This window comes from Enterobacter sp. 03-F-07-AD-ECC (assembly GCF_047530935.1).
Classification (GTDB): Bacteria; Pseudomonadota; Gammaproteobacteria; order Enterobacterales; family Enterobacteriaceae; genus Enterobacter; species Enterobacter cloacae.
Map to the genome: position 1 here is coordinate 1 of NZ_JBLKBZ010000011.1, position 54300 is coordinate 54300.

The 54300-nt window shown below is 58.1% G+C and carries 57 protein-coding genes and 1 pseudogene (1 of these 58 only partly in view); 27 read left to right on the plus strand and 31 right to left on the minus strand.

The genetic code is table 11. The features are described from left to right. Positions 1-365 precede the first annotated feature (365 nt). The 3 genes from ACMWKA_RS16425 to ACMWKA_RS16435 all read right to left on the minus strand — a co-directional run bounded on the left by ACMWKA_RS16425 (position 366) and on the right by ACMWKA_RS16435 (position 2843). Positions 366-1028: an HAD family hydrolase gene (locus ACMWKA_RS16425; RefSeq protein WP_013099181.1), complete on the minus strand. Its 663-nt coding sequence runs from the start codon at positions 1026-1028 to the stop codon at positions 366-368. Positions 1029-1134: 106 nt separating this feature from the next. Then, complete coding sequence (locus ACMWKA_RS16430; RefSeq protein ID WP_020687718.1) at positions 1135-1929, minus strand: SDR family NAD(P)-dependent oxidoreductase; 795 nt, start codon at positions 1927-1929, stop codon at positions 1135-1137. A 32-nt stretch (positions 1930-1961) separates the two neighbouring features. Continuing rightward, entirely contained in the window at positions 1962-2843 is an 882-nt protein-coding gene (locus tag ACMWKA_RS16435; protein ID WP_045294878.1) for a LysR family transcriptional regulator, read from the minus strand. A gap of 99 nt (positions 2844-2942) precedes the next feature. On the opposite strand from ACMWKA_RS16435, the gene ACMWKA_RS16440 reads away from it, so the two are divergent. The 8 genes from ACMWKA_RS16440 (at position 2943) to arnF (ending at position 11164) form a co-directional block, all read left to right on the plus strand. Continuing rightward, complete coding sequence (locus tag ACMWKA_RS16440) at positions 2943-3449, plus strand: phenolic acid decarboxylase (protein ID WP_029883623.1); 507 nt, start codon at positions 2943-2945, stop codon at positions 3447-3449. Between the two features lie 324 nt (positions 3450-3773). Beyond that, positions 3774-4913 carry a UDP-4-amino-4-deoxy-L-arabinose aminotransferase gene (gene arnB / locus ACMWKA_RS16445; RefSeq protein WP_062729035.1) on the plus strand — a complete coding sequence of 380 codons (1140 nt, stop codon included), beginning with the start codon at positions 3774-3776 and terminating at the stop codon, positions 4911-4913. Between the two features lies 1 nt (position 4914). Then, positions 4915-5898: an undecaprenyl-phosphate 4-deoxy-4-formamido-L-arabinose transferase gene (arnC, locus tag ACMWKA_RS16450; protein WP_013099176.1), complete on the plus strand. Its 984-nt coding sequence runs from the start codon at positions 4915-4917 to the stop codon at positions 5896-5898. Beyond that, positions 5895-7877, plus strand: coding sequence for a bifunctional UDP-4-amino-4-deoxy-L-arabinose formyltransferase/UDP-glucuronic acid oxidase ArnA (gene arnA, locus ACMWKA_RS16455; protein WP_013099175.1), 1983 nt, complete (start codon positions 5895-5897; stop codon positions 7875-7877). Before arnC ends, arnA begins: the two co-directional genes overlap by 4 nt. After that, a complete protein-coding gene (gene arnD, locus ACMWKA_RS16460; protein WP_062729039.1) occupies positions 7874-8776 on the plus strand; it encodes a 4-deoxy-4-formamido-L-arabinose-phosphoundecaprenol deformylase in 903 nt (300 codons plus the stop codon). Before arnA ends, arnD begins: the two co-directional genes overlap by 4 nt. Further along, positions 8773-10428, plus strand: a complete 1656-nt coding sequence (gene arnT, locus ACMWKA_RS16465) for a lipid IV(A) 4-amino-4-deoxy-L-arabinosyltransferase (RefSeq protein ID WP_062729041.1) — start codon at positions 8773-8775, stop codon at positions 10426-10428. The genes arnD and arnT overlap by 4 nt, the downstream gene beginning before the upstream one ends. Beyond that, entirely contained in the window at positions 10425-10763 is a 339-nt protein-coding gene (arnE, locus tag ACMWKA_RS16470) for a 4-amino-4-deoxy-L-arabinose-phosphoundecaprenol flippase subunit ArnE (RefSeq protein WP_013099172.1), read from the plus strand. The genes arnT and arnE overlap by 4 nt, the downstream gene beginning before the upstream one ends. Beyond that, a complete protein-coding gene (gene arnF / locus ACMWKA_RS16475) occupies positions 10760-11164 on the plus strand; it encodes a 4-amino-4-deoxy-L-arabinose-phosphoundecaprenol flippase subunit ArnF (RefSeq protein ID WP_013099171.1) in 405 nt (134 codons plus the stop codon). Before arnE ends, arnF begins: the two co-directional genes overlap by 4 nt. On the opposite strand, the gene acpT is transcribed toward arnF, so the two are convergent. The 18 genes from acpT to ACMWKA_RS16565 form a co-directional block, all read right to left on the minus strand. Beyond that, on the minus strand, positions 11097-11714 hold the full coding sequence (acpT, locus tag ACMWKA_RS16480) for a 4'-phosphopantetheinyl transferase AcpT (protein ID WP_047351929.1): 618 nt from the start codon (positions 11712-11714) through the stop codon (positions 11097-11099). The two genes, arnF and acpT, sit on opposite strands and share 68 nt — an antisense overlap. Positions 11715-11716: 2 nt before the next feature. Next, positions 11717-12946, minus strand: a complete 1230-nt coding sequence (locus ACMWKA_RS16485; protein ID WP_047351930.1) for a beta-ketoacyl-ACP synthase — start codon at positions 12944-12946, stop codon at positions 11717-11719. Then, a complete protein-coding gene (locus tag ACMWKA_RS16490) occupies positions 12943-13674 on the minus strand; it encodes a 3-ketoacyl-ACP reductase FabG2 (protein ID WP_248766669.1) in 732 nt (243 codons plus the stop codon). The genes ACMWKA_RS16485 and ACMWKA_RS16490 overlap by 4 nt, the downstream gene beginning before the upstream one ends. Then, positions 13671-14144: a 3-hydroxy-fatty acyl-ACP dehydratase gene (locus ACMWKA_RS16495; protein ID WP_023620062.1), complete on the minus strand. Its 474-nt coding sequence runs from the start codon at positions 14142-14144 to the stop codon at positions 13671-13673. The genes ACMWKA_RS16490 and ACMWKA_RS16495 overlap by 4 nt, the downstream gene beginning before the upstream one ends. Further along, on the minus strand, positions 14141-15310 hold the full coding sequence (locus ACMWKA_RS16500; RefSeq protein WP_058661206.1) for a beta-ketoacyl-[acyl-carrier-protein] synthase family protein: 1170 nt from the start codon (positions 15308-15310) through the stop codon (positions 14141-14143). The genes ACMWKA_RS16495 and ACMWKA_RS16500 overlap by 4 nt, the downstream gene beginning before the upstream one ends. Before the next feature lies 1 nt (position 15311). Next, positions 15312-15890 carry a DUF3261 domain-containing protein gene (locus tag ACMWKA_RS16505; protein ID WP_057071767.1) on the minus strand — a complete coding sequence of 193 codons (579 nt, stop codon included), beginning with the start codon at positions 15888-15890 and terminating at the stop codon, positions 15312-15314. Then, a complete protein-coding gene (locus ACMWKA_RS16510) occupies positions 15890-18211 on the minus strand; it encodes an MMPL family transporter (RefSeq protein WP_373340662.1) in 2322 nt (773 codons plus the stop codon). Before ACMWKA_RS16510 ends, ACMWKA_RS16505 begins: the two co-directional genes overlap by 1 nt. Then, a complete protein-coding gene (locus tag ACMWKA_RS16515) occupies positions 18180-18785 on the minus strand; it encodes a LolA family protein (protein WP_013099163.1) in 606 nt (201 codons plus the stop codon). The genes ACMWKA_RS16510 and ACMWKA_RS16515 overlap by 32 nt, the downstream gene beginning before the upstream one ends. Continuing rightward, complete coding sequence (locus tag ACMWKA_RS16520) at positions 18782-19204, minus strand: acyl-CoA thioesterase (protein ID WP_020687732.1); 423 nt, start codon at positions 19202-19204, stop codon at positions 18782-18784. Before ACMWKA_RS16520 ends, ACMWKA_RS16515 begins: the two co-directional genes overlap by 4 nt. 3 nt (positions 19205-19207) lie before the next feature. After that, positions 19208-20899 carry a glycosyltransferase family 2 protein gene (locus ACMWKA_RS16525; protein ID WP_045900970.1) on the minus strand — a complete coding sequence of 564 codons (1692 nt, stop codon included), beginning with the start codon at positions 20897-20899 and terminating at the stop codon, positions 19208-19210. Further along, positions 20890-21243: a hydroxymyristoyl-ACP dehydratase gene (locus ACMWKA_RS16530; protein ID WP_013099160.1), complete on the minus strand. Its 354-nt coding sequence runs from the start codon at positions 21241-21243 to the stop codon at positions 20890-20892. The genes ACMWKA_RS16525 and ACMWKA_RS16530 overlap by 10 nt, the downstream gene beginning before the upstream one ends. Further along, on the minus strand, positions 21230-22579 hold the full coding sequence (locus ACMWKA_RS16535) for an AMP-binding protein (protein ID WP_373340663.1): 1350 nt from the start codon (positions 22577-22579) through the stop codon (positions 21230-21232). Before ACMWKA_RS16535 ends, ACMWKA_RS16530 begins: the two co-directional genes overlap by 14 nt. After that, complete coding sequence (locus tag ACMWKA_RS16540) at positions 22572-23168, minus strand: hypothetical protein (protein WP_048972517.1); 597 nt, start codon at positions 23166-23168, stop codon at positions 22572-22574. Before ACMWKA_RS16540 ends, ACMWKA_RS16535 begins: the two co-directional genes overlap by 8 nt. Next, complete coding sequence (locus ACMWKA_RS16545; RefSeq protein ID WP_020687737.1) at positions 23140-23391, minus strand: acyl carrier protein; 252 nt, start codon at positions 23389-23391, stop codon at positions 23140-23142. Before ACMWKA_RS16545 ends, ACMWKA_RS16540 begins: the two co-directional genes overlap by 29 nt. A 12-nt stretch (positions 23392-23403) precedes the next feature. Next, positions 23404-23661 carry a phosphopantetheine-binding protein gene (locus tag ACMWKA_RS16550; protein ID WP_010436544.1) on the minus strand — a complete coding sequence of 86 codons (258 nt, stop codon included), beginning with the start codon at positions 23659-23661 and terminating at the stop codon, positions 23404-23406. Continuing rightward, a complete protein-coding gene (locus ACMWKA_RS16555; RefSeq protein ID WP_013099156.1) occupies positions 23642-24457 on the minus strand; it encodes a lysophospholipid acyltransferase family protein in 816 nt (271 codons plus the stop codon). The genes ACMWKA_RS16550 and ACMWKA_RS16555 overlap by 20 nt, the downstream gene beginning before the upstream one ends. Beyond that, a complete protein-coding gene (locus ACMWKA_RS16560) occupies positions 24454-25176 on the minus strand; it encodes a beta-ketoacyl synthase chain length factor (protein ID WP_029883610.1) in 723 nt (240 codons plus the stop codon). The genes ACMWKA_RS16555 and ACMWKA_RS16560 overlap by 4 nt, the downstream gene beginning before the upstream one ends. Before the next feature lie 150 nt (positions 25177-25326). Continuing rightward, positions 25327-26376: an AI-2E family transporter gene (locus tag ACMWKA_RS16565; protein WP_414760430.1), complete on the minus strand. Its 1050-nt coding sequence runs from the start codon at positions 26374-26376 to the stop codon at positions 25327-25329. Between the two features lie 109 nt (positions 26377-26485). Between ACMWKA_RS16565 and ACMWKA_RS16570 the strand changes: the two are divergent. Then, a pseudogene (locus tag ACMWKA_RS16570) lies at positions 26486-27738 on the plus strand (MFS transporter). A gap of 4 nt (positions 27739-27742) precedes the next feature. On the opposite strand, the gene ACMWKA_RS16575 reads toward ACMWKA_RS16570, so the two are convergent. Both ACMWKA_RS16575 and ACMWKA_RS16580 read right to left on the minus strand, forming a co-directional pair. Next, positions 27743-28300: a DcrB family lipoprotein gene (locus tag ACMWKA_RS16575; protein ID WP_013099152.1), complete on the minus strand. Its 558-nt coding sequence runs from the start codon at positions 28298-28300 to the stop codon at positions 27743-27745. 72 nt (positions 28301-28372) lie between these two features. After that, positions 28373-29038, minus strand: a complete 666-nt coding sequence (locus ACMWKA_RS16580; RefSeq protein WP_013099151.1) for a 7-cyano-7-deazaguanine/7-aminomethyl-7-deazaguanine transporter — start codon at positions 29036-29038, stop codon at positions 28373-28375. Between the two features lie 167 nt (positions 29039-29205). On the opposite strand from ACMWKA_RS16580, the gene tusA reads away from it, so the two are divergent. Then, a complete protein-coding gene (tusA, locus tag ACMWKA_RS16585) occupies positions 29206-29448 on the plus strand; it encodes a sulfurtransferase TusA (RefSeq protein WP_014833603.1) in 243 nt (80 codons plus the stop codon). 4 nt (positions 29449-29452) lie between these two features. On the opposite strand, the gene ACMWKA_RS16590 is transcribed toward tusA, so the two are convergent. From ACMWKA_RS16590 to ACMWKA_RS16610, 5 genes are all read right to left on the minus strand, one after another. Continuing rightward, a complete protein-coding gene (locus ACMWKA_RS16590) occupies positions 29453-30739 on the minus strand; it encodes a TRAP transporter large permease (RefSeq protein WP_414760431.1) in 1287 nt (428 codons plus the stop codon). Positions 30740-30749: 10 nt separating this feature from the next. Continuing rightward, on the minus strand, positions 30750-31259 hold the full coding sequence (locus ACMWKA_RS16595; protein ID WP_013099148.1) for a TRAP transporter small permease: 510 nt from the start codon (positions 31257-31259) through the stop codon (positions 30750-30752). Between the two features lie 11 nt (positions 31260-31270). Further along, positions 31271-32242, minus strand: coding sequence for a TRAP transporter substrate-binding protein (locus ACMWKA_RS16600; protein WP_013099147.1), 972 nt, complete (start codon positions 32240-32242; stop codon positions 31271-31273). 196 nt (positions 32243-32438) lie between these two features. After that, the gene (zntA, locus tag ACMWKA_RS16605) at positions 32439-34613 is read right to left on the minus strand and encodes a Zn(II)/Cd(II)/Pb(II) translocating P-type ATPase ZntA (protein WP_414760432.1); all 2175 of its coding nucleotides are present in this window, start codon (positions 34611-34613) and stop codon (positions 32439-32441) included. A gap of 76 nt (positions 34614-34689) precedes the next feature. Next, positions 34690-35316 (minus strand): lysoplasmalogenase, encoded by a 627-nt coding sequence (locus ACMWKA_RS16610; RefSeq protein WP_013099145.1) that lies wholly within the window; start codon positions 35314-35316, stop codon positions 34690-34692. A 129-nt stretch (positions 35317-35445) separates the two neighbouring features. Between ACMWKA_RS16610 and ACMWKA_RS16615 the strand changes: the two genes are divergently transcribed. Then, positions 35446-35802: a DUF2500 domain-containing protein gene (locus ACMWKA_RS16615; RefSeq protein ID WP_029883607.1), complete on the plus strand. Its 357-nt coding sequence runs from the start codon at positions 35446-35448 to the stop codon at positions 35800-35802. A gap of 48 nt (positions 35803-35850) precedes the next feature. On the opposite strand, the gene ACMWKA_RS16620 is transcribed toward ACMWKA_RS16615, so the two are convergent. Further along, positions 35851-36132 (minus strand): DUF1145 family protein, encoded by a 282-nt coding sequence (locus ACMWKA_RS16620; RefSeq protein ID WP_013099143.1) that lies wholly within the window; start codon positions 36130-36132, stop codon positions 35851-35853. Beyond that, entirely contained in the window at positions 36116-36718 is a 603-nt protein-coding gene (gene rsmD, locus ACMWKA_RS16625; RefSeq protein ID WP_029883606.1) for a 16S rRNA (guanine(966)-N(2))-methyltransferase, read from the minus strand. The genes ACMWKA_RS16620 and rsmD overlap by 17 nt, the downstream gene beginning before the upstream one ends. Before the next feature lie 127 nt (positions 36719-36845). Here rsmD and ftsY point away from each other — a divergent pair, with 127 nt between their 5' ends. The 6 genes from ftsY (at position 36846) to livJ (ending at position 43797) form a co-directional block, all read left to right on the plus strand. Continuing rightward, on the plus strand, positions 36846-38273 hold the full coding sequence (gene ftsY, locus ACMWKA_RS16630) for a signal recognition particle-docking protein FtsY (RefSeq protein ID WP_414760433.1): 1428 nt from the start codon (positions 36846-36848) through the stop codon (positions 38271-38273). A 2-nt stretch (positions 38274-38275) separates the two neighbouring features. Next, positions 38276-38947, plus strand: a complete 672-nt coding sequence (gene ftsE, locus ACMWKA_RS16635; protein ID WP_013099140.1) for a cell division ATP-binding protein FtsE — start codon at positions 38276-38278, stop codon at positions 38945-38947. Continuing rightward, positions 38934-39989, plus strand: a complete 1056-nt coding sequence (ftsX, locus tag ACMWKA_RS16640) for a permease-like cell division protein FtsX (RefSeq protein WP_129327446.1) — start codon at positions 38934-38936, stop codon at positions 39987-39989. The genes ftsE and ftsX overlap by 14 nt, the downstream gene beginning before the upstream one ends. A gap of 251 nt (positions 39990-40240) precedes the next feature. Next, complete coding sequence (gene rpoH, locus ACMWKA_RS16645) at positions 40241-41098, plus strand: RNA polymerase sigma factor RpoH (protein ID WP_008500093.1); 858 nt, start codon at positions 40241-40243, stop codon at positions 41096-41098. A 136-nt stretch (positions 41099-41234) separates the two neighbouring features. Further along, the gene (locus tag ACMWKA_RS16650) at positions 41235-42500 is read left to right on the plus strand and encodes a 4-aminobutyrate--2-oxoglutarate transaminase (protein WP_038420762.1); all 1266 of its coding nucleotides are present in this window, start codon (positions 41235-41237) and stop codon (positions 42498-42500) included. Positions 42501-42696: 196 nt separating this feature from the next. Beyond that, positions 42697-43797: a branched chain amino acid ABC transporter substrate-binding protein LivJ gene (livJ, locus tag ACMWKA_RS16655; RefSeq protein WP_014833593.1), complete on the plus strand. Its 1101-nt coding sequence runs from the start codon at positions 42697-42699 to the stop codon at positions 43795-43797. 119 nt (positions 43798-43916) lie between these two features. On the opposite strand, the gene panM is transcribed toward livJ, so the two are convergent. After that, entirely contained in the window at positions 43917-44306 is a 390-nt protein-coding gene (panM, locus tag ACMWKA_RS16660) for an aspartate 1-decarboxylase autocleavage activator PanM (protein ID WP_013099135.1), read from the minus strand. A 424-nt stretch (positions 44307-44730) separates the two neighbouring features. On the opposite strand from panM, the gene livK reads away from it, so the two are divergent. The 10 genes from livK to ugpQ all read left to right on the plus strand — a co-directional run. Beyond that, complete coding sequence (gene livK, locus ACMWKA_RS16665) at positions 44731-45840, plus strand: high-affinity branched-chain amino acid ABC transporter substrate-binding protein LivK (RefSeq protein WP_028028112.1); 1110 nt, start codon at positions 44731-44733, stop codon at positions 45838-45840. A 46-nt stretch (positions 45841-45886) separates the two neighbouring features. Then, on the plus strand, positions 45887-46813 hold the full coding sequence (gene livH, locus ACMWKA_RS16670; RefSeq protein WP_013099131.1) for a high-affinity branched-chain amino acid ABC transporter permease LivH: 927 nt from the start codon (positions 45887-45889) through the stop codon (positions 46811-46813). Continuing rightward, positions 46810-48087: a high-affinity branched-chain amino acid ABC transporter permease LivM gene (locus tag ACMWKA_RS16675; protein WP_414760434.1), complete on the plus strand. Its 1278-nt coding sequence runs from the start codon at positions 46810-46812 to the stop codon at positions 48085-48087. Before livH ends, ACMWKA_RS16675 begins: the two co-directional genes overlap by 4 nt. Next, positions 48084-48851, plus strand: a complete 768-nt coding sequence (gene livG / locus ACMWKA_RS16680) for a high-affinity branched-chain amino acid ABC transporter ATP-binding protein LivG (RefSeq protein ID WP_013099129.1) — start codon at positions 48084-48086, stop codon at positions 48849-48851. Before ACMWKA_RS16675 ends, livG begins: the two co-directional genes overlap by 4 nt. A gap of 1 nt (position 48852) precedes the next feature. After that, entirely contained in the window at positions 48853-49566 is a 714-nt protein-coding gene (livF, locus tag ACMWKA_RS16685; protein WP_013099128.1) for a high-affinity branched-chain amino acid ABC transporter ATP-binding protein LivF, read from the plus strand. A 255-nt stretch (positions 49567-49821) separates the two neighbouring features. After that, on the plus strand, positions 49822-51138 hold the full coding sequence (gene ugpB, locus ACMWKA_RS16690; protein ID WP_047351941.1) for a sn-glycerol-3-phosphate ABC transporter substrate-binding protein UgpB: 1317 nt from the start codon (positions 49822-49824) through the stop codon (positions 51136-51138). Between the two features lie 102 nt (positions 51139-51240). Continuing rightward, positions 51241-52128 (plus strand): sn-glycerol-3-phosphate ABC transporter permease UgpA, encoded by an 888-nt coding sequence (gene ugpA / locus ACMWKA_RS16695; protein ID WP_013099126.1) that lies wholly within the window; start codon positions 51241-51243, stop codon positions 52126-52128. Further along, entirely contained in the window at positions 52125-52970 is an 846-nt protein-coding gene (gene ugpE / locus ACMWKA_RS16700; RefSeq protein ID WP_013099125.1) for a sn-glycerol-3-phosphate ABC transporter permease UgpE, read from the plus strand. The genes ugpA and ugpE overlap by 4 nt, the downstream gene beginning before the upstream one ends. A gap of 1 nt (position 52971) precedes the next feature. Then, the gene (locus ACMWKA_RS16705) at positions 52972-54042 is read left to right on the plus strand and encodes a sn-glycerol-3-phosphate import ATP-binding protein UgpC (protein WP_020687753.1); all 1071 of its coding nucleotides are present in this window, start codon (positions 52972-52974) and stop codon (positions 54040-54042) included. After that, on the plus strand, positions 54039-54300 hold the 5' portion of the coding sequence (gene ugpQ / locus ACMWKA_RS16710; RefSeq protein WP_013099123.1) for a glycerophosphodiester phosphodiesterase. The gene runs 485 nt beyond the window's last position; only the first 262 of its 747 coding nucleotides appear in the window; the start codon lies at positions 54039-54041; its stop codon lies off the right edge, out of view. The genes ACMWKA_RS16705 and ugpQ overlap by 4 nt, the downstream gene beginning before the upstream one ends.

Consider the following 54300-nt stretch of genomic DNA (forward strand, 5'->3'; position numbering starts at 1 on the left):
GCGTTTCCTGCAGGCCGGGGCGAGGCGCATGGATGCGCCGAGAGGGCGGCTTTACAGGGACGTTACATCCGCCCGTCCCCGATAAGCCGGAAGGAATAAACCGAAGGCACCGCGAAGCGGCGATTTACCGCCGGGAGCCCGGGTTGCCAGGGTGGTGGCGACTGAGCCACCCTGGCACGTTCACGGGTCATGTTGTTACAGAGCTGCAAGGAACGTAAAGTGAACGGAATTACCTCTACAGCCATATGTTCCCCCTCACCCCAGCCCTCTCCCTCAAGGGAGAGGGAGTCCTCCGTGCAGGTATTATTTTGTGGGGAACCCTCAGCCCTGTGGGAGAGGGCCGGGGTGAGGGCACCAGACCGCACCTAACCCTTAATCGGTGAGTTGCGGCGCTTGCGCGGTGGGTGGAAGTGCCGCCAGTGTGGATCCTGCGCTGCGGCCAGCAGTTCGTGGTCGCCACGGGTATCCCCCCAGGCGCGCAGGTGGTACTCGTTCAGATTGCCATACACCTTTTCCAGTCTGGCGACTTTCTGGGCGCAGCGGCAGTTGTTGCCGGTAATGCGCCCGGTCAGCTTACCGTCTTTCACTTCCAGTTGTGTGCCAATCAGCTTGATGCCAAGCTTGTCAGCCCACGGCTGGAGCACCAGTGCCGGAGAGGCGGAACAGATGGTCACTTCCGCGCCAGAGTTCACCTCCGCCGCCACCGCCAGCACCCCCTCGGGGCGCATCAGCTTGTTCCAGTATTTTTCGCAAAACGCTTCCGCCTGCTGACGTAACCAGTGTTCATCCACCCCCGTCAGGAACGTTTTGATCAGCACCTCTTTTAGCTCATCACGCGTTAGCTTGCGGCGCACGCAGTGGAGCGTCGGCAATGCCATACGCACCAGTCGTCCCGCGAAGTAACGTTTCCCGAAGGCAAAACGCAGGAAAGGGATGAAGCTATCGTGGTGTGTTAACGTTCCATCAAAGTCGAAGACAGAGAGCACGTTAGATTTGGCCACGGTCTCGTCGGCAATCATATTGGTCATAAATACGTCTTAGCTGAAATACACATTCTGCTCGTTAGTTTACCTGCTTTGGTGCCACAGTCCTTAAACCTCACGCTTTTTTTCTCATTCTTGTGGCCTGAGCCACTCAGATAATGTCATCCACCACGCCACCGTCGACGCGCAACGCCGCGCCAGACGTGGCGGAGGCCTGCGCTGAGCAGACATAGACCACCATATTGGCGACCTCTTCAACCGTGGCCGCTCGCTGGATCACCGAGCTGGGGCGGTTGGCCATCACAAACTCTTTTGCCAGCTGTTCCAGCGATTTACCGGTCTTCTCGATCTCGTCTTTCATCATCTCTGCGAATCCGTCAGACATCGTCGGCCCCGGCAATACGCTGTTGACCGTCACGCCGCTACCCGCCACGAACTTCGCCAGCCCGCGTGCCAGCGAGAGCTGTGCCGTTTTGGTCACGCCGTAGTGGATCATGTCCGCCGGGATATTGCAGGCCGACTCGGAGGAGATAAATACCACGCGGCCCCAGCCTTTCTTCACCATGCCGGGAAGCAGTGCGCGGGAGAGACGCACGCCGGACATCACGTTGGTCTGCCAGTAACGTTCCCAGGTGTCATCGTCGGTGGCATAGAAATCCTGCGGCCCGTAAATCCCGGCATTGTTGACCAGAATGTCCACGTTATTCGCCACCTTCAGCAGCGACTCGACCCCTTCCGGCGTGCTGAGATCGGCTATCGCGGCACGCACCTGCACGCCCGGCACCACCTGCTGCAGCTGCTGAATACCTTTATTCACCGACTCGGTACTGCGGCCATTGACGATCACTTCCGCACCGCTTTCTGCCAACCCTCTGGCAATGGCGAAGCCAATTCCACCCGTTGAGGCGGTGACCAGCGCCACTTTCCCCGTAAAGTCGATTTTCATCATCTGCTCCTTATCGTTTTAACGTTCGGACCTTAAAGCGTAGCAGGTGACGATGACGGCTCCTGGCTAAAAAGGCGCAATAGCGTCTCAACCTGTTCGTCCAGCGGGCTAAGCGAGCGCTTCACAATCAGGTGCAGCGGCGTGGCTCGCCGCACGCCATGGCTGAGCGGCAGCATCTTCAGTACCCCTTGTTCCAGCTGAGTCTGAATGCGCTCCTCCGGCAGCCAGCCGTAACCCACCTGCGACATCACCGCCTCAATGGCCGCGTCAATGGTGGAAAAGGTCCACGAGCCACTGGCGGAGTGCGCCGCGGTCTGGTTGTCCGCAATTTTAATCAGCGGCCACGGGCGGAGCATGTCGTCGTTCAGCGGCGCGTCGAGCTGAAAGAGCGGATGCTGATGATGGGCCACGGCAACAAAGTCGATATTCATCAGCCATTCGCCAAGCCCGGTCATATCCTGGCGGCGGGTTAAGACCATCACATCGGCTTCATCATTGATGGCATCGGCGCGGGTATTTTCCAGCACTTCGGTGAGACGGACCTGAGTCTGCGGATACTGCTGCTGGAACTGACGCAGGATGGCAAACAGACGACGGCGGGGGAAGATATTGTCCACCACCAGATCCAGCCGCGTGCGCATTCCGTTACGCAGGGTAAGCGCGCGTGTCTCAACGTACGCGAAGGCTTTCAGCAGCGGTTTGACCTGGTTGAGCAGCAGTTCCCCGGCAGGGGTCAACACCGCCCGACGGCCTTCCTGCACCAGAAGCGCCACCCCCAGCCGTTCCTGCAGTAGCGCCAGGTTATAGCTGACGGAAGACTGGCTGCGGTGCGTTTCTTCCGCGGCTCTGGCAAAACTGCCCGCATCCACCACCTTCTCCAGCAAGGACCATTGTTCGAGCGTCGTCTTGTGCATAATTAATCTAAAATTTGGATGAATTTGATTCAAACATAGCGTTATTCATTCATTTTTTGAAGGGGTAGGATCGTCTCATCAAAACAAAGGAGACATTATATGAGCACCTTCGACAAACACGACTTAAGCGGCTTCATCGGCAAACATCTGGTTTATACCTACGATAATGGCTGGAACTACGAGATTTATATCAAAAATGAAAATACCATCGACTACCGTATTCACAGCGGCCTGGTGGGGAATCGTTGGGTAAAAGATCAGCAGGTGTATGTTGTTCGCGTAGGTGAGAGTATTTATAAAATTTCCTGGACTGAACCCACCGGCACCGACGTTAGCCTGATTGTGAACCTTGGGGACAAACTGTTCCATGGCACTATCTTCTTCCCGCGTTGGGTCATGAACAACCCGGAAAAAACCGTCTGCTTCCAGAACGATCACATTCCACTGATGAACAGCTATCGCGATGCAGGTCCGGCCTATCCAACAGAAGTGATTGATGAATTTGCCACCATTACCTTCGTGCGCGACTGTGGGGCCAACGATGACAGCGTAATTGCGTGTGCGGCCAGTGAATTGCCCGCTGACTTCCCAAATAATTTAAAATAAGCGCGACAATTAACTAAAAAGAAAAGTTCCCGGTTATTTCTGTTTTTAAAGAAATAACCGGGATTTTTTTTGTTTGTTGAGCTTTGGTTTAAACGTTACATTTTGAAAAAATTGAGTGCTGTCACAAAATAAATAATTCATAATTTTATAACTTTATGTTTTTAAAGATATTTATATTCATATGAAAACATTTTAATTTCCTCTCTTAATTTTTCCCTAAGAAATGAGCGCTACCTTGATATGAGTTTATGAACCGTTGAAATAAACGGTCCGCTAATTGGTTAATATCAAAAGCATGCCATTCTTATTGCAAGGAAATTAATGATGAGTGATTTTTTGCCTTTTTCCCGCCCCTCAATGGGTAATGAGGAAATCGCGGCGTTGCAGGAGGTATTAACCTCTGGCTGGATCACGACCGGGCCGAAAAATCAGGCGCTGGAAGAGGCATTTTGTCAGCTGACCGGGAATCACCACGCCATTGCCGTCAGTTCGGCAACGGCCGGGATGCACGTCACCCTGATGGCGCTGGGTATTGGCCCTGGCGATGACGTCATCACCCCCTCCCTGACCTGGGTCTCCACGCTGAATATGATCGTTCTGCTGGGGGCAAACCCGGTGATGATCGATGTGGACAAAGATACCCTGATGGTCACCCCGGACGCGGTAGACGCCGCGATTACGCCGCGTACCAAAGCGATTATCCCGGTGCATTACGCCGGTGCGCCGTGTGATATCGATGCTATCCGCGCGGTGGGGGAACGTCACGGTATTCCGGTGATCGAAGATGCGGCACACGCCGCGGGCACGTACTACAAAGACCGTCACGTGGGCTGGCAGGGCACGGCAATTTTCTCCTTCCACGCCATTAAAAATATGACCTGCGCCGAGGGCGGTCTGGTGGTGACGGATGACGAACAGCTGGCACAAAAAATCCGCAGCCTGAAATTCCACGGTCTGGGCGTCGATGCCTATGACCGCCAGACCCACGGCCGCGCGCCGCAGGCCGAAGTGATCGCGCCCGGCTTTAAATACAACCTCGCGGATATCAACGCCGCGCTGGCGCTGGTGCAGTTGGGCAAACTGAAACAGGCCAATAAACGCCGTCAGGACATCGCCGAACGCTACCTGTGCGAGCTGGCCGACACGCCGTTCCAGCCGCTCACTATTCCATCATGGCCGCATGTGCACGCCTGGCACCTGTTTATTATTCGCGTGGATGAAGCCCGCTGCGGGATCTCCCGCGATAACCTGATGGCGGCCCTGAAGGAGAAGGGCATCGGCACTGGCCTGCATTTCCGCGCGGCACACACCCAAAAATACTACCGCGAGCGTTTTCCTGATGTATCGCTCCCGCATTCTGAATGGAACAGCGCGCGTATTTGTTCTCTCCCACTTTTCCCGGACATGACTCATGACGACACAACCCGCGTCATTACCGCGCTCCATCAGCTTGCAGGACATTGATATGTTCAGTGCGCCGCCTGTACAAAAAGTTTCTGTGGTGATCCCCGTTTATAACGAGCAGGAGAGCCTGCCCGAACTGATCCGCCGCACCACCGCCGCCTGCGAGACGCTGGGCAAAGCCTACGAAATCCTGCTGGTGGATGACGGCAGCAGCGATAACTCCGCCCTGATGTTGACCGAGGCTGCGCAGGCCGAAGGCAGCCATATCGTCGCGGTGCTGCTTAACCGCAACTATGGCCAGCACTCGGCCATTATGGCCGGGTTCAGCCACGTGACGGGGGATTTGGTCATCACGCTGGATGCCGATCTGCAAAACCCGCCGGAGGAGATCCCCCGGCTGGTCGCCAAAGCCGACGAAGGGTACGACGTGGTGGGTACGGTACGGCAGAATCGTCAGGATAGCCTGTTCCGCAAGCTAGCTTCCCGCACCATCAACCGCCTGATCCAGCGCACCACCGGCAAAGCGATGGGCGATTACGGCTGCATGCTGCGCGCCTATCGCCGCCATATTGTCGACGCCATGCTGCACTGCCATGAACGCAGCACCTTCATTCCGATTCTGGCGAATACCTTTGCCCGTAAGGCGACGGAGATCCCGGTGCTGCACGCCGAGCGTGAGCACGGGGAGTCCAAGTACAGCTTTATGCGTCTTATCAACCTGATGTACGACCTCATCACCTGCCTGACCACCACGCCGCTGCGCCTGCTGAGCGTCTTTGGCAGCATTATCGCGCTGGCCGGGTTCACGCTTTCCGTTTTGCTGGTCGTCCTGCGTCTGGTCTTTGGCCCCCAGTGGGCGGCGGAAGGGGTCTTCATGCTCTTTGCCGTGCTGTTCATGTTCATCGGCGCCCAGTTTGTCGGGATGGGCCTGCTCGGTGAGTACATTGGCCGTATCTATAACGATGTTCGCGCACGTCCGCGCTACTTTATTCAACGTGTTGTCCGCCAGGAACACAAAGTCTCTCAAGAGGAAAAACACCCATGAAAGCTGTTGTCTTTGCCTATCACGATATGGGGTGCGCGGGCCTGCTTGCCCTGCTTGAAGCGGGTTATGATATCGCTGCCATCTTCACGCATCCGGACGCCGCAGGCGAGAATAACTTCTTTGGCTCCGTGGCGCGTATCGCCGCCGAGCGCGGCATTCCGGTCTACGCGCCGGACGATATCAACCACCCGCTGTGGGTGGATCGCATTCGCGACACCGCCCCGGATGTCATCTTCTCGTTCTACTACCGCAACCTGATTTGCGACGATATTTTACGTCTGGCGACGAAAGGGGCATTTAACCTTCACGGCTCATTGCTGCCCGCCTACCGTGGCCGCGCGCCGCTGAACTGGGTGCTGGTGAATGGCGAAACTGAAACCGGCGTGACCCTGCACCGCATGGTGCACCGCGCGGATGCGGGCGCCATCATCGCGCAGCAGCGTGTTGCCATTGATGCGGATGAGACGGCGCTGCAGCTTCATCAGAAACTCTGCTCGGTGGCACAAAGCCTGCTGCGCGATGCACTGCCGACCATCCTGAACGGCACCTTCAGCGAGACCGCTCAGGACGAGAGCAAGGCGAGTTGTTTTGGCCGCCGCACGCCGGAAGACGGCCGTCTGGACTGGAACAAGCCCGCCCGCCAGTTGCACAACCTGGTGCGCGCGGTGACCGACCCCTGGCCGGGGGCGTATAGCTTTGCCGGCGTCAGCAAATTCATCGTCTGGAAATCCCGCGTGCGCGACGATGTCCCGGCCGCGAAACCGGGCACCATCGTCTCTGTCTCTCCGCTGATTGTCAGCTGCGGCGAGCAGGCGCTGGAGATCGTGACCGGTCAGACCGACAACGGCGTTTATGTGCAGGGCGCGCAGCTGGCGCAGTCTCTGGGGCTGGTTCCCGGCGCCTTGATCACCAGCGCCCCGGTGGTGGCAATTAAGCGCCGCACCCGCGTGCTGATCCTCGGCGTGAACGGTTTTATTGGTAACCACCTGACCGAGCGTCTGCTGAAAGACGATAACTACGAAATTTATGGCCTCGACATTGGCTCCGATGCCATCAGCCGTTTCCTTGACTGCCCGCGCTTCCATTTCGTGGAAGGGGATATCAGCATCCACTCCGAGTGGATCGAGTACCACATCAAAAAATGCGACGTGGTGCTGCCGCTGGTCGCCATTGCCACGCCGATTGAGTACACCCGCAACCCGCTGCGCGTATTCGAGCTGGACTTTGAAGAGAACCTGAAGATTATCCGCGACTGCGTGAAATACGATAAGCGCATCATCTTCCCGTCCACCTCCGAAGTGTACGGCATGTGTACCGATAAAAACTTCGATGAAGATACCTCTAACCTGGTGGTCGGGCCGATCAACAAGCAGCGCTGGATTTACTCCGTCTCTAAACAGCTGCTGGACCGCGTGATTTGGGCCTACGGCGAGAAAGAAGGGCTGCGCTTTACCCTGTTCCGGCCGTTCAACTGGATGGGGCCACGTCTGGATAACCTGAACGCGGCGCGCATTGGTAGTTCCCGCGCCATTACCCAGCTGATCCTGAACCTGGTGGAAGGCTCGCCCATTAAGCTCATTGAAGGCGGTAAACAAAAACGCTGCTTCACCGACATTAGCGACGGCATCGAAGCCCTGTTCCGCATCATTGAAAACAAGGATGGCCGCTGCAACGGGGAGATCATCAACATCGGCAACCCGGATAACGAAGCGAGCATTCGTGAACTGGCCGAAATGCTGCTGGCAAGCTTCGAGCGCCATCCGCTACGTAACCAGTTCCCGCCGTTTGCAGGATTCCGCGAAGTGGAAAGCAGCAGCTACTATGGCAAAGGCTACCAGGACGTTGAGCACCGCAAGCCGAGCATTCGCAATGCGAAGCGCTGCCTGAACTGGACGCCAACGGTGAAGATGGAGCAGACCATTGATGAGACGCTCGATTTCTTCCTGCGCACCGTGGAGCTGTCGGAACAGGCCTCATGAAAAAAGTCGGTTTACGCATTGATGTCGATACCTTCAGGGGAACGCGTGACGGCGTTCCCGGACTGCTGAGGCTGCTGAGCAAGCACGATGTGCGTGCCAGCATCTTCTTCAGCGTGGGGCCAGACAACATGGGACGTCATTTATGGCGTCTGGTTAAACCGGCATTTCTGTTCAAAATGCTGCGCTCGCGCGCAGCATCGCTCTACGGCTGGGATATTTTGCTGGCCGGTACCGCATGGCCCGGCAGGCGTATCGGCGCGGGTAACGAAGCCATCATCCGTGAAGCGGCGCAGCACCATGAGGTCGGCCTGCATGCCTGGGATCACCATGCCTGGCAGGCCTGGGCGGGCGTCTGGGACATTCCTCGCCTGGCCCGGGAAATCGAGCGTGGTCTGCGGGAGCTGGAGGCCATTATCGGGCAGTCGGTGCGTTGCTCCGCCGTGGCTGGATGGCGTGCGGATCAACGCGTCGTGAAAGCCAAAGAGCCGTTCGCGTTTCGCTACAACAGCGATTGCCGGGGCAGCGGACCATTTTTACCGCAGCTCGGTGAAAGCCGCGTTGGCACGGTGCAAATCCCGGTCACCCTGCCCACCTGGGATGAAGTGGTGGGGCGCGAGGTGACCGCCGACGGCTTCAACCGCTACATTCTGGACCGTATACATCGCGACACTGGCACGCCGGTCTACACCATCCACGCCGAGGTGGAAGGGATTGCGTATCAGCATGATTTCGATGCGCTGTTGACGCTGGCGGCGCAGGAGGGGATTCAGTTCTGCCCGTTGATCGACCTGCTGCCAGACGATCTCAGTACGCTGCCCGTCGGCAAAATTGTGCGAAGTGAAATGGCTGGCCGGGAAGGCTGGCTTGGCTATCAACAAACCGTGAGTCCGGTACCATGAAAGTCGCCCGTTATGGCTTAGGGCTTTTCGCCCTGTTTATTGTTTACTATCTCATTCCGGTTGATATCCGTCTGTTATGGCAGCCTGATGAAACGCGCTATGCGGAAATCAGCCGTGAAATGCTCGCCTCCGGCAACTGGATTGTGCCGCATTTTCTGGGGCTGCGTTACTTTGAAAAGCCGATTGCTGGCTACTGGGTCAACAGCCTCGGGCAACTGCTGTTTGGCCATACAAACTTTGCCGTGCGCGCCGGGGCCATCTTTTCCACCGGCCTGACGGCGCTACTGGTTATCTGGATGGCCTGGCAACTCTGGCGCGATAAACGCGTTGCCCTGTTCTCCGGCCTTATCTTCCTGACGCTGTTTCTGGTCTATGGCATTGGCACCTATGCCGTGCTCGACCCCATCATCTCCCTGTGGCTGGCGGCGGCGATGTGCAGTTTCTGGCTGGCCTCGCAGGCGCAGACCCTGACTGGCAAAGCGGGGGGCTACATCGTGTTGGGGCTGGCCTGCGGCATGGGGGTGATGACCAAAGGCTTTCTCGCTCTGGCGGTGCCGGTCCTTGGCGTCCTGCCGTGGGTGATTGTCCAAAAGCGCTGGAAAGAGGTGCTGAGTTTTGGCGGGCTTGCGATCCTGAGCTGCGTGCTTATTGTCTTGCCCTGGGGGCTGGCGATTGCCCAGCGTGAACCCGATTTCTGGCGCTACTTCTTCTGGGTTGAACACATTCAGCGTTTTGCCCAAAGCGACGCCCAGCACAAAGCCCCGTTCTGGTATTACCTGCCATTCCTGGTCGCGGGCAGTCTGCCGTGGCTGGCGCTGTTGCCCGGTGCGCTGCGTCTGGGCTGGCGTGAAAAACATCCGGCAGGCGGCGGGCTTTATCTGCTCGGTTGGGTGGTGATGCCGCTTTTATTCTTCAGCATTGCCAAAGGCAAGCTGCCTACCTACATCCTGCCGTGTTTTGCCCCGCTGGCGATCCTGATGGCGCGCTATGCCTGCCTCGCTGCGGAAAAGGGGGCCAGCGTGTTACGCATCAATGCCGGGATCAACCTGGCGTTCGGTACCCTCGGTGTCATCGCGGCGTTAGTCGTGTCGCCGTGGGGGCTGGCTAAGCACCCGGTCTGGACGTCGGTCGAGCTGTATAAAGTCTTCTGCGCGGTGGTGGCCTTCCTCGTCTGGGCCGTGGTGGGCTGGTTTAGCTTCAGACGGAGCCAGCAGCGCTGGTGGCTGGCGGCGCTGTGCCCTGCCGGGCTGGCGTTGCTGATTGGTTTTGCCATTCCCAACCTGGTGGTGGACTCCAAACAGCCACAGTCGCTGGTGGATACCGTGCGCGACCCGCTCCAGCAGAGCCGGTTCGTGCTGGCCGATAACGTCGGCGTGGCGGCAGGGCTGGCGTGGGAGCTTAAACGTAATGACATCATCATGTTTGGTCAGAGCGGTGAGCTGCGTTACGGGCTGGATTATCCGGACGTGAAAGACCGCTTTATCACTAAAGATGACTTTGCGCAGTGGCTGGCGAGGCATCGCCAGCAGGGGAGCGTGTCGCTGGTGATCCTGCTGTCGAAGAACGACGATCTGAACCGGGATAACCTGCCAAAGCCGGACTACCTGTATATCCAGGGGCGGCTGGCTTACCTGCAGTATCTGCCGCAATGATGACCTGGCTTTGGCTGGTGCTGGCAAGCCTGCTGACCTGCGCGGGACAGCTCTGTCAGAAGCAAGCGACCCGTCCGGCGAAAACCGGGCGGCGTGGTGCCCATATTGTGCTCTGGCTGGGGCTCGCCTTGCTGGCGCTGGGCTGCGGCATGCTGGTCTGGCTGGTGGTATTGCAGCGTCTTCCCGTCGGGGTCGCCTATCCCATGCTGAGCCTTAATTTTGTCTGGGTGACGCTGGCGGCGAAGGGGCTCTGGCATGAGAAGGTGGCCCGACATCACTGGCTGGGCGTAGGGTTGATTATGATCGGGATTGTTCTGCTGGGAGGAAGCCTGTGAAAGGGGCGTGCTGGGCGTTATGCAGCGTGGCGTTAGTCAGTGCCGCGCAGTTGCTGCTGCGCAGCGCCATGCAGGCGCTTCCGCCCGTCGGCGAGGCGCTGGCATTTTTCAGGGCTCTCTGGCATTTTTCGTCCGGTACCGGCGCGCTGCTGCTGGGGCTGATGGGCTATGTGGCCTCTATGGGCTGCTGGTATCTGGCGCTGCATCGCATGGCGCTCAGCAAAGCGTACGCCTTGCTGAGCCTCAGTTATATTCTGGTGTGGGGCGCGGCGATCCTGCTGCCCGGCTGGGGCGAGTCGTTCTCGTGGCAGGGGCTGGCGGGTGTCGGGTTGATTATGCTGGGCGTGCTGGTGATATTCCTGCCCCGGACATCTCGTGGTGAAAAATCACCCCGGGGGTAAGGGTGAACGGAGTGGGCGTGCAGACGGCGAGACTCAGCGAGCCAAACTGAAGCTGGCTGACCGAGTGGACCTCAGAGGTACTGTCGATGCTGACAATCTGCCAGGCGCTGCCGCCTCGTTGCTTTACAATCGCCTCTTTACGCGTCCAGATCCCCCAGAAAGCCGGGAGCTTCGCCTCCTGCGCTTCGCGTTCCAGCTCTGCATGTTCCGCCACGCTGAAAACCGCGTTCGCCAGTGCCTGCCAGTTATCACGCGGGCGTATCACTTCGATATCGCAGCCTACTTCACCTTCATCGCTCACCAGCAGGGCAATGTCGTCCCCGCTGTGGCTCAGGTTAAACCAGAGCCGATGATCTTTCGCAAAGGCGGGTTTTCCCTGTTCACCGTACACGATATCGGGCAGCGGAGACGGGGATAATGTCCGGGCGAGCAGCGTCCTGCCTGCCAGCCAGGAACGGTTTCGCGCACCCTGAGGTGCCATATCTGCGAGCGTTGACGCCAGCGGGTCCGCGCAAAGAGTGGAGATTTTTCCCAGTATAAACTGGTAAATAGTTACGCCCAGCGTTTGATAATGATTGAGGTATTGATGCCGCCAAACGCGAAGTTATTGCTTTGCAGATACTCGCAGTCAATCTGACGGGCTTCCCCCATAATATAATCTAAAGCACCACATTGCTCATCCGGTTGTCTTAAATTGAGCGTCGGGGCAAACCAGCCTTCACGCATCATCTGCACGCTCATCCACGCTTCCAGCGCACCGCAGGCACCTAACGTATGGCCAAAATAGCTCTTCAGCGAGGAGAGGGGGACCCTGTCGCCAAAGATGGCCGCAGTGGCCTGGCTTTCGGCGATATCACCCCGATCGGTGGCGGTGCCGTGGGCGGAAATATACCCGATGTCCGTGGCGCCTAAACCAGCCATTGCCAGCGATTGCTCCATGCAAATCTGCATGGTTTCACGCTGCGGCTGGGTGATATGCGCTGCATCGCAGTTGGTGGCAAAGCCCACGATTTCGCCGTAGATGGTCGCCCCGCGCGCTTTGGCATGTTCCAGCTCTTCCAGAATCAGTGTGCCTGCCCCTTCGCCGATGACCAGACCATCGCGCGCGGTATCGAAGGGCGACGGCGTGGTTTTCGGCGCGTCGTTGCGCTGGCTGGTGGCGAACAGCGTATCAAATACCGCCGCCTCTGAAGGACAAAGCTCCTCGGCGCCCCCGGCGACCATAACGGTCTGATAACCATGGCGAATGGCCTCCCAGGCGTAACCAATCGCCTGGCTGCCGGAAGTACAGGCACTCGACGTGGGAATGACGCGTCCCCGCAAACCAAAGAACAGGCCGGTATTGACCGCAGTGGTGTGCGGCATCATCTGCACATAGGTGGTGCCGGTGATGTTATTGGTGTGTTTTTCCATCAGCATGGAGGCAAAATCGCTTACCGGGCCCGTGCTGCCCGTGGACGACCCATAGGCGATGCCGGTTTGCCCCTGCGTCAGTACCGGGTCATCGATCAGGCCCGCCTGCTCAAGCGCCTGTTCGGTGGCGCGGGTGGAGAGCAGCGACACGCGGCCCATGGCGCGAATGCGCTTGCGGGTATAGTGTGCCGGAAGGGTGAAATCCTCGATGGGGGCGGCCAGCAGCGTTTGCAGACCGGCATACTCTTGCCACTCCGTCATGGTGCGCACGGCGTTTTCGTAGCCGAGCAGCCGCTGTGAAATGGTCGGCCAGTCCTCGCCAAAGGCGGTCACGCCTCCCATTCCCGTAATCACCACCCGACGCGTCATAACATCCCCCCGTTGATCGAGATCACCTGGCGTGTCACATAGCCTGCCCGGTCCGACATCAGATAACTCGCCAGACCGGCCACCTCGTCCGCCTGACCCATGCGCTGCATCGGGATCATGGACATGGCATCTTTCAGCGCGGCCTCTTCCATCTCGATCATGCCGGTATCAATCAGCCCTGGCGCGATGCAGTTGACGGTAATTTTGCGTTTTGCCAGTTCAATGGCCAGCGCTTTGGTGGCGCCGATGATACCGGCCTTGGCGGCACTGTAGTTCACCTGTCCGCGGTTGCCCATCACGCCTGACACGGACGACAGGGTGATAATCCGCCCGCCCTTGCGGGTTGCGATCATCGGCATGATGCAGGGATGAATAACGTTATAAAAACTGTCGAGGTTGGTGTGGATGACGCTATCCCAGTCCTCGTCGCTGAGCGCCGGAAACGCGCCATCGCGGGTTATCCCGGCATTGTTGACCACGCCATACCATGCGCCAAAGGTGCTGATTTCCTGTTCCAGAACCTCGCGGCACTGCTCGCGGTTGCCCACGTCAAAGGTCAGTAAACGACCCGTTCCGCCAGCCTGAACAATGGCCTCCAGCGTCTCATGCGCCCCATCAGCATCGCGATGGTAATGCACGCCTACGGTGAAACCGTCAGCGGCAAGCTGACAGGCGATGGCGCGGCCAATGCCTTTGCTGGCGCCCGTGACCAGTACGGAACGTGTCATGATGAAGCTCCCTGAGAGAAAAGTGAGGTTAATTCGTCCTCGCTGGGCTGGAACGTATTCACACGGCCCGTGGCAAGGGGGGCGTTATCCGTCTGGATTGTGCATTCAAAGCTGCCAAAGCGTTCGTCCTGCATCAGGCGCTCAATGGTAATGGTTAACGTAGTGCCTGCAGCAAAGCGGCCCGTGCTGCACACCAGCTCGCGCGCGCCCAGCACCATGCCCAGCGGGCTGTGGGGCAGGCCTTTTTGCAGACGGTGCCATTCAGACCAGACGCCCACGGTCTGGGCCATCAGTTCCAGCGCAAACCAGCCCGGCAGATCGCCGTCAACGTTCAGGAACGGCGCAAGCACACCGTGCCCGTCGACCGTGACGCTGCACACCGCGCTGCTGTCGGTGACACGCTCAACGCGCTCCAGCAGCATCATCGGTGCGTCGTGGGGCAGGTAGTCGGCGGGGGATAAATAACTCATGACACTCTCCCCAGCAGAAGGCTGGCGTTGTTACCGCCAAAGGCGAATGAGTTCGATAAAATCACCGGTTTTGTCAGCGGCGCACGCTGATGCAGCAGGCCGCAAGGCGGCAGCGTGTCGTCCGGCGCGTAGCGGGAAAAATCCTGCGGCGGCAGCGGCAGGTCACGGGTCAGGATCAGCCAGCTTAATGCGGCTTCAGTGATCCCGGCCGCGCCAAGCGTATGGCCGGTGAGGTGTTTGGTGGAGCTGCACGGTACCCGGTCGCCAAAGAGGGCGTTAATCACGTGCGCCTCAATCCGATCGTTGAGGGGAGTGGCGGTGCCGTGCAAATTAATATAGCCCACGTCATCTGCCGTCATGCCTGCCTCCTTCAGCGCCTGGGTAATGGCGCGAATGGCGCCTTCTCCCTCGGGATGTGGGGCAGAGATATGGTACGCATCGCTCGATTCACCCGCCCCCAGCAGCGCAACCTGATCCGGTTCGCGCGTCAGCACCATAAGGGCCGCCGCTTCACCGATGGTGATCCCCCGGCGGTCTCGGCCAAACGGTTCGCACTGCGTGGGCGAGAGCGATTCAAGGCTGTTAAAACCATTGACCGGCATACGGCTTAAGCTGTCTGCCCCGCCTACAAGGGCGACGTCCACCAGTCCGGCCTCAATCAGACGCTGCCCGCTGATGATCGCCCGGGCGCTGGAGGAGCAGGCAGTCGAAATGGTATACGCCGGGCCATCCAGCTGCAGCCAGTTGGTGAGGAAGCGGGAGGGATCGCCCAGCTCCTGCTGCGGGTACTGCCATTGCGGGCTGCGTTCGCCGTTCAGGGAGAGGCGCACGTACTCATCGCCTTCATCCAGCCCTGAGGTGCTGGTGCCCAGCACCACCGCCACGCGGTCGCGGCCCACGCGGGCGATGGCTGCCTCAACGGCAGGCTGAATCTGTGCCAGCGCCGCCAGCAACAGCTGATTATTACGGCTGCGGTGTGCTGCCAGGCTATCCGGTATCGGCGGCAGTTCACCCTCAACGCCGCCCAGCATGGCATCAGGTAATCCTTGCAGCCATCCGGCGCGATGACGCATACCCGGCGCAATCCCGGCGTTCAGGTTGGCCGCGATCTCATCGGCCGAGTTGCCCAGCGCGTTGACCATGCCAACAGCGGAAATGTAAATCATCTCAGTCACCCAGATATTGAATGGTGATGTGGTATTTAAAGACGTGCTGCGCAATGCTGATCGGCTCGCGCTTACCGTTGCGTTGCAGGTAGACAATCTCGGTGACCAGCTTGCCGTCAGGGTTACGCAGTTCGCGTCGGGTGCCAGTATCCTTTAGCGTCCATCCCTTCGGCAACTGCGGCTGCCAGGCGCTGAGCGGCCAGTGGCTGAGCATCACATCCGCCAGCACCTGGCTGGCGGGCGGTAGCTGGGGCATAACGACCGACTGCTCGGTATGGATCCCGGTGTTGTCATAGGTCGCGAGAAACAGGCGGATCCCCACCGACGAGAGCCCGGCAAGCGTCACTTTTTGCCCGTCAGCGTTCAGCAGAACCAGCAGCGACTGAGTCTGACCGTTAAACCGGCCGGTCAGCAGCTGCTGAGAACGGATGGCTGGCGTAATGCCCGGCGGTGGCAGCGTCACCTGCGTGCCCGGCTGAAGCCAGGCCTGCGGGCGAGTTTCTTCAGTATCGGTCGAATGGCTGCAGCCTGCCAGCAGCAGCGTCGCAGCCAGCGCGGCGGCGCGGTAAAAAGCGTTCATTATGGTTTTCTCTCGTTCCTGGCCGGCATCGCCAGCGGGGCCAGCAGGAAGGCGGTGAAAATACCGCTTACCAGCACAATTCCAAAGCTGCTGATGGCCTGCGTCGCGCTGAACACCAGCATGCCCAGCGTCAGCAGCGTGGTCATCATCGCCAGGGTGATAGCCAGCATCGACGTCAGCGGCGTGCCGCGCGGGTTGCTGAAAAACAGCGTGTAGTTGATGCCAATGCCGAGCACCAGCACCAGCGCCAGCAGTGAAAACAGATTGACGGAATGCCCGGCGACGGCCAGCGCCGCCAGCCCACAACTGAGCGACAGTACCGACGGCACCAGGCTGATAAGCCCCTGACGCCAGCCAAGTCGGATTATGGCGCCGCAGGCAATCGCCGCCAGCGCTACGCACAGTAGCCCCGTCAGCAGGGTGCGGTAGAGGGCAAACAGGCTGTCAAAACTGGCCTTACGATCGATCCAGACGACCCCTTCATGCTGTGCCGCCCGTTCACTTAGCGCCGTACTGTTTTTGACGCCGTCCACCGGGACGAGCACGCCGCTTTCGCCGCCCGGCAGGGTCAGCCAGAGCAGACGCCAGCCTTCGCTGGCCGGGCTGGCAAGCCAGGCGTCCACGCTGACAGGCATTGGCGTCAGATCCGGTGAGACGGTGTTCAGTCCGGCGCTGTGCAGCACGTTCATTACCGCAGGCGCAGCGTGGTGCAGCAGCGCCAGATCGCTTTTTTGACGCTTCATGGAGTTCAGCGGCAGGGTTCGCCAGCTTGCCAGCTCACCCGCTTTTTGCGCCTGCGCCAGCGCAGGGGTAAAGGCCTCCAGCCGCTCCAGCGTCTGCTGGGCTGACGCACCGTAAACCACAAACCATTTCTGATCGACGCGCTGGCCGGTCAGGGCGGTAATGGTCTTCTCCTGCGCCAGAATCGTTTTCGGCAGCGCCTGTAGCTGGGCGATATCGTCGTCCACCTTCAGGGTGGCAATACCTGCGGCGGAAAGGAGCGCCAGCGTAACGGGCAGGCCAACCGCGAGTGTTTTATTACGTCGCCAGGCGGTCAGCCAGCGCGACATCGCTCTGCTGGCCGGGACCGGGCGTACCGGCAATCCACGGCACAGCCAGGGGTGCCAGAATATCACCGTCAGGCACGAGGCGCTCAGCCCCACGGCGGCAAACAGCGCCATCTGGCGGATCCCGGGGAAGGGGGCCAGCATCATAATCAGGTACGCCACGACGGTCGTCAGAAGCGCCAGCAGCAGGGCATTACGCACTTTATCCAGACTTTGCCACGGCGAGTTTTCGCCACCGTGCACCAGCCGTTCGGTCAGGTAGTAGAGGGTGTAATCGGCCGAAATACCGATGATGCTCATGCTCATCACCAGCGTCATCAGATGCAGCTCGCCAAAGAACAGCAGGGTGGCGACCGTGCCCGCCAGCGCGCCGATGCCAATGGAAATCGCGCACAGCAGCAGCGGACGCAGGGAGCGGAATGTCGCCACAATCAGCAGGAGTACGCCCAGAAGTGTGGCGACACCCAGCGTGGAGATATCCCGTTTGGCCTGCTGGCTGGCGTAATCGCTGTAAAACACCGTGCCGCGAGACAGCAGTTGCGCCTGTGGGTAATGCGTTTTCAGCGTCGCCTGCAGCGCGTTCAGGGTGGTCACCAGCCGGTGGGTTTGCTGCATATCAAAAGAGGAACCGGCCAGCTCGCCGTGCAGCAGATACCAGTAGTTTCCGGCGTCATCCTGCGTCACCAGCCAGCCGTCCATCAGCCGCAGCTTCTGGCCGTTTTGCGCCAGCGCGAGCTGCGCGCCGCGCATCAGCATTAGCGGATCGTTTTGCAGCTCCTTGCCGCTCACGCCGGAAAAGGCCGAGTAAAGCTGAGATAAAACCCACTGCGCCTGCGCTTCACCGCCGTTTTGCAGGCGGGCGCGGGTGGCGGGGTCAATCATCCCGTTGCGGTGCTGCCAGAAAAACTCGCCCCAGGCTTGTTGCCCGGCGGGGTCAATGGGCCCTTTGACCTCGCTCAGCGCTCCGCTGCGTTGCAGCAGCGTCAGCCACTGCTGCGCCACGCGCGGATCGGGTTTTTTGCCGGGGCTGACCAGCCAGACCAGCTGACGGTCGAGCCGCTGCATAAAGCCGTCGTTGAGCGCCGGTGAGATCGCCCCCAGCGTCTGTGTCGGTAACATGGCCAGCACGCTGCTGTTCAGGCGCGCGCCGGGCAGCAGCGACACCAGCAGGCCCAGCATAATCAGGCATCCCGCGGCCCAAAGCAGCGCCGGGCGCAGCGATTTACGGTGCGGCAAAGCGTTGGCGTTCGTCATCGGTCAGGCTGGCGGGTGTCAGTCGGTGACTGGAGAGGGTGATATCCGTACGGTCGCCCTGTTTGTCGTTAAGACGAATAGACTCCAGAAAGGTCGCACCGCCCAAATCGAGGGTGGTGAAAATGGTGTTCAGCGGCGTCGTGGTGGGCGTGAGCACCAGCGACCAGCGGCCCTCTCCCAGGTCTTGAAAATCGATGCGGAAATTCTCTTCCAGCACCTTGCGGTCGGCCTGGAACAACGCCCGCAGCAGGTGGTTGAACTGGAACATCTGCGGATTATTGTCGGCGGTAATGGTCTGCGGCGGCTGGCCGTTGATGGTCTGCACCATCCGTTTGTCATCCAGCAGCAGCGTCATGGGGAACGGGGCTTTTTGATCCCACAGCAGGCCGCTGTCACGGGCGATCACCATCTCGCCCTGCGAACGCAGCGGCTGCGGCATGTCTTTGATCGTACGAACCTGCTCGAAGTGAGCGCGCACCACGGGCTGTTGCGTAAACCGCTGCTGCAGTTCATCCAGCGTCACGGCACTGACCAGCGGGCTAAACATCAGCGCCAGCAAAGGCAACCATTTCATGGCGTGACTCCCATACGTTCAAACAAGATCCCCGGGCTGACAAAGCACATTTCGCGGGTGGCTGCGTCGACCGCCACCTGGATGGTGTAACCGGTGGTGGTGCGTTTACCGGTCTGCGCGTCGAAGATTTGATAGGCAATGCGCAGGCGGTTTTCATACTCTTCAATCTGCGCCCGGACCCGGATGCGTTGTTCAAAGGTCACCGCATCGCGGTATTTCACCCGCGTATCGACCACCGGCCAGACATAGCCGGAGGCTTTCATCTGGCGATAGCCGTAGTCGAACTGATTGAGCAGCGCTTCGCGGGCTATTTCAAAGTAGCGGAAATAGTTGCCGTGCCAGACCACGCCCATCATGTCGACGTCGTGGAACGGGACGGTGATTTCAACTTCCGTCGTAAAGCGGGGATCGGTCAGCACCCTTTACTCCTTCTCGCTGATTTCGGGCAACTGCCAGAAATCGAAAAAATTAAACCAGTCGAGCGGTGACAGTAAGGCGTAATGTTCCAGCCGCTGCGCGTAGCGATCGACGGTATGTTGCAGCGCCTGCTGACGTTCACCGCGCGGCAGCAGCAGCGGGTCGGCGAACGGTTCGCAGTGCAGGGTCAGCGTCCCCTGCTGGCTGAGGGCAAAAATCAGCACCACCGGACAGCGCAGAATGGAGGCCAGGATAAACGGCCCCTGCGGGAACGGCGCGGGCTGGCCCATAAACGCGCTCCAGATCACGCGCCAGCTGCCGCCGCGCTGCGGCGTGACGGCGATACGATCGCCCACGATGGCCACCCATTCGCCGCGATCCAGCTTTTCTTTGATCAGGATAGCGGTCTCCGGGCCGATGTCAGTGACGGGCATCAGGTGAATACCCGCTTGCGGAGCCATCTCTTCCATAATCTGCTTAAAGCGTTGGGCGTTATCGCTAAAGACCAGGGCGTTGATGGTTTTCCCCCCTTCACGCTGCGCCAGCGCCCGGCAGGCTTCCACGTCGCCAAGATGCGAGGCCAGCAGCAGTTTACCCTGTGGATCGTCCAGCCCCAGCGCCTCGCGGGCACCCGGTGCAAACACCAGATCGCGATGCAGCTTCATCTCGCCGCGCCAGCTGGCCACTTTGTTCAGCATGGCATGACCAAAACGCAGGAAGTGAAAAAAGCTGTTCAGCCGGGGGGGCGGTGGGATCTGTCGCTGTGCCATGACCTCTTTAACCCGCCTAAGCCATTGCCGCGACGCCTGACGCGCCGAACGGGCGGTAAGCCAGTAAACGGCGGTGACCGGCCACAGCAGGAGGGTGAAGGCCTTGCGCCCAAGCAGTTGCCAGACGCGTAACATCAGGCGCATACCCCATAGCCCTTTGACCTCCTGCTGTTGCGCCCAGTGCTGCGGGCGACGGCGCATCAGCAGGGAAGGGATGCGCGGCAGCATCCCCAGGAACAGACGGGTATGCATCAGCGAGATGCGCACGTTGTCTTTTAGCGCATCGAAGTGGGATACACCGTCTGCCGGGTAGGTGACGCGGGTGGGCAGAAAATAGCTGGGCGTGCCCTGCCAGTAGAGGCGGACCATCACTTCAGTATCAAAGTCCATGCGCTTGCCGAGCGGGGTACGTGCGGCAAGCTGCATCACCGGCGTGATCGGATAGACCCGAAAGCCGCACATGCTGTCTTTAAGCTGCAGGGACAACGTTTCAATCCAGACCCAGACGTGCGTTATCCAGCGTCCGTAAAGGCGCGAACGGGGTATGGAGTCATCGTAAACGGGCTGACCGGAAATCAGCGCCTCGGGGTGACGTTGCGCCAGCGCCAGAAAACGGGGGAGATCTTCAATGGCGTGCTGGCCGTCGGCATCCACCTGGATTGCATGAGTGAAGCCGCGCTCTGCGCAGGCTTTCAGCCCCGCCATTACCGCCGCGCCTTTGCCGCTGTTTTTCGCCAGACGCAGCAGCGTAACCTGCGGATGCTGCTCCGCTAAGTGCGCCAGGGTGTGGCGCGTGCTCTCTTCGCTACCATCGTCAACCACCAGGCACGGGAGGTCAAACGGTGCCAGACGTGCGAGCACCGCAGCCATCATCGCACCGTGGTTGTAGCAGGGGATCAACACGCAGGGGCGGAACGTTACTGACATAGGCGAATCTTCCCGCTGCTGGCGGTATGGCGTTCACTGCCCGCATGGCGCTGGTAACTGAAGCTGAGCATCTGACGGGCAGGGTGCCAGTCAAGGATCAGCGTCACCGTGTTGTCCGGCAACAGCGGGGCCGCAAACTTCACATTCTGAATGCTGTGAAAACGGTAGCCCGGTGCCATCAGGGTGGTAGCGTAATGCATCACCCAGTCGAGTTGTGCAACGCCAGGGAGCAGGGGCTGGACAGCAAAATGTCCCTTAAACCAGAGCAGGTCAGGATCAAGATAAAGCGTTATCTCCAGATGCTCCGGGTGAGTCTGGTGGCGTTCGATTTCATGAATCTTCATGAAATAACTCCTGTAGCTGTGCAGTCACACGCTTGTTCATACTGTTGACCGGGATTTCATCGACAATGCGCCAGTAGCGGGGCACGGCAACCGGTTCAAGGCAGGGGCGAAGGGCGCGACGCCACGCGGATTCCTGGGCATTTTTACCCCCGTTGTCTCTGTGCAAGCGCGCCGCGTCACTGAGTACCAGCAGCACGCCAATGGCCTGACGACCACGGCGAGTGACCGCCAGCGCGGCGGCGTCGCAGATGCCGTCCAGCGCCAGTAACCGCTGCTCAATCTCATCGAGCGAAATGCGTTTATCTTCAATTTTGACCACCCGGCCACGGCGTCCGACGATGTTGAACTGCCCGTCAGCCGCGAAATGCAGGATATCATCCAGCACGGCTCCTTCAGCCTCGCGGATCAGTGGCGACGTCACCTGATCGCCGTGGAACGTCACGCCGGGAAACGGCTGCCAAAGTGTTGTCTCATCCAGACGGTGACGCCAGGCCATAACGCCCGTTTCGGTGCTGCCGTAAATTTCATCAGGCCAGACGTTCAGCCAGTCATGACAAGGGATGATGTCGCGCCAGGGCAGTTCGCCCCCGGCTGAGAGCAGCAGGGCAACCGGAGGCGGCACAAGCGAGGTGTCGAGCCGCTTGAGGAATGCCGGGCTGCTGATAAAGAGATACCGTTTGTCCTGCGGCAGCGCTGACAGCTGTTCCGCGTACTGCAGCAGGGAGGCATGCAGCGGCAGGCCAAGCGCCATGGGTAAGACAACACGGAACGTCAGGCCATACAGATGATGCAACACCACGGAGGCCACGACGTGACAGCCTGTCAGCCGTTCGCCAAACCGATCGGCGAGCAGACGGGCTTCCCGATCCAGGCCGATCACCGGCTTAATCACCCGCTGCGGCGTGCCGGTGGAGCCAGAGGTAAAGAGCTCGATAACGCGCGTCTCGTCAATGGCAGGCAAGGGGGAAAAGGGGGTGTTTGTCGGCGCAGTGGCGGTGACCAACCGCAGTCGCCCTGAAAACTCGAGCGTGGTGTCGCTCAGGACGCCGCTGAACATGGCCCGCTGTTCGTTAAGCTGCGCCCCCCGGCTGTGCCCGGGGAGCACGGGGGTTTTACCCGCATGAAGCGTCGCCAGCAGGGCGACGATAAAAAGATAGCCGTTTTCAAAACAGAGCGCCCAGCGCTCGCCCTCTTCCTGACGCAGCGCGTCGACCAGCTGCGTAACATCGTGGCGCAGATCGCCCAGCGTCCAGATACGATCGTCAAGCCAGGCGACAGGCGTCTCATCAGGACGCGGGGCGTTTAGCCACTGGCTCAGAGGAAGCGGTTTATCCATCGTTTTTTATTACCCGTTGTCGCACCAGCCATTCACCCGCCATTAACGTTCCCATCAGGATGTAGGAAAGCATTCCGTTCCACAGCGTCCACAGGCGCAGGTCGGCGTACAGCACGGTAAACAGCGCGACTGCGCCATTGCAGATAAAAAAGCCGCACCAGACTTTCGTCACTTTACGCGTGTAACGAACCCCGGCAGGAGACAACTGGGGCTCCCGTATCCGCGCCAGCCGTTCCACCATCGGCATGGATGTCCACAGCGAGCCCCCAAAGACCACCAGCATCACCAGATTAACGACCACCGGATAAAACAGCACCCACAGGTGAGCGTGAAAAAGGCTCGCCACGCACAGCACTGCCCCGGCCAGCGTCACGCTCAGGAAAACGTAGCGCAAGGGGCCGCGCTGCTGGCGCGTCTGCCAGACACGCAGCAGCAACACCAGCGCCATCAGGGGCAATATCCATTGCAAATGGTGGCTTGCAAGGCCATAGCCAATCAAAAACGGCCAGGCCAGCAGCATCAGGCCCGTCAGTATCGGGATGAGCGGAATGGCAGGCACGTCAGGCGTCGCGCTGGAGTTGTTCCACAACGTCGACGATGTCCTGAACGGTACGCACCGCTTTGAAGGTTTCAGGCTTAATTTTATGCCCCGTCTTCTTCTGCAGGTTAACCACCATATCTACGGCATCAATGCTGTCGAGATCCAGGTCTTCGTAAAGCCGGGCCTGCGGCGTAATGAGCTCAGGGTCGAGTTCAAAAAGTTTAATAAGAAGCGCAGAGACTTCCTGATAAAGGGTTTCTTGTTCTGTCATAGCGGGTCATTCTCAGGCGCGTTGTTGATGAATAAAAGCGGCGAGCGTGGCAACGGAATAGAAGTGCTGGCGCATCTCGTCGCTCTCGGCAGAAAGCACTACGCCGTACTGATTTTTCACAGCCAGCCCCAGCTCCAGGGCATCAATAGAGTCCAGACCCAGTCCGTCACCAAACAGCGGAGCGTCGGTGTCGATATCCTCTGGGGTAAGTTCTTCCAGATTCAGCGTAGAGATAATGAGATTCTTAATTTCAAGATAGAGCGCTTGCATCTTTCATTCCTGACAAAGATTGAAGACCGGATGTTAATTGCTGCTGCATATGCCGGTTTAACTGCCTTGCCGCCAGCGCAGGTTCGTGCTGGCTCGCATCGTAAAAATCATGAATGTTGATGCGTTCGCGAACATCCACGGTAAAAATGGGTTTTTTGGGCGGCACATTGTACCAGCGACTCTGTTTATCCAGCATGCGTTCGCTACAGTGGATCACCACCACGCGCAGAGAGCTGTTGCAACGAACGGCAATATTCGCCGCTCCCCGCTGCAGGGTAATGGCTTCGCCCACGCGGGTGCGGGTGCCTTCCGGGAAAATTAGCAGGGTGTCGCCCTGCGCCAGACGCTGCTGGCTGGCACGAAGCAGCGTTTCTGCTTCGCTGTTGATCAGGTAATCTGCTGCACGGATCACGCCGCTGACAAAGGGGTTACGCAGCAGCGCGCTTTTCACCAGACAGTCGGTTTCGTTCATCACCGAGGCGAGGATCACATAGTCCAGCAGCGAAGGATGGTTGGCTATCACCAGGCAGCCGCGCTCGGCGCGCAGAACGTCCAGATTGTTAAAGCGGTAATCCAGCACGCCGGTTCCGCGAACGACCGCCAGGAACAGCCGAAAACTGGCGGAGATGCTGCGTCGCGCCAGTCGGCGGCGTGCCGTGCGATCGCGCTGAAAAATCAGCAGCAGGTTAAACCAGACCAGCGACAGCAGCAGCCCGCCAAGGCCAAACAGGGCGAAGCAAAACCCGGTCATCAGCATGCGCCATAACCGATCGAGGCGGGAGAGGATCTGGCTCATTGGCGCGTCCACTGCCACTGCAAACGCTCGCCCGCCAGGGCAAATTGCCGCGCGTCGCTCAGGTAATGTCGCAGGAACTGAAGGCTTTGCGGCAGCGCGGGCTCTTCCCCTGTGCTTTCGCGATGGGTTTCACAGCAGAGCGCGTCCCCGGCTTCAATCACCAGCGCAAGGGCGTAAGGCCAGACGGGCATCTGCGGCGGGAGCCCGGCGTGATAAAACTCGGGCAGGACGCCGTCAAAATCCACCAGCAAAACGCGGGAATAGCCCGCGTGAAGCAGACTCAACACTTCGCACAAACTTTGCTGGAAGGTGTCCATCCCGGCGGAGACCGAGGATGAGACAATCGGCTGACCTGCAGTGATCGTAAGATTGCCGACCGCGGCGTTATGAACAGACATTGCAAAATCGGTGGGGGAGACGGGTTGCTCCGTCGCCAGCGCTTGCAGAATACGGTAGTTGCGTTCCAGCTCGCCATGGCGGCTGCTGTAGACCACGGCATCGATACGATGTTTGCGCAGCATCGCAAGGCCAATATCCACCGCCAGCTTACTGCCCGAATTGAGGCGGCGGGCGGTCATCATCGGCAGGTCGGTCAGTTTTGCAAGCGGCGCGGCGGGATCGATGGCGTCAGACTGGCGCGACCATGCCTGCCATGCGTCGGCATCGCTGAGTCCTGGCGCTCTGGCCTGCCAGTCGATAATGGTGAGGGTAAATTTCATCTACGCGCGTCCGCGATAAACCTGTTTCTGTGATTTTTACTTCGCAAGCGCGATGTTACAGCGTACATCGTACAGTGTTGTCGCAGGCTTGCGAATAACGTTTCTCCTAAAAATTTCCCGTAGAGTCGTGTTCCGTCTCACCCCAGACGATTAACCGGGAAGCCGACTCTTGGGTCGGCCCGGCCCCAGCAGTATCGCCAGTTTGCTGCCGCCCTTGGTGGTCTCCATCCAGATTTTACAGACGCTGGTGAGCGGTACCGACAGCAGCATCCCAACCGGGCCCAGCAGCCATCCCCAAATCAGTAAGGATAAGAACACCACCAGCGTCGACATGCCCAGCCGGTGGCCCATCATCCGTGGTTCAAGAATATTCCCCAGCACCATATGCACCACGAGGAACAGCGCCCCCACCAGCATGCACTCATAGAAGCCATTAAACAGAAACGCCTGAATCATGGGCGGCACGGCGGAGAGTACCGCGCCAATGTTGGGCACGTAGTTCAGCAAAAACGCCAGCACTCCCCACATCAGCGCGAACTGCACGCCCATCAGTATCAGCCCCAGCCAGACAATCACGCCGGTCCAGACGCTCAACAGGGTTTTTAAGGCCAGATATTTGGAGACGCCCTTTAACGCGCGGTGTAAACCGGCGATGTGAATTTGCGGATTATTCAGCGCAAAGCGCAGCTTATAGGGCACGTGGCGCACTTCGAACAGCATAAACACCACCGTCATGACCAGCAGCAAAATGCTGGCCATGGCGCCGGACAGGCCGGTCATCAGCGTGGTGGCGTAGGTCATGATTTTTTCGGAATCCATCCGGCGCAACATCCGTTCCGGCGAAATATGCAGATTCAGAAACGGCATCATCTCCTGAAGCGCCACGATCTTGCGCGTCAGCTCTTTGTTGTATTGCGGCAGCATCGTGGAGAATTCGCTCAGCGAGGCGGCCAGCACGCCGAAAAGGGCGGTGAGGGCAATCAGCATCACGATAACCACAATGGTTATGGCCACCGGGCGGCTGATACCCCGGCGCAAAAACCAGGTCACCAGCGGGTTAAGCACAATGGCAAAAAAGAGCGCCAGCAGAAGCTGGACAATAATATCGGCGGCAGCATGGATACCGGCGAGGATCACCACCAGAGAGGCGAGTTTTAACAGGATGTGGAGTCCTGCTTTGTCGGGCGGGTTAGGGGTCATTCGTGTTCCTTAATGTGATTGCCCGTTAAGTGTAGTGCGCGGGTTTCGCTTCGTCTGGCACCGTTAATCTGAAAGTCGCTGCTGATTTTCTGCTGGCGTCGTGGTAATAGTGAAACACTGTTGCAAAAATCCAGGTAAAACCTCATGCCCGAACCCGCCGCCGAACCGGCATTAAGCGGATTACGCCTTAATCTGCGCATTGTCTCCGTTGTGATTTTTAACTTTGCCAGTTATCTGACGATTGGCCTGCCGCTGGCGGTGTTGCCGGGCTATGTGCATGACGTGATGGGGTTTAGCGCATTCTGGGCGGGGCTGGTGATTAGCCTGCAGTACTTCGCCACGCTGTTGAGCCGCCCGCATGCGGGTCGCTACGCGGATCTGTTCGGGCCGAAGAGCATTGTGATTACGGGATTGTGCGGCTGTTTTCTCAGTGGCCTGAGTTACCTGCTGGCGGCAACGACCAGCCACTGGCCGTTGGTCAGCCTGGTGCTGCTGTGCCTGGGCCGGGTGATCCTCGGTATTGGGCAAAGCCTGGCAGGAACCGGCTCGACGCTGTGGGGCGTAGGCGTGGTCGGGGCACCGCACATTGGCCGGGTGATCTCCTGGAACGGCATTGTCACCTACGGGGCAATGGCGCTTGGCGCCCCGCTTGGGGTGATGTGCTATGCGTATGGCGGACTGTACGGCCTGGCGGGCACCATTATGGTGGTCGCGCTGGTGGCGATCCTGTTTGCCCTGCCGCGTCCGAAAGTGAAGGCCAGCAAAGGCAAACCGCTGCCGTTCCGGGCAGTGCTGGGGCGCGTCTGGCCGTATGGTATGGCACTGGCGCTGGCAACCACCGGCTTTGGGGTGATCGCCACCTTTATCACCCTGTTTTATGACGCCAAAGGCTGGGACGGGGCGGCCTTTGCGTTAACCCTGTTCAGCTGTGCGTTCGTGGGGGCCCGTTTGCTCTTCCCGAACGGTATTAACCGCCTGGGCGGGCTGAACGTGGCGATGATCTGCTTTGCGGTTGAGATTGTCGGGCTGCTGCTGACCGGTATAGCGACCGCGCCGTGGATGGCAAAAGTTGGCGTGTTCTTCGCCGGAGCCGGTTTTTCGCTGGTCTTCCCGGCGCTGGGTGTGGTGGCGGTGAAAGCCGTGCCGCCGCAGAATCAGGGGGCGGCGCTGGCAACCTACACGGTGTTTATGGATATGTCGTTGGGCATTACCGGGCCGCTGGCAGGGCTGGTCATGGCCTGGGCAGGCGTGCCGGTTATCTATCTTGCGGCTGCGGGTCTGGTGGTGATGGCCCTGATGCTCACGTGGCGGCTAAAAAAATGGCCCCCGGTGCAGGCACCGGAGGCCACGTCATCATCCTGACGTGTTACTGAATCACGATGGTGTTGATGATGTTTTCAGCGGCAGTCTGCGCTTTCTGCTGATCTTCCGCTGGCAGGGTGATCTGCAGGGTCAGCAGTTTGTTATCAACCTTACCCAGCACCACGGAAGAGTAAGCTGTCTGACCTTTTGCAGAGATAATGCTGTCCAGCTGCTGCAGCGTGTGGCCTTTCAGTTCGATGGACTTGTTCGTCACCACCTGCAGCTGCGGGTCGCGGCTGCGCTGCTGATCTTCCAGACGTTTGGACAGCACGGCCAGGTCTTCGCTGGTGTCGTCGCCCACAATCACAATCACCGCTTTCTGCCCGGTTGCATCGGAATAGACGTGCATGTTGTTCGCCTGGGTACCCAGCTTGCCGCTCTGGTCAGTCATATCCGCTGGCAGAGAAAAGCTGAGTTTACCGTCCAGCAGGTTCACCGGCTGACCGGTTGCGTTGCTCTCTGCAGACGCGCCCTGAGCAGGCGTTTTCGTGTCGCTGTTATCACAGGCTGCAAGGCCGACAACCAGCAGGCCAATCCCGACATATTTAACCAGATTGCGCATTGACTTCTTCCTTTCGATAAACGGCCATAACGGCTCATTTGTCCATCTTATCACAACTGATAAAGCGAACCCTTAACCAGCCTGCAATGCTGTGATTTCAGATTTATCTGCCAGTCTTTTCAGCAGCATATTCAGCAGCACGCCGTACATCGGCAGGAAGAAGACAATGCTGATAAGCACCTTGAAGCAGTAGTCCACCAGCGCAATTTCCATCCAGTGTTCGGCCATAAACGCATCCGGGCTGTGCCAGAAGGCAATGAAGAAGAAAGCCAGCGTATCGCTGACGTTGCCGAACAGCGTCGAGGCGGTGGGGGCCATCCACCAGCGGTGATTCTGACGCAGGCGGTTAAATACGTGCACGTCGAGGATCTGCCCCAGCGCATAGGCCATAAAGCTTGCAGTAGCGATTCGGGCAACAAACAGGTTGAAGTGGGTTAACGCCTCAAAGCCCTGCCAGCTCCCCATGTAAAACAGGGAGGAAATAACGTACGACACGAACAGCGCCGGCAGCATGACCGCAAAAATAATGCGGCGAGCCAGCGGTGCGCCAAAAATACGCACGGTCAGATCGGTGGCGAGAAAAATAAACGGGAAGCTGAACGCGCCCCAGGTGGTATGGAAACCAAAGATGGCGATCGGCAACTGCACCAGATAGTTACTGGAGGTGATCACCAGCAGATGAAAAAGCGAAAGCCAGAACAACGCTTTTACGCGCTGCGATTCAGAAAACGGCGTCATATTGTGACCTTTTTATACGTTGGGGTGAGGGAACCCAATAAAAACCGCAGCATGATACTGCTTTGGCAGGACAATGCAATGGTTAGTTTTTACGCAACCGTTAACCTGGTTTGCATTGCTGGCTACGGGGCGTAAACTACAGCCGTTTTTATCTGACCGAGAACACCATGACCGATCTGTTTTCCACTCCAGACCACACCCTTGATGCGCAGGGCCTCCGCTGCCCTGAGCCGGTAATGATGGTGCGCAAAACCGTGCGCAATATGCAAACCGGCGAAACGCTGCTGATCATCGCTGACGATCCGGCAACCACCCGCGATATCCCCGGTTTTTGTACCTTTATGGAGCATGAACTGGTGGCACAGCAGACCGAAGCACTGCCGTACCGGTATTTAATCCGCAAGGGGTAACCCCTTACTGCATGCCTAACAATCCCGGCAGCCACAGCGAAATCGCCGGGATGTACGTTATCATTCCCAGCACCAGCAGCAGCATGCCGTAAAACGGTAGCATCGCGCGCACCACATGTTCGATTTTCTGCTTGCTCACCGCACTGGCCACAAACAGCACCGATCCCACCGGCGGCGTGATAAGCCCGATCCCCAGATTCACCATCATGATCATCCCGAAATGCACCGGGTCGATCCCAAGCGACTGGGTCACCGGCAACAGCACCGGCGTCAGGATCAGAATGATCGGCGCCATATCCATCAGGGTGCCAATCAGCAGCAGCATGATGTTGAGGTACATCAGGATCACGTACTTGTTATCCGAGAGCGAGGTGAAGAACGCCGTGATGCGCACAGGCAACTGCATGTAGGTCATCACCGCGCCAAACGCCGCCGCAAAGCCAATCAAGATCATCACGATAGTGACCGTTTTCACCGTCCGGCACATCAGCTTAGGCAGTTCGCTCCACGTGTAGTCGCGATAGATAAACATGGTGACAAAGAATGCCCACAGACAGGCGACCGCCGCGGATTCGGTGGCGGTGAATATCCCGGACATGATCCCGCCGAGGATAATTACCACCGTCATCAGCCCCCAGAGAGCGTCCAGCAAAATCTTCAGCGCCTGTTTAAAGGGTATCTTTTCGCCTTTTGGATAGCCGCGCTTATGGGCAAAGCACAGACACAGCGTCATCAGGCACAGTCCCAGCAGCAGCCCCGGCAGCACGCCTGCGATAAACAGCGTGGCAATGGAGACCGTACCGCCTGCGGCCAGCGAGTAGATCACCGAGTTGTGGCTGGGCGGGATTAAAATCGCCTGCACCGACCCGCTGGCGGTGACCGCCGCCGCGTACTCGCGAGGATACCCCTTTCTCTCCATCTCCGGGATCATCACGCTGCCGATGGAGGCCGTATCCGCCACCGATGAACCGGAAATCGCGCCGAAAAAGGTGGAGGCCACAATATTCACCAGCGACAGCCCGCCGCGAATAAAACCGACAAAGACATACGCGAAATTCACCAGTCGTCGGGCGATGCCGCCTTCCGCCATGATCGCCCCCGCCAGGATGAAAAACGGGATCGCCAGCAGGGTAAATTTGTTAACCCCGCTGGTGATCTGGATCATCAGCGCTTCGAGCGGTAACTCGATCCACAACGCGCCCGCGACAGCGCTTAAGCCGACGGCAAACGCCACCGGCATACCCAGCGCCAGCAAAATGACGAGGGTGAATAACAAAACGAATGCATCCATTGTTCACCCCTTAACTGTGGTTGCCGATCAGCACCACAGGACGGTTTTCCTGTGAGCCAAACAGCAGACGTTCAATGACAAACAGGATCAGCACCGCAGAACCAATCGGCAGCGGCAGATAACTCTCCCCTGACGTCAGGATCGGAAACTCGGCGACCGGCTGCTCCCAGAGCTCGACACACAGCCAGTAGCTGTACCAGAACATAATCAGCGAGATCAGCAGCATCAGCAGATCCACCACGCGCGCACACGCTGTTTTCAGCATGTCCGGCAGTCGGTCGGTCAGCATGTTCACCGCGATGTGTGACCCGGCACGGTAGCTCACCGCCGCGCCGATAAACGTAAAGGTCACCATGCAGATGATGGCAATCGGCTCCGGCCAGGATTCACCGCGATTCAGCACATAGCGCGAGAAGATGCCAATCGGGATCACCACCGTCATCACCAGCAGCGCGCATCCCGCTACGCCCATGGCGAGCAGATACAGCCGGTCCATCCACTTCAGGTAGAGTTCGGACATACGTTCTCCGTTTACTGAACGTCAGCAATGGCTTTCATCAGGTCCTGATGCTTTTCGCCATACTGCGCGCGCACCGGCTCTGTGGCTTTGATAAATACCGATTTGTCGATCTCGTGGAACTGCACGCCACCGGCTTTCATCTTCGCCAGCGCCTCGGCGTTATAGGCCTGCCACAGCTTGCGCTGTTCGAATTGCGCTTCGCGCGCCAGGGTCAGGATTTTCTGCTGTTCGTCTGCGCTGAGCTTGTCCCATTTCACTTTTGAGTAGAGCAGCATTTCCGGGGTAATGAAGTGGCCGCTGAGGGTATAGTTTTTGGCGATCGGCATATAGTTATGGGCGATGAAGGTCGGCGGATTATTCTCAGCGCCGTCGATTACGCCGGTCTGCATGCCGCTGTAGACCTCACTGACCCCCATCGCCACCGAGTTAGCCCCCATGTCTTTCAGTGTCGCCAGTGCCACCGGGCTTCCCTGAACGCGGATTTTTTTGCCTTTTAGATCCTCCGGTTTGACGATCGGTGTTTTGGTTATCAGGTTACGGGTGCCGGAATCCATCCAGCCGAGAAACACCAGCCGCGATTTGGGGTTGGCGGTCAGTTTGTCGCCAATCTGCTTGCCGATATCGCCGTCGATGACTTTGTGCATGTGGTCTTCATCGCGGAACACATAGGGCAGGGTAAAGACTTCAATATCGGGCAGGATCGCCGCCACCGGAGCCATGGAGACACGGATCATGTCGATCGCCCCCATCTGCGCCTGTTCAATCATCTGCTTTTCATCCCCGAGCACGCCGCCGGGAAAGACCTTGATCTCCAGCTTGCCGTCGGTTTGTTGTTTGAGTTTCTCCCCCATGTGCTGTACGGCTACCACGTTCGGGTAGCCTTCAGGATGCACATCGGCGGCTTTAATGGTTTGCGCAGAAACGGAGCAGGCAAAAGCAGACAGACACAGAGCGGCCAGTAACGGCTTGAGGGTCGTTTTCATCAAGTCAACTCCAGGGTAGTGAGGTATGTGTTAAAACGGTGTTTTAGTTTTGTACGTTTAAAAATTACACTATGGCCTGGAAAACGGAGGTGAAGCGCCTCACAAAAGCGTGAATTTCTGAAACGCTGGTTTAGATTTTTGAGAAGGGAAGGCCGGGTTGCCGTTACGCTTTACCCGGCCTGGCGTGCATTGCGTGTTATTTGCGTCGCAGTAAGCGGAGCGCGTTGGCCGTCACCAGCACCGTCGCGCCGGTATCCGCCAGCACCGCCAGCCACAGCCCGGTGATGCCGAGCAGGGTGGTGACGAGGAAAATCCCTTTCAGCCCCAGGGCGATGCTGATGTTCTGGCGAATATTGGCGCGCGTGGCGCGTGCCAGGGAAATCATCTGCGCCAGCCCGGTCAGGCGGTTATGGGTGAGCGCGGCATCGGCGGTTTCCAGCGCCACGTCGGTACCGCTGCCCATGGCAATCCCGATGGTGGATGCTTTCATCGCTGGCGCATCGTTGATTCCGTCGCCGATCATCGCCAGCGGAGCATGGCTGTTCAGCTCCGTCACGGCACTGACCTTGTCCGCAGGCAGTAATCCGGCCTTAAAGTCCAGCCCCAGCTCTCCGGCAATCGCGGCGGCGGCACGCGGGTTATCGCCGGTGAGGATCACACCCTGGACGCCCAGCTGATGGAGCGCCGCGACGGCCTCTTTCGCATCATCACGCAGGGTATCGCGCAGTGCCAGCATGCCTTTGGCGACGCCGTCCTGCATGACGGTTACGACAGTTTGTCCGGTCTGTTCTAACGCCTCAACCTCTGAGTTAGAAGACTTACCCGCCGCGACAATCAGCACCTTTTTACCGTCGATGTCGGCCTCAATCCCGGACCCAACCAGCGCCCGCTGTGCCGTTGCCGTCGGAATTGCCAGCCCGCGCGACTGCGCTTCACGCACAATCGCCTGCGCCAGCGGGTGAGTGGAACCCTGCTCAACGGCGGCGGCCAGCGCCAGCAGTTCATCTTCACCGATATCCTGCGGATACACGCCAGTGACCTGCGGCTTGCCGACGGTCAGGGTGCCGGTTTTATCGAACGCCACCTGCTGCACCTGGCTTAACTGTTCCAGCGCCGCGCCGCCTTTTATCAGGGCACCGCGACGTGCCGCTGCCGCCAGACCGGAGGTAATGGCCGCCGGGGTGGAGATCACTAGCGCACACGGACAGCCAATCAGCAGCAGGGTCAGACCTTTGTAAATCCAGCCTTCCCACGGCGCACCAAAGAACAGCGGCGGAACGATAGTGACCAGCAGGGCAACCAGCATGATGGCGGGGGTGTAAATCCGGCTGAAGCGGTCAATAAATCGCTCGACGGGGGCGCGACGCTCCTCGGCCTCTTCGATCAGCTTCAGGATACGGTCGATGGCGCTGTCACCGGGTTCGGAAAGTACCGTGAGCTGGACCAGACGGTCGACGCTGGTGGCGCCCGCAGGTACTTTTTCACCGGCCGTGCGTTCAACCGGAATCGACTCCCCGGTGAGGGCGCTTTCGTCGAAGCTCGCGGTGGCGGTGAGCAGGGTACCGTCCGCAGGCAGGCGCCCTCCGGCAGCGACTTCAATCACATCGCCTGGACGCAGCGCGTTAATGGCCACCGTCTGGCGTTCGTTTCCGGCTACTCGTGTGGCGGTTTCGGGCTTAAGCGCCATCAGGGCGCTGACCCCTTTACGCGCCCGGCTTGCCGCCCAGCCTTCAAGACGTTCGCCAATTAAGAACAGCAGCAGCACCATGGCCGCTTCCGCTGTGGCACCAATAAACAGCGCGCCGATAGCCGCCACGCTCATCAGTGTTTCGATAGCGAACCAGCTGCCGCTTTTCATCAGCCGCAGCGCCTGACGGGCAATGGGATACAACCCGACAAGCGTGGTGGCGATAAACGCCAGATTGCCAAACGGGTGGTTGATCTGCTCCAGACCCCAGCTCAGGGCCATCATCATCACGAGCGCGATAAGGGGCAGATTTTCACGCAGCGGAGCGGTTTTTTCGGCGGGGGCCGTTTCGCTACGCAGGGAATAACCGGCCTGGCTGACGGCGGACACAACCTGCTCGCTAACGTCACTCTCGGCGCTGACCAGCAGTTTTTCGGTCGCAAAGCGCACCTGCACGTGGCTGACGCCGGGGATCTGTTTTACCGCATTTTCGACTTTGCGGGCGCAGGCCGCGCAATCCATGCCGTCAACCACCCAGCTGTAATGGTTTCCGCTTTCAGGCAGCGGCGGCGCGTTTTGCGTTTCGCACGCTCCTTCACAGCAGCAGTCATCTTTCGCTGGCACCGGGCTGAGCTTAAATGCTGAAAATTGTGGGGCTTTTTTAGGTGTTTCTGGAGTCGACATGGCACTCTCCGGTAATGATAATTTTCTCATTAACCGCAGCATACACTCTGGAGTCGACTCCAGAGTCAAGGCTTATTTAGATATACAGCGAACGCACAATCAGGAAGTGCCCGGCAAAGTAACAGGCGGAGGCAATCGCGTTATCAGCCCGGAAACGACGGCGATAGTGGCTGCCCAGCCAGACGATATTGCCGATTAACAGCAGCGCCGCGCCAAAGAAAGCGGACATCGCCTGTGAGGTTGGGCGGAAGAACCACAGTTCACCGGCCAGCCACACCATCACCAGCGTCATGGCAATAAACGTGCAAACAGGCAGACGCATCTCTTCCAGGCGTGACCAGATCACCGCGATCAGCAGCGCGCCGATCACCAGCAGCACCAGCGGGAGCGGCCAGAAGAAGGATAGCGTCATCTGGCTGGCAAAATAGATGGTGTAAAGCAGATGCGACAGGAAGAACGCCCCCACGGCATACAGCAGACGCTGACGCGGCAACAGGGTCAAGGCATCGCCAATCAGAGAAGCACACAGCCCGGCGAGGACCAGGTAGCTGATGGCGTTAAACATCGGCGCTTGCCAGGCAAGCAGCAGGAGCAGCAACAGCGTGACGGGTTTAAACAACCAGCGCTGCCAGGCCGGACCGCGGTATGACGCATCGACATAAAGCCATGCGGAAAAACAGACAGCGATAAATGACCAAAGCATATTAACTCCCTGTATCTGTTAAGGCTGAATAATCAGTTTCATCTTCAGTGTAGTGATGCGGGCAGGCGTTTGGCAATGCCGGGGGAGTCAGGGTATCCTGAATTCCGCATAATCTTATGGGATTGTTGAATGAGCAAGATGCCGCTGTTTTTCATTATCGTGGTGGCGATTATCGTCATTGCCGCCTCGTTCCGTTTTGTGCAGCAGCGCCGCGAGAAAGCGGATAACGACGCCGCGCCGTTGATGCAAAAGCGCGTGGTGGTGAGCAATAAACGCGAAAAACCCCTAAATGATCGGCGCTCGCGCCAGCAACAGGTTACCCCTGCGGGAACGACCATGCGCTATGAAGCAAGCTTTAAGCCGGAAACGGGCGGCCTGGAGATGACTTTCCGCCTGGAGGCGCAGCAGTACCATCAGCTGACGGTAGGTGAGAAAGGGATGCTGAGTTACAAAGGGTCGCGGTTTGAGGGGTTCAGGGCTGAATAATACGATCCCCTCTCCCAGTGGGAGAGGGTTAGGGCATCAGATCGCACCTTACTTCTTCACCTGCGCCTTAAACTTCTTCATCCACACCAGCAGTTCAAACACGCCGAAAATAAACACGCGCAGCTGCTGCCAGCCGGTCATCTGCGGGCCGTCTTTTGGCAGGCCGTTTTTCAGCATCACCATCTGCAGGGCATGCATGAAGGTGGTAAAGATAAACGCCACGTTCACAAAGATATTCATCGGGCGCGGGAACGGATGCACCAGATTGAGCAGTAAAAACGCCCAGACGCACAGCATCAGCAAACGTCCCAGATTAATCAGTACTGGCATTGGATTCTCCTTGTGCCTGACGATGATACAGACGATAAGCGACCTGACCCGCCACTTTTTCGCGGTGTAAATCCCAGTGAACCGGCACTGGCGGTAGCCCGTTTTCCACTTCGCTTTCAACGTAAATCAGCGCGTCATCCGCCAGCCAGCCGTTGCTTTCCAGCAGGGATAACGTCTCTTCCAGCAGCCCCTTACGGAACGGCGGATCGACAAACACCACGTTGTGTGGCGTGCCAGGCTGCGCGAGGAAACTGAGCGTATTGGTGTTCACCACTTTGGCGTTGGTGGCTTTCAGCGTCGCCAGATTTTGCTGCAGCGTCTGCGCGACGCCGCGCTCCATCTCCAGCAGCGTGGCGCTGGCGGCGTAGCGCGAGAGGGCTTCCAGCCCTAATGCGCCGCTGCCCGCAAAGCAGTCGAGGCAGTGGGCGTCTACCATTGACGGGGCCAGCCAGTTAAACAGCGTTTCACGCACGCGGTCGGTGGTTGGGCGTAAACCGGGGCTGTCCGGCACCGGGAGTTTCCGGCCTCGCCACTGGCCACCGATAATACGAATTTGACCGGCTGGGGCGCGGTTGGGTTTCTTCATCTCAGGAAAGCTCTGTTAACAATTGGCCTGCGATTGCGGGCGGTGATGTCAATTAAGTAAAGTGTTAGACTATTTCATCATTTTTTTAGCTTCCATGTATATAGCGCCGCGAGGAGTGTAGTCGCAGATGGCAAAACAAAAAAAACGTGGCTTCTTTTCCTGGCTGGGTTTCGGTGAAAAAGAGCAAGAAACAGAACAGAAAACCGAAGAACAACAAGCCGTTGAAGAGCAGTCTCAGCCTGAAACGCCTGTAGAAACCGCCGCGGTTGTCGAAGCGGAAGAGCATGCGCACAGCAAAGAAGAGACTGAAGCCTTTGCTGAAGAGGTGGTTGAGGTCACCGAACAGGTTCAGGAGAGCGAAAAGCCAGAACCTGTTGTTGAAGCGGTTACTGAAGCGCCGCAGGCCGTTATCGAACATGAAGAGTTGCCGCTGCCGGAAGAGGTAAAAGCGGAGGACGTTTCCCCTGAAGAGTGGCAGGCCGAAGCGGAAACCGTGGAAATTGTCGACGCGGTGGAAGAAGAAGCGGCACATGAGCCGGCGCTGGCCGCTCAGGCGGCTGAAGAAGCGGTTATCGTCGTGCCCGTGGAAGAACAGGCCGAAGAGGAGATCGTTCAGGAGCAGGAAAAACCGACCAAAGAAGGTTTCTTTGCCCGCCTGAAACGCAGCCTGTTAAAAACCAAAGAAAATTTAGGTTCCGGATTTATCAGTCTGTTCCGCGGCAAAAAGATCGACGACGATCTGTTTGAAGAGCTGGAAGAGCAGTTGCTGATTGCGGACGTTGGGGTGGAAACCACCCGTAAGATCATCGCCAACCTGACCGAAGGGGCGAGCCGCAAACAGCTGCGCGACGCCGAAGCGCTGTACGGCCTGCTGAAAGACGAGATGGGTGAAATTCTCGCAAAAGTTGACGAACCGCTTAATATTGAAGGCAAAACGCCATTTGTTATTCTGATGGTTGGCGTTAACGGTGTCGGGAAAACCACCACCATCGGCAAACTGGCGCGTCAGTTCGAGCAGCAGGGTAAAACGGTGATGCTGGCGGCGGGTGATACCTTCCGCGCGGCGGCGGTTGAACAGCTGCAGGTGTGGGGCCAGCGCAACAACATTCCGGTGATTGCGCAGCACACCGGTGCAGATTCCGCGTCCGTGATCTTTGACGCCATCCAGGCGGCGAAGTCGCGAAATGTGGATGTCCTGATTGCCGATACCGCAGGGCGTTTGCAGAACAAATCGCACCTGATGGAAGAGTTGAAGAAAATCGTCCGCGTCATGAAGAAGCTGGACGAAGACGCACCGCATGAAATTATGCTGACCATCGATGCCAGCACCGGACAGAACGCCGTCAGCCAGGCGAAGCTGTTCCATGAAGCGGTAGGACTGACCGGGATCACGCTGACCAAACTGGACGGCACCGCGAAAGGCGGGGTGATCTTCTCCGTGGCCGATCAGTTCGGCATTCCTATTCGTTACATCGGTGTGGGCGAGCGTATTGAGGATTTGCGTCCGTTTAAGGCGGACGACTTTATTGAGGCATTATTTGCCCGAGAGGACTAACAATGATTCGCTTTGAACACGTCAGCAAGGCCTATCTCGGTGGGAGACAAGCGCTGCAGGGGGTGACCTTCCACCTGCAGCCAGGCGAGATGGCATTCCTGACCGGCCATTCCGGCGCGGGGAAAAGTACCCTGCTCAAGCTTATCTGTGGGATTGAACGGCCAAGCGCCGGGAAAATCTGGTTCAGCGGCCATGAAATTAGCCGTCTTAAGAACCGCGAAGTGCCGTTCCTGCGTCGCCAGATCGGGATGATTTTCCAGGATCACCACCTGCTGATGGATCGCACCGTTTTCGATAACGTGGCGATCCCGCTGATTATTGCCGGTGCCAGCTATGATGATATCCGCCGTCGCGTCTCTGCGGCGCTGGATAAGGTCGGGCTGCTGGACAAAGCGAAGAACTTTCCGATCCAGCTCTCTGGCGGTGAACAGCAGCGTGTGGGCATTGCCCGTGCGGTGGTGAACAAGCCTGCGGTATTGCTGGCGGATGAACCGACCGGTAACCTGGACGACGCCCTTTCTGAAGGGATTTTGCGTCTGTTTGAGGAATTCAACCGCGTTGGGGTGACGGTATTGATGGCGACGCACGACATCGGGCTCATTTCCCGCCGTTCGTACCGCATGCTGACCCTGAGCGACGGGCATTTGCACGGAGGCCACGGTGAACAAGCGTGATGCAATGAACCAGATTCGGCAGTTCGGGAACCGGTTTGACCGTTTCCGTAAGCCGCAGGGTGGCGGTGACGGTAACCGTAATGCGCCGAAGCGGGCGAAAGCCGCGCCGAAGCCAAACTCCCGCAAAACCAACGTGTTCAATGAACAGGTACGCTACGCCTTCCACGGCGCGTTGCAGGATCTGAAAAGTAAACCGCTGGCGACGTTCCTGACGGTGATGGTTATCGCCATTTCGCTGACGCTGCCAAGCGTCTGCTATATGGTCTATAAGAACGTGAATCAGGCGGCGTCGCAGTATTATCCGTCTCCGCAGATCACGGTCTATCTGGACAAAGCGCTCGACGATAACGCCGCGGCGCAGGTGGTGGGGCAAATCCAGGCCGAGAAGGGCGTGGAGAAGGTGAACTACCTTTCCCGCGAAGAAGCGCTGGGTGAGTTCCGTAACTGGTCAGGCTTTGGCGGCGCGCTGGATATGCTCGAAGAGAACCCGCTGCCGGCCGTGGCGGTGGTGATCCCGAAGCTCGACTTCCAGGGAACGGATTCACTTAATATGCTGCGCGACCGCATCTCTACCATTAAAGGCATTGATGAAGTGCGTATGGACGACAGCTGGTTTGCGCGTCTTGCCGCACTGACCGGGCTGGTGGGGCGCGTGTCGGCGATGATTGGCGTGCTGATGGTGGCGGCGGTGTTCCTCGTCATCGGTAACAGCGTGCGCCTGAGCATTTTCGCCCGCCGCGATACCATCAACGTGCAAAAGCTGATTGGTGCGACGGATGGCTTCATCCTGCGTCCGTTCCTTTACGGCGGCGCATTGCTCGGTTTTTCCGGCGCATTTCTTTCACTGATATTGTCAGAAATTTTGGTGATGCGGCTCTCCTCCGCCGTGACCGAGGTGGCGCAGGTCTTCGGAACTAAGTTTGATATCAGTGGTTTAGGGTTCGATGAGTGCCTTCTTCTGCTGCTGGTCTGCTCCATGATTGGCTGGGTGGCAGCATGGCTGGCGACGGTTCAACATTTACGCCACTTTACTCCCGACTAAGAAAAGCGTGATATAATCTTTCCCTGCACCGAGATGTTCGCTCTGCAGGGAAAGCGTCCCTGTTGTCTCTTCCCCTGTTATCATCTCCATGTCACATTTTGTGCGTAATTTATTCACCGTTGCACCTGGAACTTGTGGATAAAATCACTGTCTGATAAAAGAGTGAATGCTAATCTCGTTGCTCAAACGCTTTGGCATGGTTGTTGCCTGATGGGGACAACCTGGACCAGAAGAAACATTGAGAGGAATGAATGACCAAAGAAATGCAAACTTTAGCTTTAGCCCCTGTTGGTAACCTGGAATCGTATATCCGGGCTGCGAACACCTGGCCGATGTTAACGGCCGAGGAAGAAAAGGAGCTTGCTGAAAAGCTGCATTACCAGGGCGATCTGGAAGCAGCGAAAAAGCTGATCCTGTCTCACCTGCGCTTTGTTGTTCACATTGCTCGTAATTATGCGGGCTATGGCCTGCCGCAGGCAGACTTGATTCAGGAAGGTAACATCGGCCTGATGAAGGCTGTACGTCGCTTTAACCCGGAAGTGGGTGTACGACTGGTCTCCTTCGCTGTGCACTGGATCAAAGCAGAGATTCACGAATACGTGCTGCGCAACTGGCGTATCGTGAAAGTCGCCACGACAAAAGCGCAACGCAAACTCTTCTTCAACCTGCGTAAAACCAAGCAGCGTCTGGGCTGGTTCAATCAGGATGAAGTAGAAATGGTGGCGCGCGAGCTGGGTGTTTCCAGCAAAGACGTGCGTGAGATGGAATCCCGTATGGCCGCGCAGGACATGACTTTTGACATGTCTTCCGATGACGATGCGTCCGACAGCCAGCCAATGGCGCCGGTACTGTATCTGCAGGATAAGACCTCTAACTTTGCTGACGGCATTGAAGAGGACAACTGGGAAGATCAGGCCGCGAACAAGCTGAGCTATGCGATGGAAGGCCTTGACGAGCGTAGCCAGGATATTATCCGTGCCCGCTGGCTGGACGAAGACAACAAGTCCACGCTGCAGGAGCTGGCCGACCGCTACGGCGTGTCTGCTGAACGTGTGCGTCAGCTTGAAAAGAACGCCATGAAAAAACTTCGCGCCGCGATTGAAGCGTAATTCCCGCGAAGTATGACGAGAGCCCCTGGATGCGAATCCGGGGGTTTTGTTTTTTTAGCGCCCACTCTGGCGAATTTCTCCCCCCTGGCAAACACTTACTGATGCGCTAAGCAGGCGACTTTCTCAGGGGGACAGGGTGAAAAATAACGAACTGAACGACCGGCGTTTACAGGCGACGCCGCGCGGCATCGGCGTGATGTGTAACTTCTATGCCGATAAAGCTGAAAACGCCACGGTGTGGGACGTCGAGGGCAACGAGTATATCGACTTCGCCGCCGGAATAGCGGTGCTGAACACCGGGCATCGCCATCCAAAAATCATTTCCGCCATTGAAAAACAACTTCATGCCTTCACCCACACGGCGTACCAGATTGTGCCATACGAAGGCTATGTGTCGCTTGCCGAGCGAATCAACGCGCGTGTGCCGATTGACGGCCCGGCCAAAACCGCCTTCTTCTCAACGGGGGCAGAAGCCGTCGAAAACGCGGTAAAAATTGCCCGCGCATACACCAGACGCCCTGGCCTGATCGCCTTTGGCGGTGCTTTTCATGGACGCACCTCGATGACCATGGCGCTGACGGGTAAAGTTGCCCCTTACAAGCTGGGTTTCGGGCCGTTTCCTGGCTCGGTATATCACGCCCAATACCCCAATGAACTGCACGGTGTCAGTACGGCGGAGGCATTAAAAAGCCTGGAGCGTATCTTCAAAGCGGACATTGCCCCGGACCAGGTCGCGGCCATTATTCTTGAACCGGTTCAGGGTGAGGGCGGTTTCAACATTGCACCGGCGGATTTTATGCAGGCCTTGCGCGCCCTGTGCGATACCCACGGTATTTTGCTGATCGCCGACGAGGTGCAAAGCGGTTTTGCGCGTACCGGAAAACTGTTCTCGATGGAACACCACTGCGTGAAGCCGGATCTGATCACCATGGCGAAAAGCCTGGCGGGTGGCATGCCGCTCTCGGCGGTGTCGGGCCGCGCCGAGGTGATGGACGCGCCTGCGCCTGGCGGACTGGGCGGTACCTATGCCGGTAACCCACTGGCGATCGCCGCCGCACATGCCGTGCTGGACGTGATTGATGAAGACGATCTTTGTACGCGCTCAGCACACCTGGGCCATCATCTGGTGGAAGTACTGAACAAAGCGAAGGAACACTGTCCGTATATCGCGGATATCCGCGCACAAGGCTCAATGGTGGCGGTGGAGTTTAACGATCCGCAATCCGGGCTGCCGTCACCGGAATTCACCCGTCAGGTTCAGGAGCGAGCCCTGCAGGAAGGCCTTCTGCTTCTGAGTTGCGGCGTGTACGGTAACGTCATCCGTTTCCTCTATCCGCTCACAATCCCTGAAGTGCAGTTCCGTAAAGCGCTGGACATTATTTCTGCGTCGCTGACTCGTTAAAGCCAGAAGCCCGGTGAAATTCCTGCCGGGCTTATCATATATTCATTTCAAATTTGCTATTCCAATATCATAAAAATGGGGTATGTTTTAGCAGAGTATGCTGAAAAAGCGCGACTGGTATACCTATAACTGAAATAAAGCGCTACACAACAACATCACAACAATCGTAATAACCATAATAATGGGGAATCTCAGGATGAACATGAAGGGTAAAGCGTTACTGGCAGGATGTATCGCGTTGGCATTCAGCACCATGGCGCAGGCCGATATTAAAGTGGCCGTGGTGGGCGCGATGTCCGGTCCGGTAGCACAGTATGGCGACCAGGAATTTACGGGCGCAGAGCAGGCGGTTGCCGACATTAATGCGAAGGGCGGTATCAAAGGCGAAAAACTGCAGATCGTAAAATATGATGATGCCTGTGACCCGAAACAAGCGGTTGCCGTGGCGAACAAAGTGGTGAACGACGGCATCAAATACGTTATCGGTCACCTGTGCTCCTCTTCCACCCAGCCTGCGTCTGATATCTACGAAGACGAAGGCATCCTGATGATCACCCCGGCGGCAACGGCACCGGAGCTGACGTCGCGCGGCTATAAGCTGATCCTGCGCACCACCGGTCTGGACTCCGATCAGGGCCCAACGGCCGCCAAATACATTGTCGAAAAAGTGAAGCCGAAGCGTATCGCGATCGTTCATGACAAACAGCAGTACGGTGAAGGTCTGGCGCGCTCCGTGCAGGACAACCTGAAGAAAGCGAATGCTGACGTCGTGTTCTTTGATGGTATCACCGCCGGTGAGAAAGACTTCTCTACCCTGGTGGCGCGTCTGAAGAAAGAGAATATCGACTTCGTTTACTACGGTGGCTACCACCCGGAAATGGGGCAGATCCTGCGTCAGGCTCGTGCAGCGGGTCTGAAAACCCAGTTCATGGGGCCGGAAGGGGTGGCGAACGTTTCCCTGTCTAACATTGCCGGTGAGTCTGCGGAAGGCCTGCTAGTGACCAAGCCGAAGAACTACGACCAGGTCCCTGCGAACAAACCGATTGTAGATGCCATTAAGGCGAAGAAACAGGATCCAAGCGGCGCGTTCGTCTGGACAACCTACGCAGCACTGCAGTCTCTGCAGGCGGGTCTGAACCAGTCAGCCGATCCGGCTGAGATTGCCACCTGGCTGAAAGCGAACTCTGTTGATACCGTGATGGGGCCGCTCTCCTGGGATGAGAAGGGCGATCTGAAGGGCTTCGAGTTCGGCGTGTTTGACTGGCATGCCAACGGTACTGCTACTGACGCAAAATAATGCTGGTGCGGGTTGATACCCCCCTCACCCCGGCCCTCTCCCACAGGGAGAGGGAGAAAACCGGGCAATGCCCTCTCCCTGTGGGAGAGGGTTAGGGTGAGGGCATCAGGCCGCACAATTCACCCCAAACGCTTCTCCCACCCATTTTTCTGCGCCGTAAACCCTAACGCCTGCATAAACGCCGCCATCACGCTACGGTCCTCCACGCCTACGTCGGCCATCCACCAGGAGGTAATGCTCGGGTTTTCACGGATCACTTCTTCGATCAGGTACTGTCCTACGCCGCGACGACGGGTGACGTCGCGCACGCGCAGAGAGTCCAGCGCCCCTTCCGTGCCGCTCAGCGTCACGCGCACAGCAGCCAGCAGACGCTCGTTGAAGCGCGCGGCATAAATACGGTGGGTTTCGTCAACGCTCAGCGACGAAGGGGAATATTCCGGCCAGATCTTGCCCAGGTCGATATGATCCTGGTCGCTAAAGGTCACCAGACGAACGATAGTCAGTTTCATTAGCTGCTTGTCCAAATCAAATTGAGTAGAGGCAGTGTACTCAATTTATTCGCTCAGCGGCTTCCTCTTTTTATTCCCCGTTACCAGGTGATTAGTTTTTTGCCAGGGCGAAGTGCAGTCTGAAAACACATGGATCGAAAAATAAGCAGAATTTTAACCTGAATGGCAGTGATTTATTCGGCGCTTTGTACCGTTATTTTATGCTGCAAACTGCACTTTTATTTGTTTATCTCTGCCTGATTTCAGAATATTATCTTTGCTTAATCGACTGAAAAATAGAGATTTTAGTCTGGTTTTTGATAAAAACCTGCGCTAAACCATTAAAGGCACTGGTAAAAATAGCGTTGTGCATTAAAAGTACAGAATGCTTTTTAACCATAATAAAACAAAATATATACACGACATCACGAATGGGGATTCAGAGATGAAAAGGAACGCGAAGACGTTAATCGCGGGCATGGTTGCATTGTCTCTCTCGCATGCAGCCATGGCGGAAGAGATTAAAGTTGCGGTGGTCGGTGCCATGTCCGGCCCTGTTGCCCAGTGGGGTGACATGGAGTTCAACGGCGCACGTCAGGCAATTAAAGACATCAACGCCAAAGGTGGCATCAAAGGCGACAAGCTGGTGGGCGTGGAATACGACGACGCCTGCGATCCAAAACAGGCCGTCGCGGTGGCGAACAAAATCGTGAACGATGGCATCCAGTATGTGATCGGCCATCTGTGCTCATCGTCCACTCAGCCTGCGTCTGATATCTACGAAGACGAAGGTATTCTGATGATTACCCCCGGTGCCACCAACCCGGAGCTGACCCAGCGCGGCTACCAGCACATTATGCGTACCGCCGGTCTGGACTCCTCCCAGGGGCCAACCGCGGCGAAATACATCCTCGAGACGGTTAAACCGCAGCGCATTGCCATTATTCATGACAAACAGCAGTACGGCGAAGGCCTGGCGCGTTCCGTTCAGGACGGGCTGAAAAAAGGCGGCGCAAATATTGTCTTCTTCGACGGGATTACCGCGGGTGAGAAAGATTTCTCTGCGCTGATCGCCCGTCTGCAAAAAGAGAATATCGACTTCGTTTACTACGGTGGTTATTACCCGGAAATGGGCCAGATGCTGCGCCAGGCGCGCTCTGTCGGTCTGAAAACCCAGTTCATGGGTCCAGAAGGCGTGGGTAACGCCTCCCTGTCTAACATCGCCGGGGATGCCGCTGAAGGCATGCTGGTGACAATGCCAAAACGCTATGACCAGGATCCGGCGAACAAGGCTATCGTGGATGCGCTCAAGGCGCAGAAGAAAGATCCAAGTGGTCCATACGTCTGGATCACCTACGCCGCCGTGCAGTCACTGGCCACCGCGCTGGACCGTACTGGCAGCAAAGAACCGCTGGATCTGGTGAAAGATTTAAAAGCACACGGGGCGAACACCGTGATTGGGCCGCTGAACTGGGATGAGAAAGGCGATCTGAAGGGATTTGAATTTGGTGTCTTTAAGTGGCACGCCGACGGTTCGTCTTCGGCCGCCAAATAATTATCCCGCCGCCCGGACCGCCGGGCGGGTATAAAAAGGTTTGCATATGTCCGAGCAGTTTCTCTATTTCCTGCAGCAGATGTTTAACGGCGTCACGCTGGGAAGCACCTACGCGCTGATTGCCATCGGCTATACGATGGTGTACGGCATTATCGGCATGATCAACTTCGCCCACGGCGAGGTGTACATGATCGGTAGCTACGTCTCCTTTATGATTATCGCCGCCCTGATGATGATGGGTATCGACAGCAGCTGGCTGCTGGTCGCCGCCGGGTTTGTCGGCGCGATTGTGATTGCCAGCGCCTACGGCTGGAGCATCGAGCGAGTGGCCTACCGGCCGGTACGCAGCTCCAAGCGCCTGATTGCCCTGATCTCCGCGATTGGGATGTCTATCTTCCTGCAAAACTACGTCAGCCTGACCGAAGGCTCGCGCGATGTGGCGCTGCCAAGCCTGTTCAACGGCCAGTGGATTGTCGGCGCCAGCGAAAACTTCTCTGCCTCTATCACCACCATGCAACTGGTGATCTGGGTGGTGACCTTTATTGCGATGCTCGCTCTGACGCTCTTCATCCGCTACTCCCGCATGGGACGCGCCTGCCGCGCCTGCGCGGAAGATTTGAAGATGGCGAGCCTGCTCGGGATCAACACTGACCGCGTGATTGCGCTCACTTTTGTGATCGGCGCGGCGATGGCGGCCGTCGCAGGCGTCCTGCTCGGCCAGTTCTACGGCGTAATTAACCCGTACATCGGTTTTATGGCCGGGATGAAAGCCTTTACCGCGGCGGTACTGGGCGGTATCGGCAGTATTCCAGGCGCGATGATTGGCGGCCTGATTCTGGGCGTGGCAGAAGCGCTCTCCTCAGCGTATCTGAGTACCGAGTATAAAGACGTGGTGTCGTTTGCCCTGCTGATTCTGGTTCTGCTGGTGATGCCTACCGGTATTCTGGGTCGTCCGGAGGTAGAGAAAGTATGAAACCGATGCATTTTGCAATGGCGCTGCTCTCTGCCGCCATGTTCTTCGTGCTGGCGGGCGTCTTTATGGGCGTTCAGTTAGAGCTGAACGGCACAAAGCTTGTGGTGGACACCGCCGCAGACATTCGCTGGCAGTGGGTCTTTATCGGCACCGCCGTGGTGTTCCTGTTCCAGCTGCTGCGTCCGCTGTTCCAGAAAACGCTGAAAGGCGTCTCAGGACCGAAGTTTGTCCTGCCGGCTATCGACGGCTCCACCGTTAAGCAGAAGCTGTTCCTCGTGGCGCTGCTGGTGGCTGCGGTGGCGTGGCCGTTCGTGGTCTCGCGCGGCACGGTAGATATCGCCACCCTGACCATGATCTACGTTATTCTGGGTCTGGGCCTGAACGTGGTAGTGGGGCTCTCTGGCCTGCTGGTACTGGGCTACGGCGGTTTCTACGCCATTGGCGCGTACACCTTTGCGCTACTGAACCACTATTACGGTCTCGGCTTCTGGACGTGCCTGCCGCTGGCGGGGCTGGTTTCTGCCGCGGCAGGTTTCCTGCTTGGCTTCCCGGTGCTGCGCCTGCGCGGTGACTACCTGGCGATTGTGACCTTAGGCTTCGGCGAAATCGTCCGTATCCTGCTGCTCAACAATACCGAGGTGACTGGCGGCCCGAACGGCATCAGCCAGATCCCGAAACCAACCTTCTTTAGTCTGGAGTTCAGCCGTACCGCCCGTGAAGGCGGCTGGGATACCTTCAGCAACTTCTTTGGCGTGAAGTATGATCCGTCCGACCGCGTCATCTGGCTCTACATGGTGGCGCTGCTGCTGGTAGTCATCACGCTGTTCGTGATTAACCGCCTGCTACGTATGCCGCTGGGCCGCGCATGGGAAGCGCTGCGTGAAGATGAAATCGCCTGCCGCTCCCTGGGCCTCAACCCGACCCGCATTAAGCTGACTGCGTTCACCATCAGCGCCGCGTTTGCCGGTTTTGCCGGCACGCTGTTTGCCGCGCGTCAGGGCTTTGTCAGCCCGGAATCATTCACCTTTGCCGAATCCGCCTTTGTGCTGGCGATTGTGGTGCTCGGCGGTATGGGTTCGCAGTTTGCCGTTATCCTCGCCGCCATTCTGCTGGTGGTTTCACGCGAGCTGATGCGTGACTTTAACGAATACAGCATGCTGATGCTGGGTGGTTTGATGGTGCTGATGATGATCTGGCGTCCGCAGGGTCTGCTGCCGATGACCCGTCCACAGCTGAAGCTGAAGAACGGGCAAGCAAAAGGAGAGCAGGCATGAGTCAGCCATTATTATCCGTTAACGGTCTGATGATGCGTTTTGGCGGCCTGCTGGCGGTCAACAATGTGAATCTGGATCTGCACAAGAAAGAGATCGTCTCCCTGATTGGCCCGAACGGTGCGGGAAAAACCACGGTCTTTAACTGCCTGACCGGTTTCTACAAGCCGACGGGCGGCACCATTATGCTGCGCGACCAGCATCTGGAAGGGCTGCCGGGCCAGCAGATTGCCCGCATGGGCGTAGTGCGTACTTTCCAGCACGTGCGTCTGTTCCGCGAGATGACGGTGATTGAGAACCTGCTGGTGGCACAGCATCAGCAGCTGAAAACCGGTCTGTTCTCCGGCCTGCTGAAGACGCCAGCCTTCCGCCGTGCGCAGAGCGAAGCGCTGGATCGTGCGGCAACATGGCTTGACCGTATCGGTCTGCTGCCGCATGCCAACCGCCAGGCAAGTAACCTTGCGTACGGTGACCAGCGTCGCCTTGAGATTGTGCGCTGCATGGTAACGCAGCCGGAAATCCTGATGCTCGATGAACCCGCTGCGGGTCTGAACCCGAAAGAGACCAAAGAGCTGGACGAGCTGATTGCTGAGCTTCGCGATCATCACGACACCACTATCCTGCTGATTGAGCACGATATGAAGCTGGTAATGGGAATCTCTGACCGTATCTACGTGGTGAACCAGGGAACGCCGCTGGCAAACGGCACGCCGGATGAAATCCGCAACAACCCGGACGTGATCCGCGCATACCTGGGTGAGGCATAAGATGGAAAAAGCGATGTTAACGTTTGACAAGGTAAGTGCCCACTACGGCAAGATCCAGGCGCTGCACGACGTCAGCCTGCATATCAATCAGGGCGAAATCGTCACCCTGATTGGGGCTAACGGCGCGGGCAAAACCACGCTGCTTGGTACCCTGTGCGGCGACCCGCGCGCCACCAGCGGGCGGATTGTGTTTGATGGCAAAGACATCACCGACTGGCAGACCGCCAGAATCATGCGTGAAGCGGTGGCGATAGTCCCTGAAGGGCGTCGCGTCTTCTCGCGCATGACGGTGGAAGAGAACCTGGCGATGGGCGGCTTCTTCGCTGACCGCGACCAGTATCAGTCCCGTATCAAGTGGGTGTACGAACTCTTCCCGCGCCTGTGGGAGCGTCGTATTCAGCGTGCGGGGACCATGTCCGGCGGTGAGCAGCAGATGCTGGCGATCGGCCGCGCCCTGATGAGCCAGCCGCGCCTGCTGCTGCTGGATGAACCGTCGCTGGGTCTTGCGCCAATTATCATTCAGCAGATCTTCGACACCATTGAACAGCTGCGTAAAGAGGGGATGACCATCTTCCTCGTCGAGCAGAACGCCAACCAGGCGCTGAAGCTCGCCGATCGCGGTTACGTGCTGGAGAACGGCCACGTGGTGCTTGAGGATACCGGCGATGCGCTGCTGGCCAATGAAGCGGTGCGGAGTGCGTATTTAGGCGGATAGGTAAAAGCAAAATGGCAACGCACGTTGCCATTTTTAGTGTTTTCTCCCTCTCCCCGTGGGAGAGGGCCGGGGTGAGGGCACCATACCGCACCCAACCACACCCCAAACCCCTTCACACAACCATCATCCCGCTGACCTTTTGTTGTCACTTATCTGTAAACAAACAGTTATTTTTCTGTCATTCGAGCATGTCATGTTACCTCGCGAGCATAAAACGCGTGATATCGCGCATCCGGCACAATAAGAGAGATGACAATGACATCGTTACGACACACAGCTTTGGGTCTGGCACTGGGTCTGGCTTTTGCGACGAACGCAATGGCTGTGACGACCATTCCGTTCTGGCATTCCATGGAAGGGGAGTTGGGTAAAGAGGTTGACTCCCTGGCGCAGCGTTTCAACGACTCCCATCCGGATTACAAAATTGTGCCGGTGTACAAAGGTAACTACGAGCAGAGCCTGAGCGCGGGCATTGCCGCCTTCCGTACCGGTAATGCGCCTGCCATTTTGCAGGTATACGAAGTAGGCACCGCGACCATGATGGCCTCCAAAGCCATCAAACCGGTCTACGAAGTGTTCAAAGAGGCGGGGATCAACTTCGACGAATCCCAGTTTGTGCCGACCGTAGCGGGTTACTACACCGATTCTAAAACCGGCCATCTGCTGTCTCAGCCGTTTAACAGCTCGACGCCGGTGCTGTACTACAACAAAGACGCCTTTAAGAAAGCCGGTTTAGACCCGGAGCAGCCGCCAAAAACCTGGCAGGATCTGGCGGAGTACACCGCGAAGCTGAAAGCGGCGGGGATGAAGTGCGGCTACGCCAGCGGCTGGCAGGGCTGGATCCAGATTGAAAACTTCAGTGCCTGGCACGGCTTGCCGGTAGCCACCAAAAACAACGGTTTCGATGGCACCGACGCGGTACTGGAGTTCAACAAGCCAGAGCAGGTGAAGCACATCGCGCTGCTGGAAGAGTTGAACAAGATGGGTGATTTCAGCTACTTCGGACGTAAAGACGAATCCACCGAGAAGTTCTACAACGGTGACTGCGCCATTACCACCGCCTCGTCCGGCTCGCTGGCGGATATTCGTCACTACGCCAAATTCAACTATGGCGTGGGCATGATGCCGTACGACGCAGACGTGAAAGGCGCGCCACAGAACGCCATCATCGGCGGAGCAAGCCTGTGGGTGATGCAGGGTAAAGACGCCGGCACCTACAAAGGAGTGGCCGAGTTCCTCGACTTCCTGGCGAAACCTGAAAACGCGGCCGAATGGCACCAGAAAACCGGCTACCTGCCGATCACCAAAGCTGCCTATGACCTGACCCGCGAGCAGGGCTTCTACAGCAAGAATCCGGGTGCGGATATCGCGACGCGTCAGATGCTGAACAAGCCGCCGTTGCCGTTCACCAAAGGCCTGCGTCTGGGCAACATGCCGCAGATCCGCACCATTGTCGACGAAGAGCTGGAAAGCGTCTGGACCGGCAAGAAAACGCCACAGCAGGCGCTGGATTCAGCGGTAGAGCGCGGAAATCAGCTGCTGCGCCGCTTTGAGCAGTCCACCAAATCGTAAAAAAATGCCCGGTGGCGCTGCGCTTACCGGGCCTACGACGTGCCATATGTAGGCCGGGTAAGGCGTAGCCGCCACCCGGCACTGTTCAGGAACCAAATCTCAATGTCATCATCCCGTCCGGTGTTTCGTTCCCGCTGGCTGCCGTATCTGCTGGTCGCGCCTCAGCTGGTCATCACCGTTATCTTCTTTATCTGGCCTGCGGGCGAAGCGCTCTGGTACTCGGTGCAAAGCGTTGATCCGTTTGGGCTTTCCAGCCAGTTTGTTGGCCTGGACAACTTCACCGCGCTGTTCCACGACAGCTACTACCTGGATTCTTTCTGGACGACGATCAAATTCAGCGCGCTGGTCACCGTGAGCGGCCTTGTTGCCTCGCTGTTCTTCGCCGCGCTGGTGGATTATGTGGTGCGTGGCAGCCGTCTGTATCAGACCCTGATGCTGCTGCCCTACGCCGTGGCACCAGCGGTCGCCGCCGTGCTGTGGATCTTCCTGTTTAACCCCGGACGCGGGTTAATTACCCATTTTCTGGCGGAATTCGGATACGACTGGAACCACGCCCAGAATAGCGGCCAGGCGATGTTCCTGGTGGTGTTCGCCTCGGTGTGGAAGCAGATCAGCTACAACTTCCTGTTCTTCTTTGCCGCGCTACAGTCCATTCCGCGTTCGCTGGTGGAAGCCGCCGCCATTGACGGCGCAGGCCCGATCCGCCGCTTCTTCAGGCTGTCGCTGCCGCTGATTGCCCCGGTGAGTTTCTTCCTGCTGGTGGTGAACCTGGTGTATGCCTTTTTCGACACCTTCCCGGTCATCGACGCGGCCACCGCCGGTGGCCCGGTGCAGGCCACGACGACGCTGATTTATAAAATCTACCGCGAAGGGTTTGCCGGGCTGGATCTCTCGGCCTCCGCCGCGCAGTCCGTCGTGCTGATGTTCCTTGTCATCATCCTCACGGTGGTGCAGTTCCGCTATGTCGAAAGTAAGGTGCGCTACCAATGATTGAGAACCGTCGCGGGCTGACGATTTTCAGCCATACCATGCTGATTCTGGGGATTATCGTCATCCTCTTTCCGCTGTACGTGGCGTTTGTCGCCGCCACGCTGGACACCAAAGCGGTGTTCGACACGCCGATGACGCTGATCCCAGGCACGCATCTTTTTGAGAACATGAAAACCATCTGGACCCAGGGCGTGGGGGCCAACAGCGCGCCGTTCTGGCTGATGATGCTCAACAGCTTCATCATGGCGTTTGGCATCACTGTCGGCAAAATCACGGTGTCGATGCTTTCGGCCTTCGCCATCGTCTGGTTCCGCTTTCCGCTGCGTAACCTCTTCTTCTGGATGATTTTTATCACCCTGATGCTGCCGGTGGAGGTGCGTATCTTCCCGACGGTGGAGGTGATCGCGAACCTGAAGATGCTCGACAGCTACGCGGGCTTAACCCTCCCGCTGATGGCGTCTGCGACTGCCACCTTCCTGTTCCGCCAGTTCTTTATGACGCTGCCGGACGAGCTGATTGAAGCCGCGCGCATTGACGGCGCATCACCGATGCGCTTTTTCCGCGACATCGTGCTGCCGCTGTCGAAAACCAACCTCGCGGCGCTGTTTGTGATCACCTTTATCTACGGCTGGAACCAGTACCTGTGGCCGCTGCTGATTATTCAGGACGTCAACCTCGGCACCGCCGTGGCGGGCATCAAGGGCATGATCGCCACCGGCGAAGGCACCACCCTCTGGAACCAGGTGATGGCGGCGATGCTGCTCACCCTTATCCCCCCGGTCGTTATCGTTTTAGCCATGCAGCGTGCGTTTGTGCGTGGTTTAGTGGACAGTGAGAAATAAGATGGCAGGTTTAAAACTTCAGGCAGTGACCAAAAGCTGGGATGGCAAAACCCAGGTGATTCAGCCGCTCACCCTCGACGTGGCGGACGGGGAGTTCATCGTGATGGTCGGCCCGTCCGGTTGCGGCAAATCCACGCTGCTGCGCATGGTGGCCGGGCTTGAGCGCGTCTCCTCCGGCGATATCTGGATTGACCGCCAGCGCGTGACCGAGATGGAGCCCAAAGACCGCGGCATCGCGATGGTGTTCCAGAACTACGCCCTCTATCCGCACATGAGCGTGGAAGAGAATATGGCCTGGGGGCTGAAAATCCGCGGCATGGGCAAGGGGCATATCGAGGAGCGGGTGAAAGAGGCGGCGCGCATTCTGGAGCTGGATGGCCTGCTTAAGCGCCGTCCGCGCGAGCTCTCCGGCGGCCAGCGCCAGCGCGTGGCGATGGGGCGTGCCATCGTGCGCGATCCGGCGGTGTTCCTGTTCGATGAACCGCTCTCTAACCTCGACGCCAAGCTGCGCGTGCAGATGCGTCTGGAGCTGCAGCAACTGCATCGCCGTCTTAAAACCACCTCCCTGTACGTGACGCACGATCAGGTCGAAGCCATGACCCTTGCCCAACGGGTGATGGTGATGAACAAAGGCGTTGCCGAACAGATTGGCACGCCGGTGGAGGTGTACGAAAAACCGGCCAGCCGTTTTGTGGCGAGCTTTATCGGCAGCCCGGCAATGAACCTGCTGGAAGGGCGGATCAGCAGCGCGGGCACCCACTTTGAGCTGGAAAGCGGGATGGCATTGCCCATCAACTGGTACTATCGTGGCTACGCCGGGCGTAAGATGACGCTCGGTATTCGCCCGGAGCATATTGGTTTAACCTCTCAGGCGGACGGCGGCGTGCCGCTGGTGATGGACACGCTGGAGATGTTGGGTGCAGATAACCTGGCGCACGGACGCTGGGGCGAGCAAAAAATGGTGGTGCGTCTGCCGCATCAGGAACGCCCGAAAGCAGGCAGCACGCTGTGGCTGCACCTGCCGGAAAATCACCTGCACTTATTTGACGGTGAAACAGGACAACGAGTATGAGCAACTGGCCTTATCCCCACATCGTCGCCCACCGTGGCGGCGGTAAACTGGCGCCGGAAAATACCCTGGCGGCAATTGATGTTGGCGCACGCTACGGCCACACGATGATTGAGTTCGATGCCAAGCTGTCGAAAGACGGCGAAATTTTCCTGCTGCATGATGACAATCTCGAACGCACCAGCAACGGCTGGGGCGTGGCGGGGGAACTGCCGTGGCGCGATCTGCTGAAGGTGGATGCCGGAAGCTGGTTCAGCGGCG

What these genes read in the sequence shown, in the direction of transcription:
- livK (WP_028028112.1), top strand. Translation starts at nt 44,731, where the DNA reads ATGAAAAGGAACGCGAAGACGTTAATCGCGGGCATGGTTGCATTGTCT.
- ugpE (WP_013099125.1), top strand. Translation starts at nt 52,125, where the DNA reads ATGATTGAGAACCGTCGCGGGCTGACGATTTTCAGCCATACCATGCTG.
- ACMWKA_RS16545 (WP_020687737.1), bottom strand. Translation starts at nt 23,391, where the DNA reads ATGACAGAACAAGAAACCCTTTATCAGGAAGTCTCTGCGCTTCTTATT.
- ACMWKA_RS16620 (WP_013099143.1), bottom strand. Translation starts at nt 36,132, where the DNA reads ATGCCAGTACTGATTAATCTGGGACGTTTGCTGATGCTGTGCGTCTGG.
- ACMWKA_RS16505 (WP_057071767.1), bottom strand. Translation starts at nt 15,890, where the DNA reads ATGAACGCTTTTTACCGCGCCGCCGCGCTGGCTGCGACGCTGCTGCTG.
- livH (WP_013099131.1), top strand. Translation starts at nt 45,887, where the DNA reads ATGTCCGAGCAGTTTCTCTATTTCCTGCAGCAGATGTTTAACGGCGTC.
- ACMWKA_RS16595 (WP_013099148.1), bottom strand. Translation starts at nt 31,259, where the DNA reads ATGTCCGAACTCTACCTGAAGTGGATGGACCGGCTGTATCTGCTCGCC.
- arnD (WP_062729039.1), top strand. Translation starts at nt 7,874, where the DNA reads ATGAAAAAAGTCGGTTTACGCATTGATGTCGATACCTTCAGGGGAACG.
- ACMWKA_RS16510 (WP_373340662.1), bottom strand. Translation starts at nt 18,211, where the DNA reads ATGACGAACGCCAACGCTTTGCCGCACCGTAAATCGCTGCGCCCGGCG.
- ugpB (WP_047351941.1), top strand. Translation starts at nt 49,822, where the DNA reads ATGACATCGTTACGACACACAGCTTTGGGTCTGGCACTGGGTCTGGCT.
- ACMWKA_RS16705 (WP_020687753.1), top strand. Translation starts at nt 52,972, where the DNA reads ATGGCAGGTTTAAAACTTCAGGCAGTGACCAAAAGCTGGGATGGCAAA.
- zntA (WP_414760432.1), bottom strand. Translation starts at nt 34,613, where the DNA reads ATGTCGACTCCAGAAACACCTAAAAAAGCCCCACAATTTTCAGCATTT.
- ACMWKA_RS16675 (WP_414760434.1), top strand. Translation starts at nt 46,810, where the DNA reads ATGAAACCGATGCATTTTGCAATGGCGCTGCTCTCTGCCGCCATGTTC.
- ACMWKA_RS16580 (WP_013099151.1), bottom strand. Translation starts at nt 29,038, where the DNA reads ATGACGCCGTTTTCTGAATCGCAGCGCGTAAAAGCGTTGTTCTGGCTT.
- ugpA (WP_013099126.1), top strand. Translation starts at nt 51,241, where the DNA reads ATGTCATCATCCCGTCCGGTGTTTCGTTCCCGCTGGCTGCCGTATCTG.
- livG (WP_013099129.1), top strand. Translation starts at nt 48,084, where the DNA reads ATGAGTCAGCCATTATTATCCGTTAACGGTCTGATGATGCGTTTTGGC.
- ACMWKA_RS16590 (WP_414760431.1), bottom strand. Translation starts at nt 30,739, where the DNA reads ATGGATGCATTCGTTTTGTTATTCACCCTCGTCATTTTGCTGGCGCTG.
- rsmD (WP_029883606.1), bottom strand. Translation starts at nt 36,718, where the DNA reads ATGAAGAAACCCAACCGCGCCCCAGCCGGTCAAATTCGTATTATCGGT.
- tusA (WP_014833603.1), top strand. Translation starts at nt 29,206, where the DNA reads ATGACCGATCTGTTTTCCACTCCAGACCACACCCTTGATGCGCAGGGC.
- ACMWKA_RS16425 (WP_013099181.1), bottom strand. Translation starts at nt 1,028, where the DNA reads ATGACCAATATGATTGCCGACGAGACCGTGGCCAAATCTAACGTGCTC.
- arnB (WP_062729035.1), top strand. Translation starts at nt 3,774, where the DNA reads ATGAGTGATTTTTTGCCTTTTTCCCGCCCCTCAATGGGTAATGAGGAA.
- panM (WP_013099135.1), bottom strand. Translation starts at nt 44,306, where the DNA reads ATGAAACTGACTATCGTTCGTCTGGTGACCTTTAGCGACCAGGATCAT.
- ACMWKA_RS16430 (WP_020687718.1), bottom strand. Translation starts at nt 1,929, where the DNA reads ATGAAAATCGACTTTACGGGGAAAGTGGCGCTGGTCACCGCCTCAACG.
- ACMWKA_RS16575 (WP_013099152.1), bottom strand. Translation starts at nt 28,300, where the DNA reads ATGCGCAATCTGGTTAAATATGTCGGGATTGGCCTGCTGGTTGTCGGC.
- arnC (WP_013099176.1), top strand. Translation starts at nt 4,915, where the DNA reads ATGTTCAGTGCGCCGCCTGTACAAAAAGTTTCTGTGGTGATCCCCGTT.
- ACMWKA_RS16515 (WP_013099163.1), bottom strand. Translation starts at nt 18,785, where the DNA reads ATGAAATGGTTGCCTTTGCTGGCGCTGATGTTTAGCCCGCTGGTCAGT.
- ACMWKA_RS16500 (WP_058661206.1), bottom strand. Translation starts at nt 15,310, where the DNA reads ATGATTTACATTTCCGCTGTTGGCATGGTCAACGCGCTGGGCAACTCG.
- ACMWKA_RS16490 (WP_248766669.1), bottom strand. Translation starts at nt 13,674, where the DNA reads ATGACACGTTCCGTACTGGTCACGGGCGCCAGCAAAGGCATTGGCCGC.
- ftsY (WP_414760433.1), top strand. Translation starts at nt 36,846, where the DNA reads ATGGCAAAACAAAAAAAACGTGGCTTCTTTTCCTGGCTGGGTTTCGGT.
- ACMWKA_RS16485 (WP_047351930.1), bottom strand. Translation starts at nt 12,946, where the DNA reads ATGACGCGTCGGGTGGTGATTACGGGAATGGGAGGCGTGACCGCCTTT.
- ACMWKA_RS16440 (WP_029883623.1), top strand. Translation starts at nt 2,943, where the DNA reads ATGAGCACCTTCGACAAACACGACTTAAGCGGCTTCATCGGCAAACAT.
- ACMWKA_RS16435 (WP_045294878.1), bottom strand. Translation starts at nt 2,843, where the DNA reads ATGCACAAGACGACGCTCGAACAATGGTCCTTGCTGGAGAAGGTGGTG.
- arnE (WP_013099172.1), top strand. Translation starts at nt 10,425, where the DNA reads ATGATGACCTGGCTTTGGCTGGTGCTGGCAAGCCTGCTGACCTGCGCG.
- rpoH (WP_008500093.1), top strand. Translation starts at nt 40,241, where the DNA reads ATGACCAAAGAAATGCAAACTTTAGCTTTAGCCCCTGTTGGTAACCTG.
- ACMWKA_RS16555 (WP_013099156.1), bottom strand. Translation starts at nt 24,457, where the DNA reads ATGAGCCAGATCCTCTCCCGCCTCGATCGGTTATGGCGCATGCTGATG.
- ACMWKA_RS16550 (WP_010436544.1), bottom strand. Translation starts at nt 23,661, where the DNA reads ATGCAAGCGCTCTATCTTGAAATTAAGAATCTCATTATCTCTACGCTG.
- livF (WP_013099128.1), top strand. Translation starts at nt 48,853, where the DNA reads ATGGAAAAAGCGATGTTAACGTTTGACAAGGTAAGTGCCCACTACGGC.
- ACMWKA_RS16600 (WP_013099147.1), bottom strand. Translation starts at nt 32,242, where the DNA reads ATGAAAACGACCCTCAAGCCGTTACTGGCCGCTCTGTGTCTGTCTGCT.
- arnT (WP_062729041.1), top strand. Translation starts at nt 8,773, where the DNA reads ATGAAAGTCGCCCGTTATGGCTTAGGGCTTTTCGCCCTGTTTATTGTT.
- ACMWKA_RS16525 (WP_045900970.1), bottom strand. Translation starts at nt 20,899, where the DNA reads ATGTCAGTAACGTTCCGCCCCTGCGTGTTGATCCCCTGCTACAACCAC.
- ACMWKA_RS16535 (WP_373340663.1), bottom strand. Translation starts at nt 22,579, where the DNA reads ATGGATAAACCGCTTCCTCTGAGCCAGTGGCTAAACGCCCCGCGTCCT.
- ACMWKA_RS16615 (WP_029883607.1), top strand. Translation starts at nt 35,446, where the DNA reads ATGAGCAAGATGCCGCTGTTTTTCATTATCGTGGTGGCGATTATCGTC.
- livJ (WP_014833593.1), top strand. Translation starts at nt 42,697, where the DNA reads ATGAACATGAAGGGTAAAGCGTTACTGGCAGGATGTATCGCGTTGGCA.
- ACMWKA_RS16610 (WP_013099145.1), bottom strand. Translation starts at nt 35,316, where the DNA reads ATGCTTTGGTCATTTATCGCTGTCTGTTTTTCCGCATGGCTTTATGTC.
- ACMWKA_RS16560 (WP_029883610.1), bottom strand. Translation starts at nt 25,176, where the DNA reads ATGAAATTTACCCTCACCATTATCGACTGGCAGGCCAGAGCGCCAGGA.
- ftsE (WP_013099140.1), top strand. Translation starts at nt 38,276, where the DNA reads ATGATTCGCTTTGAACACGTCAGCAAGGCCTATCTCGGTGGGAGACAA.
- ACMWKA_RS16495 (WP_023620062.1), bottom strand. Translation starts at nt 14,144, where the DNA reads ATGAGTTATTTATCCCCCGCCGACTACCTGCCCCACGACGCACCGATG.
- ACMWKA_RS16530 (WP_013099160.1), bottom strand. Translation starts at nt 21,243, where the DNA reads ATGAAGATTCATGAAATCGAACGCCACCAGACTCACCCGGAGCATCTG.
- arnA (WP_013099175.1), top strand. Translation starts at nt 5,895, where the DNA reads ATGAAAGCTGTTGTCTTTGCCTATCACGATATGGGGTGCGCGGGCCTG.
- ACMWKA_RS16565 (WP_414760430.1), bottom strand. Translation starts at nt 26,376, where the DNA reads ATGACCCCTAACCCGCCCGACAAAGCAGGACTCCACATCCTGTTAAAA.